At 54.5% G+C, this 57,671-nt stretch carries 46 protein-coding genes and 2 pseudogenes (1 of these 48 running past the window's edge); 33 read left to right on the top strand and 15 right to left on the bottom strand.

The genetic code is table 11. The features are described 5' to 3' along the window. Positions 1-906, top strand: the 3' end of a protein-coding gene (locus AC2FNZ_RS06690) for a hypothetical protein (RefSeq protein ID WP_496839971.1). 2,412 nt of this gene lie to the left of the window's left edge; only the last 906 of its 3,318 coding nucleotides appear in the window; its start codon lies beyond the left edge, outside the window; its stop codon occupies positions 904-906. Between the two features lie 160 nt (positions 907-1,066). Continuing rightward, entirely contained in the window at positions 1,067-1,789 is a 723-nt protein-coding gene (locus AC2FNZ_RS06685; RefSeq protein WP_496839970.1) for a hypothetical protein, read from the top strand. A gap of 25 nt (positions 1,790-1,814) precedes the next feature. Here AC2FNZ_RS06685 and AC2FNZ_RS06680 read toward each other — a convergent pair whose 3' ends face one another. Further along, on the bottom strand, positions 1,815-3,368 hold the full coding sequence (locus AC2FNZ_RS06680; protein WP_496839969.1) for a hypothetical protein: 1,554 nt from the start codon (positions 3,366-3,368) through the stop codon (positions 1,815-1,817). Between the two features lie 551 nt (positions 3,369-3,919). On the opposite strand from AC2FNZ_RS06680, the gene AC2FNZ_RS06675 reads away from it, so the two are divergent. The 12 genes from AC2FNZ_RS06675 (at position 3,920) to AC2FNZ_RS06620 (ending at position 26,621) form a co-directional block, all read left to right on the top strand. Continuing rightward, complete coding sequence (locus AC2FNZ_RS06675) at positions 3,920-5,260, top strand: Wadjet anti-phage system protein JetA family protein (RefSeq protein WP_496839968.1); 1,341 nt, start codon at positions 3,920-3,922, stop codon at positions 5,258-5,260. Next, positions 5,257-6,108, top strand: a complete 852-nt coding sequence (locus AC2FNZ_RS06670) for a DUF4194 domain-containing protein (protein WP_496839967.1) — start codon at positions 5,257-5,259, stop codon at positions 6,106-6,108. Before AC2FNZ_RS06675 ends, AC2FNZ_RS06670 begins: the two co-directional genes overlap by 4 nt. Continuing rightward, the gene (locus tag AC2FNZ_RS06665; RefSeq protein ID WP_496839966.1) at positions 6,101-9,703 is read left to right on the top strand and encodes an SbcC/MukB-like Walker B domain-containing protein; all 3,603 of its coding nucleotides are present in this window, start codon (positions 6,101-6,103) and stop codon (positions 9,701-9,703) included. The genes AC2FNZ_RS06670 and AC2FNZ_RS06665 overlap by 8 nt, the downstream gene beginning before the upstream one ends. Further along, entirely contained in the window at positions 9,700-10,968 is a 1,269-nt protein-coding gene (locus AC2FNZ_RS06660; protein ID WP_496839965.1) for a Wadjet anti-phage system protein JetD domain-containing protein, read from the top strand. Before AC2FNZ_RS06665 ends, AC2FNZ_RS06660 begins: the two co-directional genes overlap by 4 nt. 10 nt (positions 10,969-10,978) lie before the next feature. Further along, positions 10,979-12,916: a DUF262 domain-containing protein gene (locus AC2FNZ_RS06655; protein ID WP_496839964.1), complete on the top strand. Its 1,938-nt coding sequence runs from the start codon at positions 10,979-10,981 to the stop codon at positions 12,914-12,916. A 67-nt stretch (positions 12,917-12,983) separates the two neighbouring features. Continuing rightward, positions 12,984-13,964 carry a helix-turn-helix transcriptional regulator gene (locus AC2FNZ_RS06650; RefSeq protein ID WP_496839962.1) on the top strand — a complete coding sequence of 327 codons (981 nt, stop codon included), beginning with the start codon at positions 12,984-12,986 and terminating at the stop codon, positions 13,962-13,964. A 143-nt stretch (positions 13,965-14,107) separates the two neighbouring features. Continuing rightward, complete coding sequence (locus tag AC2FNZ_RS06645; RefSeq protein WP_496839961.1) at positions 14,108-15,235, top strand: metallophosphoesterase family protein; 1,128 nt, start codon at positions 14,108-14,110, stop codon at positions 15,233-15,235. 3 nt (positions 15,236-15,238) lie between these two features. After that, the gene (locus tag AC2FNZ_RS06640; RefSeq protein ID WP_496839960.1) at positions 15,239-17,848 is read left to right on the top strand and encodes an AAA family ATPase; all 2,610 of its coding nucleotides are present in this window, start codon (positions 15,239-15,241) and stop codon (positions 17,846-17,848) included. Beyond that, the gene (locus AC2FNZ_RS06635; protein ID WP_496839959.1) at positions 17,845-21,147 is read left to right on the top strand and encodes a TM0106 family RecB-like putative nuclease; all 3,303 of its coding nucleotides are present in this window, start codon (positions 17,845-17,847) and stop codon (positions 21,145-21,147) included. Before AC2FNZ_RS06640 ends, AC2FNZ_RS06635 begins: the two co-directional genes overlap by 4 nt. Positions 21,148-21,154: 7 nt before the next feature. Further along, a complete protein-coding gene (locus tag AC2FNZ_RS06630; RefSeq protein ID WP_496839958.1) occupies positions 21,155-22,957 on the top strand; it encodes a hypothetical protein in 1,803 nt (600 codons plus the stop codon). Then, entirely contained in the window at positions 22,954-24,573 is a 1,620-nt protein-coding gene (locus tag AC2FNZ_RS06625) for a hypothetical protein (protein WP_496839957.1), read from the top strand. Before AC2FNZ_RS06630 ends, AC2FNZ_RS06625 begins: the two co-directional genes overlap by 4 nt. Positions 24,574-25,223: 650 nt before the next feature. After that, complete coding sequence (locus AC2FNZ_RS06620) at positions 25,224-26,621, top strand: DUF8840 domain-containing protein (protein WP_496839955.1); 1,398 nt, start codon at positions 25,224-25,226, stop codon at positions 26,619-26,621. Positions 26,622-26,681: 60 nt separating this feature from the next. Here AC2FNZ_RS06620 and AC2FNZ_RS06615 read toward each other — a convergent pair whose 3' ends face one another. From AC2FNZ_RS06615 to AC2FNZ_RS06585, 7 genes are all read right to left on the bottom strand, one after another. Further along, positions 26,682-27,587 (bottom strand): hypothetical protein, encoded by a 906-nt coding sequence (locus tag AC2FNZ_RS06615; protein ID WP_496839953.1) that lies wholly within the window; start codon positions 27,585-27,587, stop codon positions 26,682-26,684. A 259-nt stretch (positions 27,588-27,846) separates the two neighbouring features. Beyond that, on the bottom strand, positions 27,847-28,563 hold the full coding sequence (locus tag AC2FNZ_RS06610; protein WP_496839952.1) for a hypothetical protein: 717 nt from the start codon (positions 28,561-28,563) through the stop codon (positions 27,847-27,849). 844 nt (positions 28,564-29,407) lie between these two features. After that, complete coding sequence (locus tag AC2FNZ_RS06605; RefSeq protein ID WP_496839950.1) at positions 29,408-30,337, bottom strand: DUF6339 family protein; 930 nt, start codon at positions 30,335-30,337, stop codon at positions 29,408-29,410. After that, positions 30,337-31,251 carry a hypothetical protein gene (locus AC2FNZ_RS06600; RefSeq protein ID WP_496839948.1) on the bottom strand — a complete coding sequence of 305 codons (915 nt, stop codon included), beginning with the start codon at positions 31,249-31,251 and terminating at the stop codon, positions 30,337-30,339. The genes AC2FNZ_RS06605 and AC2FNZ_RS06600 overlap by 1 nt, the downstream gene beginning before the upstream one ends. Further along, a complete protein-coding gene (locus tag AC2FNZ_RS06595; protein WP_496839947.1) occupies positions 31,248-33,110 on the bottom strand; it encodes a hypothetical protein in 1,863 nt (620 codons plus the stop codon). Before AC2FNZ_RS06595 ends, AC2FNZ_RS06600 begins: the two co-directional genes overlap by 4 nt. Further along, positions 33,110-34,117 carry a PD-(D/E)XK motif protein gene (locus tag AC2FNZ_RS06590; RefSeq protein WP_496839946.1) on the bottom strand — a complete coding sequence of 336 codons (1,008 nt, stop codon included), beginning with the start codon at positions 34,115-34,117 and terminating at the stop codon, positions 33,110-33,112. Before AC2FNZ_RS06590 ends, AC2FNZ_RS06595 begins: the two co-directional genes overlap by 1 nt. Then, positions 34,107-36,752 carry a Z1 domain-containing protein gene (locus tag AC2FNZ_RS06585; RefSeq protein WP_496839944.1) on the bottom strand — a complete coding sequence of 882 codons (2,646 nt, stop codon included), beginning with the start codon at positions 36,750-36,752 and terminating at the stop codon, positions 34,107-34,109. The genes AC2FNZ_RS06590 and AC2FNZ_RS06585 overlap by 11 nt, the downstream gene beginning before the upstream one ends. Before the next feature lie 462 nt (positions 36,753-37,214). Between AC2FNZ_RS06585 and AC2FNZ_RS06580 the strand changes: the two genes are divergently transcribed. The 11 genes from AC2FNZ_RS06580 (at position 37,215) to nhaA (ending at position 50,030) form a co-directional block, all read left to right on the top strand. Beyond that, positions 37,215-38,519, top strand: coding sequence for a site-specific DNA-methyltransferase (locus tag AC2FNZ_RS06580; protein WP_496839943.1), 1,305 nt, complete (start codon positions 37,215-37,217; stop codon positions 38,517-38,519). Beyond that, on the top strand, positions 38,516-38,926 hold the full coding sequence (locus AC2FNZ_RS06575; protein ID WP_496795184.1) for a DUF5681 domain-containing protein: 411 nt from the start codon (positions 38,516-38,518) through the stop codon (positions 38,924-38,926). The genes AC2FNZ_RS06580 and AC2FNZ_RS06575 overlap by 4 nt, the downstream gene beginning before the upstream one ends. Then, positions 38,916-40,334 (top strand): phage terminase large subunit, encoded by a 1,419-nt coding sequence (terL, locus tag AC2FNZ_RS06570; protein WP_496839942.1) that lies wholly within the window; start codon positions 38,916-38,918, stop codon positions 40,332-40,334. The genes AC2FNZ_RS06575 and terL overlap by 11 nt, the downstream gene beginning before the upstream one ends. 252 nt (positions 40,335-40,586) lie before the next feature. After that, positions 40,587-41,813: a DNA (cytosine-5-)-methyltransferase gene (gene dcm / locus AC2FNZ_RS06565; protein WP_496795182.1), complete on the top strand. Its 1,227-nt coding sequence runs from the start codon at positions 40,587-40,589 to the stop codon at positions 41,811-41,813. Next, positions 41,806-42,288, top strand: coding sequence for a very short patch repair endonuclease (locus AC2FNZ_RS06560; RefSeq protein ID WP_496839941.1), 483 nt, complete (start codon positions 41,806-41,808; stop codon positions 42,286-42,288). Before dcm ends, AC2FNZ_RS06560 begins: the two co-directional genes overlap by 8 nt. After that, complete coding sequence (locus AC2FNZ_RS06555) at positions 42,285-43,535, top strand: type II restriction endonuclease (protein ID WP_496839940.1); 1,251 nt, start codon at positions 42,285-42,287, stop codon at positions 43,533-43,535. The genes AC2FNZ_RS06560 and AC2FNZ_RS06555 overlap by 4 nt, the downstream gene beginning before the upstream one ends. A gap of 104 nt (positions 43,536-43,639) precedes the next feature. Beyond that, a complete protein-coding gene (locus tag AC2FNZ_RS06550) occupies positions 43,640-44,344 on the top strand; it encodes an IS6 family transposase (RefSeq protein ID WP_496839939.1) in 705 nt (234 codons plus the stop codon). An 18-nt stretch (positions 44,345-44,362) separates the two neighbouring features. Further along, entirely contained in the window at positions 44,363-45,553 is a 1,191-nt protein-coding gene (locus AC2FNZ_RS06545; RefSeq protein WP_496839938.1) for a type II restriction endonuclease, read from the top strand. A gap of 9 nt (positions 45,554-45,562) precedes the next feature. Further along, positions 45,563-46,786, top strand: a complete 1,224-nt coding sequence (locus tag AC2FNZ_RS06540) for a restriction endonuclease (RefSeq protein WP_496839937.1) — start codon at positions 45,563-45,565, stop codon at positions 46,784-46,786. Positions 46,787-47,121: 335 nt separating this feature from the next. Beyond that, positions 47,122-48,144 carry a hypothetical protein gene (locus AC2FNZ_RS06535; RefSeq protein WP_496839935.1) on the top strand — a complete coding sequence of 341 codons (1,023 nt, stop codon included), beginning with the start codon at positions 47,122-47,124 and terminating at the stop codon, positions 48,142-48,144. A gap of 587 nt (positions 48,145-48,731) precedes the next feature. Beyond that, positions 48,732-50,030 carry a Na+/H+ antiporter NhaA gene (nhaA, locus tag AC2FNZ_RS06530; protein ID WP_496839934.1) on the top strand — a complete coding sequence of 433 codons (1,299 nt, stop codon included), beginning with the start codon at positions 48,732-48,734 and terminating at the stop codon, positions 50,028-50,030. 74 nt (positions 50,031-50,104) lie between these two features. Here nhaA and AC2FNZ_RS06525 read toward each other — a convergent pair whose 3' ends face one another. The 3 genes from AC2FNZ_RS06525 to AC2FNZ_RS06515 all read right to left on the bottom strand — a co-directional run bounded on the left by AC2FNZ_RS06525 (position 50,105) and on the right by AC2FNZ_RS06515 (position 52,107). Further along, positions 50,105-50,308: an SLC13 family permease gene (locus AC2FNZ_RS06525; protein ID WP_496840035.1), complete on the bottom strand. Its 204-nt coding sequence runs from the start codon at positions 50,306-50,308 to the stop codon at positions 50,105-50,107. Positions 50,309-50,602: 294 nt separating this feature from the next. After that, a complete protein-coding gene (locus tag AC2FNZ_RS06520) occupies positions 50,603-51,568 on the bottom strand; it encodes a fatty acid desaturase (protein ID WP_496839933.1) in 966 nt (321 codons plus the stop codon). A gap of 296 nt (positions 51,569-51,864) precedes the next feature. Continuing rightward, positions 51,865-52,107, bottom strand: a complete 243-nt coding sequence (locus AC2FNZ_RS06515) for a hypothetical protein (protein ID WP_093963381.1) — start codon at positions 52,105-52,107, stop codon at positions 51,865-51,867. Between the two features lie 153 nt (positions 52,108-52,260). On the opposite strand from AC2FNZ_RS06515, the gene AC2FNZ_RS06510 reads away from it, so the two are divergent. Next, positions 52,261-52,995, top strand: a complete 735-nt coding sequence (locus tag AC2FNZ_RS06510) for a Crp/Fnr family transcriptional regulator (RefSeq protein ID WP_496833769.1) — start codon at positions 52,261-52,263, stop codon at positions 52,993-52,995. Positions 52,996-53,053: 58 nt separating this feature from the next. On the opposite strand, the gene AC2FNZ_RS06505 is transcribed toward AC2FNZ_RS06510, so the two are convergent. From AC2FNZ_RS06505 to AC2FNZ_RS06495, 3 genes are all read right to left on the bottom strand, one after another. Then, positions 53,054-53,242, bottom strand: a complete 189-nt coding sequence (locus AC2FNZ_RS06505; RefSeq protein ID WP_496712156.1) for a hypothetical protein — start codon at positions 53,240-53,242, stop codon at positions 53,054-53,056. Between the two features lie 323 nt (positions 53,243-53,565). Then, positions 53,566-53,964 carry a hypothetical protein gene (locus AC2FNZ_RS06500; protein ID WP_496839931.1) on the bottom strand — a complete coding sequence of 133 codons (399 nt, stop codon included), beginning with the start codon at positions 53,962-53,964 and terminating at the stop codon, positions 53,566-53,568. Further along, positions 53,961-54,383 (bottom strand): hypothetical protein, encoded by a 423-nt coding sequence (locus AC2FNZ_RS06495; RefSeq protein ID WP_496833771.1) that lies wholly within the window; start codon positions 54,381-54,383, stop codon positions 53,961-53,963. The genes AC2FNZ_RS06500 and AC2FNZ_RS06495 overlap by 4 nt, the downstream gene beginning before the upstream one ends. A gap of 346 nt (positions 54,384-54,729) precedes the next feature. On the opposite strand from AC2FNZ_RS06495, the gene AC2FNZ_RS06490 reads away from it, so the two are divergent. The 6 genes from AC2FNZ_RS06490 to AC2FNZ_RS06465 all read left to right on the top strand — a co-directional run bounded on the left by AC2FNZ_RS06490 (position 54,730) and on the right by AC2FNZ_RS06465 (position 57,100). After that, the gene (locus AC2FNZ_RS06490) at positions 54,730-55,002 is read left to right on the top strand and encodes a hypothetical protein (protein WP_496833772.1); all 273 of its coding nucleotides are present in this window, start codon (positions 54,730-54,732) and stop codon (positions 55,000-55,002) included. A 32-nt stretch (positions 55,003-55,034) separates the two neighbouring features. After that, positions 55,035-55,421 (top strand): hypothetical protein, encoded by a 387-nt coding sequence (locus tag AC2FNZ_RS06485; protein ID WP_093963384.1) that lies wholly within the window; start codon positions 55,035-55,037, stop codon positions 55,419-55,421. 8 nt (positions 55,422-55,429) lie between these two features. Next, positions 55,430-55,888: a hypothetical protein gene (locus AC2FNZ_RS06480; protein WP_254920171.1), complete on the top strand. Its 459-nt coding sequence runs from the start codon at positions 55,430-55,432 to the stop codon at positions 55,886-55,888. A gap of 16 nt (positions 55,889-55,904) precedes the next feature. After that, on the top strand, positions 55,905-56,396 hold the full coding sequence (locus AC2FNZ_RS06475; protein ID WP_496839928.1) for a hypothetical protein: 492 nt from the start codon (positions 55,905-55,907) through the stop codon (positions 56,394-56,396). A 73-nt stretch (positions 56,397-56,469) separates the two neighbouring features. Next, complete coding sequence (locus AC2FNZ_RS06470; protein ID WP_496839926.1) at positions 56,470-56,628, top strand: protease modulator HflK N-terminal domain-containing protein; 159 nt, start codon at positions 56,470-56,472, stop codon at positions 56,626-56,628. 100 nt (positions 56,629-56,728) lie between these two features. Further along, entirely contained in the window at positions 56,729-57,100 is a 372-nt protein-coding gene (locus tag AC2FNZ_RS06465; protein ID WP_496840034.1) for a hypothetical protein, read from the top strand. Here the strand turns inward: AC2FNZ_RS06465 and AC2FNZ_RS06460 are convergent. Beyond that, positions 57,050-57,349 (bottom strand): annotated as a pseudogene (locus AC2FNZ_RS06460) (integrase core domain-containing protein); the annotation flags it as partial. The gene AC2FNZ_RS06465 and the pseudogene AC2FNZ_RS06460 overlap by 51 nt on opposite strands. A gap of 10 nt (positions 57,350-57,359) precedes the next feature. Between AC2FNZ_RS06460 and AC2FNZ_RS06455 the strand changes: the two are divergent. After that, a pseudogene (locus AC2FNZ_RS06455) lies at positions 57,360-57,671 on the top strand (hypothetical protein); the annotation flags it as partial.

The following is a 57,671-nucleotide window of genomic DNA, read 5'->3' as shown; positions in this document are numbered from 1 at the left end:
AAGCAGACCCTGACCGGCAAGATCAGAGCCGAAAATGATGCGCTGCGTGGTTACGTCAATGACGTCATTGCTCGATATCCTGAGGCCGCTGTCTTTGGCTCGAAGGAGGTAATCAATTCTCTCGACTTTGATCGGACAAAGAAATCTGGTCATTTCGGCAAGCTTCGTGGCCAGAACAGATGGGAACACTTTGATCAGGCCATCGTCATTGGTCGCGAGCAGCCTGGCTACCTGGACATCGAACGGATCGCCCGGGCCTATGCCTCGGCGGCGGGCGAAGAGTTTCACTCCGGAGATTACATCAAGCAAAGCCGCGGCATCAGGATGAAAGATGGCGTCGCCGCAATCGATGTCATGGTCCATCGAGATTCCTGGGGAGACCGTATTCTTCGACAGGTGCGCGAAGTCGAGATCGAACAGGCTTTGGATCGCGTCAGGCTGATCCACAACACGGAGCCAAAGGAGGTCTTTCTGATGTCGCCTATCGCTGCCAACGTAACCGTGGATAGGATCGTTGAGTGGCGAGACTTCAAAAAGGGCGGCAGCCGCGTTGACCGAGCCATAGAAGCGCATCGGGTGTTGTTCCTGTCGCCGACCGATTGCGCCAGGTACATGCCGGAGATCTGGAGTTCAAAGCAGCTCGCACATCAAGACCTCACACGCGCGAACCTAATGTCAAAGGCGCCACATAGTGTAAGTCTATATGGGGAACTTGACGATAAGAGCCTTCCTCTCCTGGTCGAGTATTGGTCGAAGCTCGAACAGGGGAAGAGATCGCGAAGAAAGATGGGTTTGGTATTTGCCGCAAGACATGAAGTGCAGGAAAAGCTGGAACAGATCGTCGGAAACATCTGCAAACTCCGCTTCCGTGACTTGATCGACAACAGTGAAGCCGCCATCCTTTAAGGCCCAAAAACCCGTCAAAGAGGTTAGCCGCGTGGAGAGCGATGCAATGCTCAAATATGTCCCAGGTGACGATATCAGCCCACTTGAGTATTGGCCATTCGACTGTCCTCTCAGCGCTGATCGCTGAGGTGTCCGTCAGATCAAGTCGGATGTTTTACAAATGATCGAATTTCGTCAACTGCCAGATGATCATCCAGACCTTGTGTATGCGCATCTTCAGCGGGCCGCAGCACTCACTTTGCAGTATGCAGAAAATAACGGTCCACTCGGTCTTACTCGGACAAAGGCCTTCCAACGCACCTACGTCAAATGGGCCGCTGAACACTTCGATTGGCCCGGCATGAGCGCGGAGGAGTTGTGTCGATATAACAAGGTTCTCAACGAGTACGATTTTCCGCCCCTCGAATTGCTGCACGTCCTACTGATCAAGCTCAAGCTGGGCCGCCACTACAAGGACGAATTCAGACTGACCAAGCTTGGCAAGGAGCTGGCGCAACATCCAGCACAGCTCTTCACCATGCTGATGCCATTCTACTTACTCAACATCGATCACCGCAGTTATGGCCGCTTTGATGAACAGCCCATTGGCAGCTGGGACATCTGGCTGAATGTTCTCAACCAGGAAATGGACCAGGGCGCAACGGAGCGGCATCTATTCAGTGTCCTTTATGCGGATGAGGCGCATGGCGAGGGCATTGGCTGGCGCGAGTTGGCCGAGTTTTCCTCGTTTGTGCTGCGTCCTCTGGCCTGGTCAGGTTTGATCTTCAAGCAAGACGCCATTCGCAATGGCGAAGCCGAGCGACATTATTTCAAAACGCCTTTGTGGCGCTCAGTGCTGAAACTGGATCTGGACGACACCTTGCAACGCATTCGACAGCACTGAGGGGGGGGCGTAGGTCAGGTGACCTTTACTTTCGGGACTTCTGCATCTTCTTCAAAGATTTCCCTTTCCATGGAAGGCGCTTCTGTTCCTCATAGGCCTCCAGGACGGCATTGACCCAAAGCTCCATCGAATCTTGTTTGAGTGTCATGTAGGGAGAAAGAGCGCCGTACGATTTCTCGGTGACATCGGCCGGGCTTTGTCTCATGCGGTCGTAAACCCCCTGGTCGTTTTGGTTGAACGCGAGAATTGTGGGGTCTTTGATGGAATGTGCCAGGATCGCCGAGGCCCCACCGGGATATCCTGCGTCGCTGAGAAATTTCGCAAGTGTCCGCCGGATATCATGTGGCGACCACCAGTCGATTTCCTCTTCCGCCAGCAAATCCGGCCAGGGTTCTGGTTTCGCGCTCAGGCGTCTGTCTGTTTCGGGCTTGTTTCGGTCCTTGCCGGCCAGGCGGGACAGGATTTGATATGCCCCGGACCCGGTGACATTCTTGTTCACATCCTGCGCTGACGGCAAGAACAAGGCGGCTTCCTCGTAGTTCTCGCGCATCCCGAGGAACCTGTTCAAGTGTTCCATTGCCTGTTTCGGTACAGGCAAGATGACACGTCGGTTTCCCTTCATCTGGGCCGCATCCCAGGACGCCAGCCACCATTTCTCTGGTGCGTGGGCATCGTTGACCAGAGCGCTCTTTAAAAGTGAGAAGGCCGCACCCGTTCTTTGGCAGGCCAGAACGTTCCACCACAGGGCAGCCAACGTCCACGGGTGCACCCCATTTTTCTTGCACTGGCGATTTGGCAGCGGTTTGTCCAGGAATTGTTCGGCAATCCAAAGTGTTTTCACTGCATTCTCTAATGCCGGCATTCGAGTTTTTGGTTTCACGATCACTGGTGATGACAAGTTGGGCCACCAACGGTTTACTTCTCCAAGACCGCTTGCGCCGTTGTGCTCCCTGGCACACCAAGTCAGAGCTTCTCTTGTATAAGTCACGACTTTAAGCGAAGTGGAAACACCGTGAGCTCTTCGGGTGTCATCCCTGACTTTCTCAAGATCGCCCTGGGTGAGACGAGTGACTTCCTGGTCCAAGATGTTTCCCCAGGTGGGGCGTGACATCATGGAAATGATGTCTTTCACGGTTGAGGGCTTGATCTGTTTTCTGCCATTTAGAGATTGTTTGTCTTCTAAAGTGGCTTCAAAACACTGCCGCAAAGTCCATCCTGGCGGAACCTCTACGAGTTTTGCCACCGCTGCCTCGTGATCGTGCCCTTGATCTCGATGTGTCATGTACTCATCAAATTTGCCTGGCTGAGACATGAGTACAGACCGCACGTTCGCCGCTCTCTCCCGGGCGATTTTCACGCTTGTGATCGGCCGTTCGGTGGGGCGCGGGAAAAGTTGCCCAATGGTTTTGGTGCTCTGCTTGAACTTGGTCAGCCAGACGGCCCGATGGCCCCTAACGCGCAACCGCAATCCCTGCTTGCCGTAATCCTTGAATGTATAGGCGCCGTCATATCCGGCTTCGGCCATTTTTTCGGCTCTTCTTATAATGCGTTGATCAATTTCGCATTTTTCAGTTGGCATGTTGTACCCTTCAATAGTGATGTGAGGGTCATCGCATGCTTCAGGATTTGAAACGTTTAGGACTCCTTAACATCCGCAGAATTTGACGGGACAGCGTGTCTGGTTGCGGTTGGCCGTCATGCATGCAAGCAGCCACTCAACTATAAGGTTGTTCACATAACACCCGTTCTCTGACGTTCTGGATTTGTTATGGAATAGAATTTCTAGCAGAGGTTGATATCTGCGCTCGCTTTGATACCTCTGACCGCGGGAATTTTTCAACTGGCAGGCCATTTCGGAACAAGTTGCTGACATCACATGGTCGACATCACCCTGAGTTCTGATTTTACGGCGCCAATGCGAATTCGTTCCCAATTTGTTCTAATTGTCAAGATTTAGGTTCAAGTTCAGCCAGTGGGGTGTGACAGTTTTTGACACCCTGAAATGTCAAATAAGTCGAGCGCTTGGCAACAGGCAACGTCACTTCGATTCGATGAGGCCAATTGATGGTTAATTCATTATTCGGTTCCTTGGAGCCAAGCCAGTTCCGGCTCTTCAGTACCGAGAACGCGATGTTTTATGCCGACCTGGTCGAACATCTGGCGACCGAGGTATTTCGCTATGCGGCGGAAACTATGCGGAAGAAGCAGGTTCAACGCGCAATCGAAGACTTCATCCTCGCTCGGGAATGGCAAGCCAGCCTGACTGGAGAAGAAGGTCTCCGTGACGGCTCTGTGCACTACGCGGTCTATAGCCATCTAGTGAAATCCAAATGGCTGGAAGAAAGCAGAGACGGTCTAAGAACCGTTGTCGATCTCAACAGTGAAGCGCGACTGCTGCTCCAAGCGTTGCTGGACATCAAATCCGGAAAGGTGCGCTCCTTTGGCGGGGAAGTGCTTCAGGTGAAAACCCTGGTCGACGCCGTGCGTCGCGACCCTGAAAGCGCATCAGAAAATCTGACATGGGCCGGGGCCCATGCAGAACGTTTTATGACAAACCTGCGGGCCATCGTAGGGGCTTTACGCAAAGTCGAACAAAGCATGAAAGGACAATCCAGTGTGGCCGGCATGATGGACACATTCTTCCACAATTACATTACCGACAACTATATCGCCGACTACAGAAAGCTGCGTGGCGAAAACAGCCCCTACCGATTCCGCCACGATCTCGTAGAGGATGTGCGCGCCATGATGGAGGATGCCGTTCTAGTCAATGTGCTAGCCACAGCTTTTGTCCGTGAAGGCCGGGCCCCTTCTTTGGAAGAGGCTGAGCACAACATCATCAGCTCACTAAGTACGATTTCAGATGTTTTCAGCAGTATCGACAGCCACATCGATATGATCGAGGCAACCAACTCGCGGATCGAGCGGCGCGTGCTTAACATCAACCGCTTTCTGAGCCGAATGGGAGATGACCAAACCGGCCAGTATATTGACGCAGCCAAACGCCTGGGGAGATCCAAGCTCGCCAGCAACAGTCAATTTCCAGTCAACTACGACGTTTTGGATGTCCATGCACATTTTGATCGCGGCTCCATCCACAAATCGCGGCCGCCGCGCAAGGCGCCGCCACCCGTTGTCGCCAGAAAGCGCCTTAAAGACCCCGCACTGGTAGCCTATGAGGCAGCCAAGCGACATTACATTGATCGCATACGGGTCAATCCCGAGCGCGTTCGAAGCTTTTTGGATACCAAAATGGGTCAGAAGATCTCCATCAGGGCTTCCGACATCGAAATCGTTTCGCTGGATGAGTTCTTCATTTTCGAGCGCTTGATGATCATCAAGACGATCTTCCCTGATGACCTCAATGATGTGGAAATAACGAGGCTTCCGACGTCTCTTGAGAACGAATGGATCAGCTGTTCCGACTTCGAAATCAAAAAACGCGCCGAAACACTGGAGATTTCAAAATGATGATGTTGGACGACTTCGAGCGCGCCTTGGATCGCGAAATCAAATATCGCCAGAACGAAGGCGACAGTGTCTCACGAGATGATGACGACATGATTGTTGATCAGTTCCAGAAAGCTGCCCGTCAACTCATCGAAAAGCAGGTCCTGCACGCTGACGACCGCATGAAAAGTGTCTACCGGCTCATCTGCCGACATGAGCCCTATTTCGACCGGCTGATGCACGGTTTGGGTTATGTTCTGCTGATCGATTCAATCTACGAATACATCATCGTGATGCCCGGCAATATAGATGGCGCCACGCGCCGCGGGAAACTGAAAAAGGATGAGAGCCTTCTTCTTTTGACACTGCGCATCATGTGGGAGGAAAGCTCACGAGATGGCGAAATGGACGACCTAGGTCGTATTTTGATCGATACAGACGCCCTTCTTGATCGTCTGACCGCCCTTGGGGGTGGGGATACACCGAGCAAAAGCCGTTTGAAAGAGATGCTGGATCTCTGGCGGGCTAAGGGGTTTGTCCGAGTTGGCGAGGAAGATCGCGAAGAAGAGATTATTCCCGTCACGATCATGCCGGCAATCAAGCACCTGGTGACACCAGATCTCGTGAAGGAGATCGAAGCTTTCTTGGATGCCGAAGATCCAGAGAGCGACGTGTTCGCCAATATCGAGAAAAACCGTGTTGAAGCTGAAGAGGCTGCCCGACAGCAAGCTCTGGATGCCTCAAGAAAAGAAGACGCTGAAGAAACCAATTTCTTTGACAGTCTGCATGCCGACGTGACTGAAAAAGAAGACCTCAAAGACCCCGTGACGAGCAACTCCAAGGTTGCCGAGGAGCTGCCCGATGTTTGAACTGAAACGCATCAGCGCAATGAACTGGAACCTCCTGGAGCTGGAGGATATCGAAATTGATGGGATCACTGCCATCATCGGGATGATGGGATCCGGAAAATCGACGCTTCTGGACGCCATTCAAACCGTCAAAACGGGCAACCAGGTTTCAAAGTTGAGTCTGAACCGTGCCGCAAGTTCGATCAAATCTACCCGGTCAGTAAAAGAATATTGCCTTGGAGTGACCGAAGACACCATTCGCCTCGGCCTGACGCGGGACGCGTGTCACAGCATACTGGTCCTTAGCTACCGGGACGACACCCTAAATGCCGAATGTGCCGTTGGTCTCACGATCTATGCCGACAAGGATGAGCCCCGGGAACACACGACCTGCCGTTTCATCGCGGAAGGCACTATGTTCTCTTTTGAGGAATTCGCAGATCGGGAGCCTGACGGAACCCTGGTCGTCGGCAGCCCGGAAATCATTTTGGAACGCGTACGGGAGAAATCTGGCCGCGGATATTCGGTTCACAACAACTCCGCCCGCGGGTTTATCGAAAACTACCTCAGAGCGATGCGCCCGAAAGGGGCGACGCCGAACGCAGATGACTACATCCGCCGCTTTCGTAATGCCATCGCCTTCCAGGAAATCAAGGACCCGACCGAGTTCGTTCGAACCTTCGTGCTGGATGAAGATCCCATCCAGACCGACCGACTGCGTGCCAATCTTCAAACTTGGGATGAAATCTCCGCGTCCATTGAAACACTGAAAAAGAAGATCGGAGATGCGCGCTCCCTTCGTGCAGCCTATGCCAGCCATGCCGAATGGCTTTTTACGGCTCAGGAAAACGCCTACCAGACCGCCTGGTCTAAGGCTCAGATTGCTGCCATCCACAGCGCAGAAGCCAGTGACAAAACTCGCCAAGCTGAGGTTGATTTGGCGGAATTGACCCAGGAGCGGACTCGGGTAGATCAGCAGATCGAACGTGAAGAACGCCTGCGAGAGACCAAGAAAGAACAGCAGATGGCTTCCGGCTATTCTCAGTCGCAAGCCCTCATGCAGGAGAAGATTGGCAGCCAGGAGCTGGTTATCAAAACCTCTGCCGGCAAGCTCAACGACATTCTTAAACTGGGATCCTCTCTGCGCCATACGGATGACCTGAAACGCTTCCTTCCGATGTCGACGGGCAACATGAAGATTGCCGCCGAACGCCTGGAGGAGATCCGCCGGGAATTTACCGGTAGCGGAAAATTCCCTGAAGATACTGCCGAAATTTCACGGTTGATTGCGACCGTCAAAGATACTGAAGGCGTCGTTGTCTCGCTGAACACGCAGTATGAAGACATGGTTTATCAGCAGCGGCAGGCTGAGGAGAAGCGGACAGAAAAGCTTCGTCAGCTTCGGTCTCGCGAACGGGGTGGCAAAGGCCTGGACGGACAGGTGCAGGACTTCATCGAATACCTGGTCAGTGAAGGTATTGTCGCCGAGGCCCTGCCGATGATGGTTGAGGTCGTCCCCGGCATGGAAGATTGGGTTCGTGCTCTCGAGACCCGCCTGGGCGCCTTTAAGGAGGCGATCTATGTCGATCCGAAAAATTTTGATGAAGCCTACAGAGTGCTTCGAGACCGAAAGCAGGCAACAGGTCAGGGCTATGAGCGCGAGCATCGCAACTGGAAAGTGCGACTGATCAACACGCAAAAACTCGCTCGTGGAAAGGGTCTGCGTAATGCAGCACCAAATGCCATCGTGTCGATCCTGGAGACAGACAACGATCTGATCAGAAAGTTCCTGGACTCACAGTTCGGCGGCACGGTCATGGTCGACACCCTTGACGAGCTGAAGCAACACTCTGACGCAATCATGAAAGATGGCTCACAAAGCCAGGGGTTCTCCGTTCGTGTGAACCGGATGGGATCTCCTATTCTCGGACGGGTCGCTCAGGAGAGCCTTGTCTACGAGCTTCAGACCCAAGTTCAGGATTTCACATCAGAGATTGATCGCCGTAAAGCCGACATGAAGAGACTTCAGAACGGTGTGGCACTCTTTCAGGCTGTTGGGCAACTCGATACCCAGGAAGCCAGCGCACGTGTGGCTGAAATCGAAGAAGGTCTGAATACCCTCCAAGACCTCGAGCGTCGGCGAGATGAAGAAGTGTCTGATGACGTCCGTGAGCTGATCGCAGATATCAAGGCACATGGCGAGAACATCAACAAGCTGAAGGTCTATCGTGAGGGAGAGCTGGAAGATCGCAAGAACAAGCTGATCAGACAGCAAACCAAAGCCAGTGAGAAGGCAAGAGAAGAGGACGACACGCGCGCTCGCCATCAGGCGGAATGCGATGAAATTGCCGAGATCGACAAGGGCTCAGAGAATATGCGGTGGAGACATGCCCTTTACCACATGGATCACCCTGCGAAGGGACGCTCAATTTCTTCGTTGAAGGCGCGACTCGACAGGATCTCGGAGCAAGACGAAGCCTGGCATATCGACAATGTAGAAAGGCTTCGCAAGGAGAAGCGTGAGGAGCTTGATGCCAACAGTGAAGCCGCTGGGCGCCGGGCTCGCCGGATGCGGGGCATTGCCTCCTACCTGGCGGATTTTGATGAAGATATCGAGCTCGCCAAGAAATCAGAACCAGACATTCTGAACTGGTTGGTGACCCATGTTCTCTACATGGAGGACAACGAGCTTTTGAAATATCAGAAGCAGATCAGCGAATTCCGGGAGGTGACCCGCCTTGAGGTGCGTGAGGTCTTCATGACCAAGCTCAATGATAGCCTCAAAGGCGCACTCTCAGAGATGCGCAAACTTAACAAGCGGATCCGGCGCCACAAGTTTGAAGGTATGACCTATGTCTTCGACTGGAAGATCGACCCCACCATGAAACCTCTCTACCAGATGGCCCAACGCGTCTCGGAAGAGGCTGACAAAGCGGAAACCCTACTGATGGAAGGCGGAGACGAAATCCTGAACCAGGCCGTCGACATTATTCGGGAGATTTTCAAATCCGAAGAAGGTGCCGCCAAGTTCGAGGACTATCGCCAGTATTTCGAGTTCGAACTCGTCATGACCCGGGATGAGGTCACTGACGTTGATATCGACAACCAGGGTGTGGATGGCCTGAAAACAGACATTGCCGTGACCGGAAATCTGACAGACCGGATCGGCAAGGGTTCAGGCGGACAGAAGCAGACCCCCTACTACGTGGCTATCGCTGCCTCCATGGCCGCAGCCTACTACCCAAATGCGCGTCCGGGCGAGAGCATGGGGATGGGTCTCGTATGCTTCGACGAGGCATTCAATAAACTTGATATCCGCAGCACACAGGAACTTATTCGCCTCTATCGTGACCTAAATCTGCAAATCCTGATTGCAGCACCCGAAGAAAAGCGGACCAGCTTCATGGAAGTGGCCGACACCATCGTCACCATTTCCAAGGCCCCGGGCGTTCCGGAACTCTTCATTGACGTGGAGAAGATTGGAAACCGGACCAAGAAGGAACTTCGACAAGCCAATCCCGAGCATCTTGGGATCGATGGTTTCCGCCAGCAGGTGCAGTCCGGACATATCGGTCGCCTTCCCACTCTCAACGCGGCGACAGAGGCAGCTGAATGAGCGCCAGGAAGCGACACCGGGTTGCAGGGGAACTGTTTGCCAAACTGCTCGACCGTCATGAGGCGGCTGAGCGGGATGGCCGACTAGGTCCCAAGATCGGAGAGTTTGTTTTCCAGGCCTTCCGGGACCCCGCCAAGCAGAGGCAGTTTCAAGAGGCTATCCAGCATGCTCAGCGTATAGGGGCTGTCCATGTCGAGATGGACAAGGGTGACCTATCGCACCTGATGAAGCGCGTCGTATTGGCTGACGCGGATGTTCTTTACAATATGACAGGCCGGACACCTAAAGCAGGCAAGCTGGCAGGTGCCAGGAGCACTCTGGAGAGATTTCTGAAAACATTGCCCGAAAAACACCGAGGATATGCGTCAGAGGCCATGGAACGACTATTGGAGCAATGGGAATTGAACAAGCGCCCTCACCGTATGAGTGAAGATGACCTTCAACCCGTGAAAGAATACCTCAAGGCCTATGGGGCGGCGCTCTCGAAAGATGTGACCGACGGTCGAGACTTACGAACATATTCCCGAGTGGAATGCGGAGACTCGAAACTGATTGAGCGCTATTTGACGAGAATCCTTGCAGAGCTCCGCGCAATCGATCTCTACGGCGTTGATGTCAAAGACGAAATGATCCACTCAGATCTGGGTTTAGAAAAGTTCGCACACCTCGTTCAGTTTACTGCGGATATTCCCTTTGCGCAGTCGCACTTCGACAGAAAGCTGCATTTGGGCATTCACCCTTCAATGATCGACACGCTTGAGGTCAGCCCACTACGCGCGCTCGTGACCATTGAAAACTACGCAAGCTTCAATCGTTATGTCGCAGAAGCCCTCACCCCTAATACAGCAGTACTCTATACGGGCGGCTGGCCGGGATTCGGAGAGAAGCAGCTGATCGCGAAGCTTTCAGAACATGTCACCCAAGGCGTGTTTCATTGGGGGGATATCGACATGGCTGGCGCTGCAATTGCAGATGCAGTTGCATGCTGTTCAAAAGCTCCTGTTTCTCTGCATCAAATGTCACCTGATCTGGCGCGCAAACATGGAAAACCCCGCTCCGCCAAGGCAATCTCAGTTTCCGAGAACTCCCCGGCGCGGGAGCTGATCGCGTGGCTTGCTAGCGAGGATGCCTTCACCTTGGAACAAGAAGAGCTGGATCCAGTGCCGGTTTGCCACATAGCGACGGTTTCAATTCCTTCAATGGAAGTCAACGAACCCAATATAGGTTTTAGTAAGGCGAGTAGCCTTGGTGTGAACGAGAGGTAGTGGGCCAGCGATGGATGCACGCGAATTTAAAGTGACAGATGTGTTGAGCCGAAATGAACGGTTTGTTGTTCCGCTCTATCAAAGGCAATATCAATGGCACGACCATAGGAACTACGATGGTAGAACCAGCGCATTTTGGTTGGACGTAGTGGCCAAGGCCACTGAGGTCTTGGAGGGACATGCGAGGTTTGACCATTACATGGGCGCGTTGCTGTTGGCACCTGACGCCACGGCAAGATCTTTTGGAGCCACGCCGACCGTGCAGGTTGTGGACGGTCAACAACGTTTGACCACCTTTCTGATTTTGCTCTCTGCAATGCGCGAGGTCGCTCGCAATAAAGGATATGTCGCGCTCATCGATCAAATTGAAGAGTACCTTTTCAATCAGACCGGTAGAGCGGATACGGATCCCCTTGCGCGTTTCAAGCTGACACCAACTCCAGTAGATCGTTTGGTCTTTTTGGACATTCTAGAAATGCCCTACCAGGATGTGAGAAACGAACATCACGGGTACTACTGGCGAGGAAGCGTGCCACAAAATACTCCCGTCCGCGCACTTCGGGCTTATGAGTATTTTATCGCGCAAATTGAAGAGTTCGCCGCGAGCGGAGCGGGAGATGATTTCGAAGTAGACATAGATGAAGAGAACGAGAGTGAAGCTGCCTTTGAAGGCGACGAAGCGGGTCCAGAGGAAGAAAAAAGAAGACTCGATGCGCTCCTGGAGGCGCTCGTGTTCCACCTCAAGCTCATTGTGATCACGCTGGGTCCAGAGGACGATGCACAAGTAATCTTCGAAACCTTGAACTCTAAAGGTCAGCCACTCCTGGCCATGGACCTAGTTAGGAACAACATTTTTCACCGGGCTGAGGCTCAAAACCGTGGCAAAGATAATGCACGCGAACTTGCCGAAGCGTTATATGATCAGGTTTGGAGGCCATTTGACGATGGATGGTGGCGAGAGAACGCTCCAAATGCGCGCCCGGCTCGCCCACGCATTGACCACTTCCTCGCAGGGGTTCTGACAGCTGAGACCGGAAACAGGATAACTGTCCGTGAGCTTTACGCCGAGTACAGAGCCTGGGCCGCGCCCAATAGACGACCCCGGTATGAGAGAGTTGAAGAAGAACTGGCCGTCCTACAGAAGCACGTACCAACCTATGAAACTTTGGAAGATCGGTGTGAAGGAGCTGAAGACGTTGCATGGCTCGGCGAGCGGCTACGTCTTTGGCAAAACACGACAGCATACCCAATCGCGTTTCAGATCGCCGCTTCTGATCTAGATTCAGACGAACGTTGGCAGGTTGCAAAATGGTTGGACAGTTTTTTGGTTCGTCGGATCCTATGCGACTTGACGGCCAAGAACCTCAATCAGCTGTTCGCAAGGTTAGCTGACGCGTTCCATCGGGAAGGAGTCTCAGTCGAGGTCATGCGAGAATTTTTTGCAGGGATGACCATGGATACAACGAGGTTCCCAGGTGACGCGGAACTAGTCAGCAGTATTCTTGAGAAACGCGCTTACGGTCGCGTGCCGTCTCGTATTCTCACTGATATTCTTTGGTCACTAGAGCTGGCAAGCCGCACATCAATGACTGAAGAAACAATGCGACCGCAATCGTTGTGGGTCGAACACATCATGCCGCAAACTTGGGAACCGAACTGGCCGCTGGACGGCCATTTCGTCGCTGAGTTGGACAGCGATGTGCCGGGGTATTTTGAGCGTGAAGAGGCTATCCAAACACTTGGGAACTTGACGATCACAACGGACAGACTGAACCAATCGCTCGGCAACCTTGGATTTGAAGAAAAAGCCCTGAAACTTGTAGAGCACTCCAATTTAACGCTTAATCGAAAAGTGGCGGAGAAAGCGTCTTGGGACGAAGAAGAAATTCGCTCGAGAGGTGAGTATCTCGCGAATCTGGCGACTGAAATCTGGCCGACACCGAACTAGTATTCCAGTCGCTTAACCGCGCTGCGCGCTTCCACTAATGCTCCTGTTTCACTCATGAGGAGGGCAAATGTCTTTTGAAAAGGCGCGGGATATCTTGCGATTGGCGGACATGGCAATGTCCCGACACATGGGTGTTAGCCTGAGGGAGATTGAAGAAGAATTTGGTGTCGCAAAGCGAACGGCGCAGCGAATGACGCAGGCGCTGCATGAGATTTTTGGCGATAGCGTATCGGTCAATGACGCCGATCCCGACAGAATACGACGATGGAAGATAACTTCATCAGCTTTAGCCGGGTTGCACTTGAATGGGGCCGAGGAACTAGAGGCGATTGAAGTCGCTTTGTCGCGGTTAGACGAACCGGGGGACGTAAGGCAAAGGCAGGCTTTGCAAGCGCTGCGAGATCGGTTGTTGGCGGCGTTGCCATCTGCAAAGGCGAGAATAGCGGAGACAGACGCCGAGGCGGCGCTCGAAGCCTTTGGCATGGCTGCCAGGCCGGGGCCTGTTGCATATGCAGATCGTGAGGTTGTCGAAGCGATAGCAAAGGCGATCCGGGGCTTCAACGTGATGCGTATCGTATATGGTGGAGAAGTGCGGTTGGTGGAGCCATACGGCGTTCTTTTGGGAGCGCGCCGATATCTCGTGGCGCGACAACCGGCTAAAGGTAACAATCTACGTCATTTTAGGCTGGACCGGATCGAAGATGCTGAAGTGACGAAGGATTGGTTCGAACGAGCGCCTGATTTCGACCTTTCGAGTTATGCAGAGGCGGCGTTTGGCTCCTATCACAATCCTGATCAGGTTACTGATGTGGTTTGGATCTTCAGCAAGGCAGCGGCGGACCGAGCAGCAAACTGGCAGTTTCACCCCAAACAAGTCGTAAAACGGCTCGGCGATGGTCGGCTCGAAGTGCGGTTTCGAGCAGGAGGGTGGCTCGAAATGGCGTGGCATCTCTATCAATGGGGGGATGAGGTCGAGGTGGTCTCACCAAAGGCGTTGCGGGATCTGGTCCATGTCGCGCGGCGTTCTGATTTCGAGGCGCTACCGTAAGTTTGTTCCTAATTTGTTCGGCGCGTCAAGTTCTTGGTTTAGGTTCAGTCGCGAGGGCATGACAGCTTTTGACGCCCCTAGGTGTCAAATAAGTTGGGTGTTTGGGGAGAGGCCACGTCAATTCGATTCGATGAGGGTAAGAGATGGTTGGTATTACATTTGTTCATACGTCAGATCTGCACTTGGGAAGCGGTTTCGGGACGATGCCCGTAGAATTACGAGGCCGGCTGATCGAGGCACGTCACGAGGTGTTGTCGCGTTTGGTGCAAGCGGCGCGGAACCATGAAGCGCGGCATATTCTGGTCGCTGGGGATACATTTGACACAACCGGGCCGAGCGATGGGGTGCGTCGTCAGGCGGCGACAGAGATGTCGGCGGACGGCGATGTGCATTGGTGGATCATTCCTGGCAACCATGACTCGTTAGCCGCCGAAGAACTTTGGCGGCTCTTTGGGGAGGAGGCGGGGCCAAATGTTCATGTCCTCCGTGAGGCCGAACCCGTCGAAGTCGAGGCGGGCGTTTGGGTGCTGCCTTCACCATGGCCGCGGCAGTTTCCTGGCCAAGACCTGACTGCTTGGATGCCTGAGGCCGAGACCCCCGAGAATGCGCTGCGCATTGGATTGGCGCATGGCGGAATCACTGATTTTGGCGACGATTACGACGCATCCACTTTAATCCCGCCGAACCGAGCCGAGAGTGCGCAGCTGGATTACCTGGCGTTGGGGGATTGGCACGGCGTTGTTGACGTGAACCCGCGCACCCAGTTTTCCGGCACACCGGAACGAGACTCGTACCGACATGAAGGGCGCGGGTCATGCCATGTCGTGACGATTGCAGGCTCAGGGGCTGTACCGTCGATTAAACGGGTGGAAACAGGACGGTTCTATTGGAGTGCCAAACAATTGAACCTGACGCCCAACATGGACGTCGTGGGAGCTTTTGAAGCATTGCTTGATCCCGAAACGGCACAGCGGCGCGACCAACTATTGCGGATCGAAGCACAAGGCTACTTGCACATGGAAGAGCGTGCAGCGCTGGAGGATGCGGCGGCCAAAGCCGCACCAGATTTCGGGCGATTTGTGTTGCTCGATGACGAACTCGCGACGGAGTACCAGGCCGGTGACTTGGACCTTATTGCAACCGGTGGGGCGCTCCGAGTTGCGGCCGAGGAATTGCAAGTCGAAGCAGAAGGTCAGGGAGTGTCAGAGCACGATGCGCGCGTGGCGCAGGCGGCACTGAACCGGCTGTGGTCACTGGTTCGGGAGGGCTGAGTTATGATGATTACATCCATATCCTTACGAAATGTGCGCCGCTTTGTTGAACCTGTGACCATCGACAACATTGGACCGGGGCTAAACGTGTTGTCGGCTCCCAACGAGAGCGGAAAATCGACGTTCTTCGATGCGTTACAGGCCGGATTTTTTGAAAGTCACCGGTCGCAAAACCAACGGATCAAGGGGCTGACCCCGAGGGTCGGGGGGGATCCGGAGGTGACGATCTGTTTCGATCTGGATGGCGCCTCTTGGACGCTGTTCAAGCGGTGGAGTTCCTCTGGCAAGCGCAAGCAAGCGAGCCTTACGAAAGACGGGGTCTTGGTTGCGCAGGGCGAGCAGGCTGAGGATACCCTGGCCAGCATGGTCGCTGCGCCAAAAGAGGGTGGTCCGGCAGCCTTGCTTTGGGTCCGCCAGGGCGTGGTTGAAGTGTCGAGCGACAGTGCAGAAAACACCGCCCGTCAGGATATCATGAAACTGGTCACCGGCGAAGTGGAGTCCATGACGGTCGGGCGGCGAATGGACAGAGCTGCCAAGGCTTGCGAGGAGGTTCTGAAGGCGAATGTAACCGCAACTGGTAAGCCTAAAACCGGCGGGCCGTTGCAAATGGCGTCCGAGACTGTCGCCGGCCTTACCAGCCATCGCGATATTGTGCTGGAGCGGGTAACTGCGTTGGAGGAGGCACTAAAACGCCGTCGTGCTGTGAGAGCGGAGCTGGCGGAGCTTCGGGACGAAGAAGAGACAACAGCACGATTGGGCCGGTTGAAAGAGGCCGAAAAGCGCCTCTCTGAGGCGGAAAAACAGGATGCGGATGTGCAGCTTGCACAAGGCCGAGTCGATACCCTCGAGGCCAAGGAGACCCGAGCGCGAGAGAAGGTTGAAAAGTTGCGGTTGGACGTTGTAGGATTGGCCAAAGCCCAAAGTTCTGTCAAAAGAACCGCCGAGCGAACAGAGAAAGCGCAGAGGGCATTTGACACGGCGCGGGGCCGTCGGGAAAAGGCCAAGAAGGCCCAGAGCAAGGCTCAGGCAGCGCACAACACGGCGACAGAACAGCTGAAGTTGGTCATGCAGTCCGAGGCTTCAGCCGGGGCTGTCGCGCGGCGCGAGGAACTGACGCGCCAGATTGCCGATGCCGAGACGCTGCGCGGTGAGATCGAAACCTTGAACGCCGAAATTGGTCAGGAGATTTCGACCACGGGGCTGCAACAGCTGGAAGGGCTTGCAACTGCGCTTTCAGTGGCAGAACGGACGCGAGAAGCTGCGGCGCCGATTTTGCGCATCACATACGACGGGGCAGGTGCAGGTAAAGTTCTGTGGCGTGGAGAAGTCGTTGAGGGGGACCGCGATCATCCCATCACCGAAGTCACTGACCTTCAGATTTCGGGGGTCGGGTGTATGTCGATAGCGCCCAATGACAGCACCGAAGGCGGTGGTGTCGATGCTGCGCAGAAGGCACTAGATCAAGCATTGGCCAGTTCCGGTTATACCACGGTTGAGGTGGCGCGCGTATCGGCAAAAATCAGAACGTCAAAGGAGGAGCAACTGCGCGCGAGGGAGGCTGAGTTCAAAGCGATTGCGCCGAAAGGTGTCGAAAGTTTGCGTGCAGCTCTGGTGGAGCTTCCGGAGGTCAAAGAAACAGACGTAGACTTACCGGTCCGTGCGGATGCAGAGAATGCCGAAGCTGAGACCAAAGAGGCGCTGCACAACGCCGCCTTAGAATTGAGCGCTGCGGAAGAAATATTCGAAACCGTTCGGAATACGCTAGAGGCAGAACAGAGGGATTCGGTATCGGCGGAAGCATTGTTGCAGGCGGCAGAAGCGATTCTGGATGGTGTGAAAGACCCAGAGGCTGAGGTTGCCAGTCAAGATGAGGTCTTGAAAAAGCTCGTCGAAGAGCTGACCGCGGAGCAGGATGGTTTGGCCACTTTGCGGGAGGCTGTAATCGACCTGGACGCTGCTAATGTTGCCGTTGATCGCGCCAGAAGTGTTATCGAGAACAGCCGCATCCTTGGCGAGAAATTGGAGCGTGAGCTCGCCGGACTGAGTGAACGTATCCGGCTGTCCAGTTCAGATGCGCCGGAGGAGGAACTCGCCTTCGTCGAGGGCCAGTTGGAAACTGCCGAGGCGCGGTTAGCCGAAATTGAGTTCGAAGTGGAAGTGAACCGGCGCCTCAAGGCGGCGTTAGATGCGGCGCGTAAAGCGGCGTTGGAGGCCCATGTCAAACCGGTGACAGATGAATTGCAACCGCTGTTAAGGATGCTGTGGCCGGACGCAGAACCCGAGATTGATGCGGAAAGCGGCACAATAATCCGGATCACCCGACGCAGCGTGGAAGAGGACTTTGAGGTGCTTTCGGGCGGTACGCGAGAGCAAATCTCTCTAATGGTGCGACTGGCATTTGCTAATATCCTTGCCAAGCAGGGTCGGCCAGCGCCACTCATCCTCGATGACGCAATAGTTTATACGGATGACGACCGCATTGAGCAGATGTTCAACGCATTGACCCTGCGGTCGAGCAATTTGCAGATCATTGTGTTTTCTTGTCGGCAACGGGCATTCCGCGGATTGGGCGGTGATCTATTGTCGATCAACCGGGCGGACGATGCGGCTTGAAGCGGGACGGAGCGGACATACGGCTGTCGGCCTCGGACCTGATGCGGTTCATGGGCTGCGCGCATGCAAGCGCCCTGGATTTGGCGTATTTGCAGGGCGGGGGGGCCGAGCCAGTTCAAGACAGTGCCGATGCCGCTTTGTTGCAAGCTCATGGCGATGCTCATGAGGCCGCGCATCTGGACCGGTTGCGGTCTCAAGGCCGGTCGATCATTGAGGTCGCAACCGAAGGCGTGCCGTTCAGTCAAGCCGTGGAAGCGACACTTGCAGCCCTGGCCGAAGGGCCTGAGGTTGTGTTTCAAGGTGCCTTGGAAGGCGGGATGTGGGGTGGGTATTCAGACTTTTTGGAACGAGTCGACCTGCCATCCGAGTTGGGATCATTCTCCTATGAAGTGACGGATACCAAGTTGAAGCGCAAACCCGCGCCAGGGCATGTTCTTCAACTGGTTCTTTATTCCGATTTGATAGCAACGGTGCAGGGTCGTGCGCCTGACCGGGCGCATGTGGAACTTGGCACAGGGGAACGGTTCAGTTTTCGGTTGAGTGAGTATGCAGCCTATGCGCGGGCGGCGCGGCGAAGGCTGGAGAGGTTTGTTGCCGAACCGGGTGCGACACGGCCTGTGCCGTGCAGCAGTTGCGGCTTATGTCGGTGGCGCGAGCATTGTGCCGAGGTTTGGGAGACTGAAGACAGTCTGTTCCGAGTGGCAGGGATCTCAAAACAGCAGGTCAAAAGGCTGGAAAGTGCTGGGATCAATACCATGCGGGGCTTGGCCGAAAGCGATGGACATGTGCCGAACATCGCTGTCGAGACGCTGGGTGCGTTGCGGGCGCAGGCGCGATTGCAAGAGGAGCGCAAATTGGGTGAGCCGCGAGCAGAACTGCGTCCACGGGTTGAAGGCAAAGGGTTTGACCTGTTGCCGGAGGCTCAGGAGGGCGATCTATACTATGATATCGAAGGTGACCCGTTCTATCGCGAGGGACAGGCTGACGGTCTAGAGTATCTGCACGGCATCTGGGACGGGCAGGTTTTCACGGCCTTCTGGGCCCATGATCATGCGCAGGAAAGGCAGGCCCTGATAGACCTGTTTTCCTATTTCACTGACCGGCTTGCAGCATATCCGCTGGCGCGGATTTACCACTACGCCCCATATGAGATTACCGCGCTCAGGAAGCTCTGCACGCGCTACGGCGTGGGTGAGGCGCAGTTGGATCAATGGCTACGTGAGGGGCGCTTCGTGGACTTATACGCTGTGGTACGCGGCGGGATCGTAGCGTCGGAGAAAAGCTATTCGATCAAGGACATGGAGGCTTTTTACGCCGTGGAACGGAGCGGTGAGGTAACCACGGCCGGCGGGTCAGTGGTAGCTTATGAAGAGTGGCGGGAGAGCAATGATCAGAAAATTCTGGACGAGATTGAGGATTACAACCGCATCGATTGCATCTCGACACAGGAGCTTCGGGATTGGCTTTTGGTGCAACGGCCGGGTGATGCGATATGGAACTCTCTATCTGCGCCCAAATTGGAACAAGAGACAGACCCTTCCGACCCGGAAGAGGAAAGCCTTAAAGCGCAGTTAGCGGCAAGCGACCTGCCGGAGGATCGCCAAAAGGTTCTCTTTGATTTGGGCCGGTTTCATCCACGGGAGAAAAAACCTGCTGCCTGGGCGGTGTTTGATTCCGTCAAAAAAACTTTTGACGAACTGGCAGATGATCTGGAGTGTCTTGCTGGTTTACGGGCTCAAGCGCCAGGTCACATTATCAAACAGTCTACTGAACGGCTCTACAAATACCCCTATCAGGCCACGAAACTGCGCAAGGGAAGCAGTGTTTCTGCTGCGCGAGGAGATGGTACGGTAGTTGGCCTTACAATCACTGCGATTGACAAAAAACGGCGTGAAGTCACGGTTAAGGTGTCTTTGAGGCAAGGGTTTGACCTGCCTGAGCAGTTGGACTTGTTGCCAGCCTTCGCACTTCAGACCAAGGCGATTGAAGAGGCAATTGCCGCTGTGATCGATGATCAATGCAGCGATAGGATCAATCACTCAGCAACAGATCTTTTAACCCGTTCAACGCCACGTTTTCGTGGGGTTTCACCACTGGTTGCATCAGGTGATCCAGTGCATCGGCTTTGTGCTGCCGTTGATGCCATGGATAATACGGTACTGCCGGTGCAAGGGCCACCTGGCACAGGCAAAACCCATGTAACGGCACGCGCGATCTTGCACCTGGTACGAAAGGGCAAGCGGATCGGTGTAGCGTCCAACAGCCACGAGGCAATCAAGAACGTCTTAATGGGGTGTGTCGAGGCGTTGGAAGGTAGCAATCTAGACGGCGATGGTGTTGAGATTGTTTATAAGGGGAAGGCTGGGGATGACCCTTTTCCTGAAGGCTATGAGGCTATTCAGGTGTCTTCAAAGGCCGACGACAGTCGCCATAGAGGTGCCAATATCGTTGGCGGGACAGCTTGGTTGTTCTCACGCACGGACTTGGAAAATAGTTTCGACTACCTCTTTGTGGACGAGGCGGGACAGGTCAGCTTAGCCAATGCGCTTGCCATGACGCGAGCAGCAGACAATCTGGTTCTAGTGGGAGACCCCAGACAATTGCCGCAAGTCATCCAAGGGTCGCATCCTTCCCCGGCACACCTGTCTTGCCTCGATTGGATTATCGGGGACCAGGCTGTCGTTTCAGCGGACTGTGGGGTCTATCTCGATACAACGCGACGTATGCATCCAGATCTCTGCAAATACATCTCGGAGCAAATTTACGAAGGTACGCTACAAGCTCACGAGGAAACGACGCGGCAAAAGGTCGACGTAGACGGGTTACCGCATGCAGGAGCATTTCTGGTGCCCATCGCACATGAAGGGCGCGCGCAGGAAGCCGAAGAGGAGGTCGCTGCCATCTCCGCTATGGTCGAGCGGCTTCTAGAAGGCAGTTGGACTGACAAGGTTGGGAATACGCGCGAAATCCAGCGTCACGATATCATCGTAGTTGCGCCCTACAACGCACAGGTCAATGCGCTCTCAGAGGCATTGCCCGGTGTCCGGGTCGGCACAGTGGACAAGTTTCAAGGCCAAGAAGCGCCAATTGCGCTTGTATCGATGACCGCCTCTTCCGCCGAGGAAACACAGCGCGGACTAGATTTTCTTCTCTCCAGGGAACGTCTGAATGTTGCCGTGAGCCGGGCAAAGGGCCTGAGCCTTGTCTTTGCCTCCCCAAGACTGGTTGAAACGCCATGTGCAACGTTGGAACAGATGCGGTTGGTCAACACGCTCGCGGGGTTACGTGTGTGGACTTAGAAAGAAATTGAAAAAGAAACTGAATATAAATGCTAAGAACCGATCTTCTCTACACAAAGAAATGCGTTTCAATCTGAGGCGCCTCACGGGTTGCGAAGGACAGATGCCGATGTGGTGCAGGGTTTCGGGCACAGGTAGCGAAACAAGGGATCAGAGACGGCAATTTCAAGCGCGAAAGCGCGATGGGAATTATGATTGGGAGCGCTTCATAGTAAGAACTTGGCCGCCACCGCCGAAGATTCAGCTTCCAAAGCAACTTGAACGGAACCCGCGCATCGATCAACATGTTGAAAAACTAAGGCGACAGTTAGGTCAGCCAAACAATTTTTTGGACAGGCGATGCCGTTCAGACAAAAAAGAGCAGGATCAGATGACCGAAAATGCAAAAAAAAATGACGATCCGGAGAATCAGCTTGAAGATCCTTTGCCTGTGCGTCGGTTACGGGCGCTAATCAAAGACCGAAAGTTAACAAAGGAGTTCGCTGAAACCGATGAGTTTCAAGCCGTAGTATCCGAAATCTCGAAGGTTCTTCATAGCCAGATTGCACACACGGTTTGCGCTGGTCTCTCCGTGTCCAGCAGAGCAGCTTCCGTCTCAAAGCCAATGGAGGAAATCTTCAACCCGCACATGGTGGAGTGCCTCAAGACATCAAAGCCACCTTTTGTTGCACTTCATGACGGTGAGGATCGTTGGTATCTAGCAAAGGCAATGCAGCTTGCAGATCCCAGTAGAGTTGCCGACATAGCCTTCACTGAGATTGTCCGCGAAGACGTAGGTGAGAAGGCGCGAAAGACTTGGGTCGAGATCGCGTTTGCGGCAGCGAGTTCCCGCGAAGACCTACTAAGGCAAATTAATTCGTCAATAAGTCATGTGTTCGGTGCTCAAAGATCAAGGTCCAACTCTTTGGCACGTCGGATTCGGCGTATTGTCCCGGCGCTAAAAGACGAACTGATCCTGTCTGAGCTGCCAGCCGGGCCAGATTACGGAAACCAGCTTCGTATTTTGCTTTCTGGACACTTCTCTGACGACGGGCCGGAAGAAAAGACCCTACGAGAAGAGTATGTGCAGGATAGTCTTGCTGTCTTGGCTGATGTCGCCCGCCTTTCGCTCTCGATTTCATCCGATCCGCGTACTTACATTGCTGTCAGTGATATGAAAGACTGGTGGCGCCCCGCCTCGGCTCCAGTCGAGGTTGAACGCTTGGGCGCGAAACTCGCCGCTACCGGCGTAGAAACTCTACTAGTATTCGCCCGACAAGGTCACAAGAACGAACCTTTGCGCAAGGGGATTATGGAGGCTGTCGGGCGTTCCGCTTTTCAACGACTTGCTGAAAGGACGGTAAACTTGGATGCCACCTTGTCCGAGGAAATGGGGACTTGGTTGGTTACAGGTGGTTCGGCCAAGAGCAGGCATTCAAGCGAAGTTGTGGACGCTCTTTCAACTGAGCGCACAAACGAAGACGTTTCCAGGCTTCTTATCTATCTGGCTTCGGCCGAATTGGACTCTTCTGAAATCACTAGCCTTTCAAGGGAAATCGAAGACCTTATGCCAGAACAAGGCGATGGTGTTTTGGAGATAGGAAAGCGAATTAAGCAAGTTTCCCAGATCGTTGGGTCAATGGCAAAACGACGACACCTGGAATTATTCGGTCGCGTCGGCGACACAGTAGAGTTTGACCCAGCTCAACACGAACCAATTGGGGAAATTGCGATTGGAAGCAATTCTATTGTTTCCCGACCTGGCACACGTTTGAAAGAACCGGGTCGCCCTGAACGAATCCTTTTGAAGCCGAGAGTACGCAGCATATGAACAAAGAACTTGCCAATTTGGTCCTAGAGGGTCTTGCGGAAAGAGCGTCCGTAAATCGACAGGCTACATTTCTTTCGGAAGTAGAGCTTGATGCACTACGCGTACTCCTTGGGAAGGATGCTATTGCTAAAGAGCTAAAGAAAGATAACGAGATTGCTGAAGATAGCGAAAATCTGGGCGAAGATGAGCATTTTGTAGTGAAATGGAATCCAGCGCAGGAAATCGCTGACGAAATTCATCTCTGCATCGATTTTGGGACGTCATTTTCTAAAGCTTTTGCGTGTAAAGGTAATGATCCACTTGAGACCCCAGAGTTGATCGACATTGCGCTCTCGCGGGATGCGTTGGGAGCCGAAAAGTACCTAATGCCTTCAGAGCTTCTAGTTCACGAAGGAAAAGTTCATTTTGGCAGAACGGCTCGCAAACTTTTTGAGGACTTGGCCGCCGAGCAGGACAGATTAATTGACAACCCCAAGCAGTACATGACCTTAACCAAAGAGGTCGCTAACCTTTCAAAGCGAATGCTGTCTGACAAGAAGGACCCAACGGGACTGTTTTCGGAGAGAGATGTTCTTGTCTTATACTTGTCCCATTTGATCAGAATGGTGGATCTTTCACTTGATGAGATGGGTGTTAGTAACTCTCTGTTGACCCGCTATACGCATCCAGCCTGGGACAAACGCGTTGCTGCGGAAAACGCTAAGGCAATGGAAAGGATCGTGTCCGAAGCTATGGCTTTGGCACGCGCTTACGCCAACGCTTTCGAAAGTGAACTAGATGCACACCGAGCAGCCGCTTTGCTCCTTGCAGCCAGGAAAGCTTCCAACGAAAACCTACCGTTCGCTCTTCTTGAAGAACCAGTATTGGAGGCAACTGCCGCAGGCGCAGGCGCTTTGATGGACGCGCGGCCAAATGGGCGCCAACACTATGTGATCTTGGATATCGGTGCTGGTACGACCGACGTAGGCGGGTGCATTTGCGTAAAACGCGATGAAGATCATGTGAGTGTTTGGGAAATCCAAAGCGCTCGTGGTGCGAAAAACTTGGCAGGTAATATGCTCGACAATGCGCTAAGAAAGCACATTTTGGATCAAAGCAGTCTTGCTAAGGGTAGTTCAGAATATGATCAATGTGATCGGGCGCTTCGGAAGAGCATTCGCGCCGAAAAAGAACGGCTTTTTGACGCCGGTGAGATTAGCGTAGATCTCGTGACGGACGAGCTAGTCGATGTTAGCCTCGACCAGTTTCTGGCTGATCCAAATGTACAGAAAATATTTTCGGCGATAAACGAGATGGTAGTACGTGCAGCTTTTGCCGTTAGTGAAGGAACGGGAAGAGCATTCTTGGTCCCTACTGGCGGTGGAGCGCAACTACCCATCGTCAAAGACCTTACTTCCAAGCCACTGGAACTGGATGGTAAACGGTTAAAACTTGAACTGGCAGAAGCTATGCCTGAGCTATTGCGAGAAGCATACCCCGAGATTGAACCGTTTTACCCTCAACTCGCTGTATCAATCGGCGGAGCTCATCCCGCTCTGCCTGAGCAAAAAGAAAGTGTCGACCACTTTGATCGCGACCCGGGAAAGAGGACTCTAGCGCCAGTCTATCGATCCTAATCTTATTTGCAAAAACACCTGTATGCGAATGCGTATCGCATACAGGTGAATCCAACTTTGTGCGAGCTGGGCTTCGGACTGCATTTTTCAGTTAGCAGTTAAAGGCTCAGAACCAAAATAAAGAAATCGCCCTGAACGACCGTTTCGCTCGAAACTGGTCGTACGCCATATCCGCAGCAATGTTGGGGTTAATCTGATTTGAGCTGCTTTGCTCGGACGCTTCGTTTCCAGGCGCTCTGGTTGGATTCCCAAAAGCGGAATCATACTGTTGAGCTAAGTAATTGAAATTTGAAGCAATTGAATCTGGGGGTGTTATTGGGGGTATTCGGGGCCCAGATCGGTAGGATGAACCGTTAAAGGAACGTCCAGTCCTCGTCCGACATAACGCTGCGACCCGGGAATGAGGCAGTTCCTCCGCCAATTGTCGCCAGCGAATGGCTTGCGGTGCTTGACACTGGAACAACTGACCACAGCACTGCGCAAGGGGGCCAGCAAGTTCGCCTTTTGGGGATGCGTTTTGGACTGGGCGATGCGGAGTTGCATTTTCTTGAAACCATATTGATGCCGTCCATCAGTTGTAGTCTATCTATGTCGAACCGAGCAGTGAGGTATTGAAGTTGCTAGGAAAAATACTTGGCAAAGACACAAGTGTGAGACATGAACTGGTCGAAAAGGGTACGGATCTTGCGGTAGGGGCAATCGGATTATGTGGTGCCGCAACGTCCGCTCTTCCGCTTGCAGTTCCGTTGGTAGGCCTAGTTAGTCTCGGAGCGCAGATCTGGCAAAGCAGTGAGCTTTCTCGAAGAAAGAAAGTCGTTCGCAAAGCGGAGAAGCGACTTTCCCAACTTGGGATCTCCGAGCGGGGGGCTGCGGCGGCACTTCAATTGTTTGCTGAGTGCAGTGACAAGATTGAACTTGATCCAGTTGAATTGGCAAGGGCTGATGGGGAGCTTTCCATTCCTCAGTATCTATTGGAAAGACTTGTAGAAAGCGCTCCCGTTCCGCTGGATGATCAAGTCCCAGAGGCTTTGGAGGAAATTCTTAACATTGTTTATGAAGAGGTGAGAAAAGATGAGGGTTTCCACAAAATTCTGATCCAAGATCAGTCCAGGTTCATTTGTTCCAAGCTTTCGCAAGTTCTGCATAGCAATTCTGAAATGAAGCGTGCAATAAATTCGATTGACGAGAAAATTCAGAAAATTCTCGACGCCAAAGCGGGTGAAGGCAGGTCAGAGAAATCGCTTTATCCAGTGACTCCCGTGGAGATCACAAAAAACTTTGCCGATCTGTTGACACATGCAGGCCGTCATTTGCAGAGCTCTATGTGGCCTTGGTTGCGTAAACAATCAGCGGATCGAGAAGTTCATACAGAATTTGGTGGGTGGTTGCGGAATGAAGCTCCGATATTTTGTGAACATTTCTCCTTTCGCTTGGGAAGTCAGATTTTTTTTGTTCAGTGCTTCGATGTTTCGAAAAATCAACACCCTGAACTAAACCCTGATGCGCTTGACCGTTTGGCAAACGAGGCAAATGGGATTGCGTGCTTACTTCCAATGATCAATTCGCATGGTGAGTGGAGGGCGGCATACAGCGGCTGGGGCCTAATTGGAACGGACACATTACCGTTAAACCCCGACGACTACATTCCAAATTCCAAAGCCGTGATGTCGGATTGGGAAGTGCATGATTTCGGATTGCAAGTTGTGCGTTCACAAATTGAAGGCGATGGCTACAGCGTTATATCATGGCAGCCGAACCCTAGGGTCAATCCATCGATCACCTGTGAAAAAAACGGTCGAGTTTACGGCGTTGTCGTGAGAACTTCACGAAAGGTGAATGTGGGAGCACAACGACCCGATGACGTGGACAGTTTTTCAAAGGCACTTAAATCTAAGAATATCTTGCCGATGTTCGCAAGCGTCAGGATAACCAGTACGAACGACGAGTTTGACAACCGTGAAGTACACGTCACCCGCAGAATCCACCGGGGCGATCCCATTTATGTTAACTATCGGGGCTTGGAGCCACTTGTGCACGAAAAGCTGTAGTGCGGGATGCCTTCGAAATCCGCGCTCCCTTGCCCCAAACCCGCCTGAGAAATACAGTTGCTAGTGTAGGTCGTCCTTGTTCTTCGATAAAGACCCAGCCAATACGCCGTTTAGCATTTCGACTATGCCTGCGGCAGTGTCGAACAAAGGCTCTCCGTGGTATTTGGCCTTCAAACTAAGCATGAAATTCGTAGAGTCATTCACCTCTTCAGGTGTCGGCTCACCAGGATTCTTTGACAGAAGCTCTAGCCGTTTCATCCTTATTTCCTCCGCGAGCCTGACGAAGCCTAAGAAAACGTCAGCAGCGTGGCCTGCAATTTCATCGTCCTCTTCAATGATTTTTCTTGTGATTTCATCGCCACCAATAAAGTCAGCATCACAGAAATTAGTCGCGGCCGCCATTTTTGTCCCAAGCTTCGATCCGCTCATTTCACCGGCGACTTCAGCCTCCTGAAATAAGTGGTCATGAGCCAAGCCTACCGCCTTGTGAACTTCGGAAAACTGATACCCGAAGGCTGCCACCTGAACTCTGATTGAGATGTTACCAACTGAGTCACCTTCAGCATCTGAAATCAGCGTCATGGCCAAATCTTTTATGCGTAGCGTTTCTGCCACTCTTTGACGAGCTGCGCCTGCTTCCATTTCAAACTTCTCATAGCGACTCGCGAGCCACTCCTCATAAAAGGATTCAATTCTGTCCCAAGCTACTCCGCCGGAAAAAGAGAATCCTGTAGGGTAGTGTTCAGTCCGATCTTCAAAGGCGTTTGGGTACTTGGCCTTAACCTTAGCGAGTTTCTGTTTGTGGTTGCGCGGCGGTTCTTGGCCCGCATAAATCAAGAGCGCTGAGAACACTGCATCAACGCAAGAGTATCCATCCGCAACCGCCTGTCGTGCTACTCCCGCGTACTGGGCGTTATGCGCAAACTGCTCAGCTATCGCTAATTTTTCAATTACTTCGTCTAGCATCTGTGCGGTCCAAGTTGCCTATCAAGCCAAGACGATTTGAGCATAGCCAGACGTGATTTGGAAAGATCTCACCTCCGTTCTCGCGGTCCAATTGATTCACCTAGGTTAAGATCAGTGCCCTAACGGCATACAACTACAAGCAAGCGGCGCCGCGCGTCGCGAGAAAGCTCTAGTTGTTTCGGAATGCATTTGCCCCCTGTCAAGAGCCGCGTCCAACTTGGGAAGCCGAGGGTTGGCTGGAAGCATATGATTTATTTGACTATTTCTTCGAGCGGCGGCTCAGGATACTTCGTCGGCGGCTTGGGTTGCGATCATACTCTGCCAATTCCCGATAGTGATAACGTAAACCAGCGTTCAACTGAAACTGTTCGCCGTAAAATAGCCTCTCGTATGGCTCACCCTGAAAGTCAAAATGGCAGTAGATATGGGGCTTGTTGTAGAAGTCATCACCGTCAAAATTCACAGACTCAATGCACTCATAGGGAACCTCGCCAAGCAACATTACCTTGATTGAACCATCTTCCTCACCCGTAGAATTTTCGACCCAGCCCCCTTCCTTTTCTTTAAGGTAAGTCCATCGCAGCCCTAGAAGAATTCCCTTGTAGTAGGTTCCCATTAGGCCAACTCGAAACCAAGACGAAATACCTTTTTCATCGCCAGAGTTGGGGTATGTATCAAGGCGGCCGACATCGTGGATGATTGTATCACCTACATAGCCGTTTTTCGCGGTTTCTAGAAAATAGCCTTCAAACTCTGGGCGCCACTTGTCGCGGGCTGCAATCTTTTGCTCTGGAGTTAGAACCCTCATCTTGCGTCCGACAAATGGAAGAAGTTCAGAATTTGCTACGATCCCCACAATGCCAAGCAAAGCAACGATCCAGGGCTCGAAGCCACCTTCGTAGTATCCCCAAGCTACAGAGGCCGTAACTGCCACCGCGGACCCCCAGAATACAATGTGGCTCTTGAACAAGCTCAAATTCCTGCCCTCTTCCTGACTTCGGTCGAAGCGTAAGTATCTCTGAAACGGGAGCCAATGATGAAACCGTTAGAATATGCGGATGTTTCTTCCCGTACCACTTCTGTACCATTGCAAAAAATGTGGACAAAGCTCGATTCTGGTTGAGAATTTCGCGGACAGGAGTTTAAAGCAGCCTTTAACAAAGTTAAAAACTCATATAAAAACAGATAGATGACTATCGGAAGCGTAACAAGAATAGGCTATCGCTTCCAAGTGGGCGTTTCTACCACATTGGATTGAAAATCCTCGTGTCGGTGGTTCGATTCCGCCCCCGGCACCACTTCAATTCTTTGAAGCCTCTTTTATATTCAAAACTCTAGATAGGTTGATGTCGAGCCGAAAGCGGTCGATTTGCGACTTGCGCAGCGAACAACGCTCGCCGAACCCCAGATCAACATGCAGTATTTGGAGCCAAAATAGGTGGCTCTTCAACGTTTGGAATTTTTGCGCAGGTCGATTTGCGCTTTGCCGTACAGATCCCAATTACTGTGGCACACTGTTCGAAATGAATAGTGCCCAATCTCTTGATCCAACGATTTTCAGAGAATTAGTGGCTGTGCACGCAGTCTCGAGCTAGCCTGTCTCCACCGAAAATTCCCTGAAAACAGGGAAAATACAGGGAATTTTGTTTGTTTTCGGGGTATTTCCGCTAGCTCGACTGCAAATCCAAGAGAAATTTCAGAGGGTTAAGGGCCAATTCCCTAAACCCATTAACAGGGAATTTATTTTTGACGATCAGGGAAACAGTTTTCTTGAGCAGGGACTTCCCGCAAGCTTTCAGGGAAGCTATTCGCGGTAAAGCTCATTCGTTTTTTTGTGTGCGTCGCCTTAAAAACGATGAGACTCGTGAGAAAGCGTTCGACCCGGCGTTCGGTTCATAGCCTCTGCCAGCAGAGGGGATGTCGGAAGCGACCGTTTCGTGACGTTTCGGCTCACTATCTGGTTGCTCTTCTTTCGCAACAGGCCCTGAAGGGTCGATGTTCAGACTTTTCCTTGCTCGCTCGAATGCCGCATCGATAGCGGCATGGAGCGAAGCATCTTCCAGGGCAGAAAGCATCCGGATTTGATTGTTCAGTCGGACAGCAATCACAGCACGCCTCATTATAGCTTCCATCGCACCGCGACCTACTCGTCGCGACATTCGCACCCAGCCCTCGGCAAGTGCCAGCGCGATACGACGATCGCCGCCAATAGATGGGCGTTCAACTATTTGAACAAAAGCATCTTCTGTCAGCTCGCTGATTAATCCCCAGCGATCATCGGCATTCTCTCCTCGGTCCAAAGACCACGCGCGCAACCACAGTCGCTGAAAGGCATTTCTGACACCTCCGTGAAATCGCTCGCGCGCCGAAGCACTGAATCTCCAAGAAACGATGTCCGGAGCGACCACGGTGGCAATGAAAGCCCAAACATCGTCTCGAAGCGCATCCGGCGTAGAGAAGAGAGAATTTTCTCCGAGATACTTGGTCACTTCGAGGTCAAAAAGCGCTCTCTCCTTAGCGGCAGCCCGATTGGGAAATCCATATTTCTCAGCTGAAGCTAGAAGTGACAGGCGTATCCCAAGTATTTTCCCCTTCTCTAAAGGGCTGCCGCCGCTAGCCGCATAACTAATGGTGTCCGGGAGCTGGCTTACGAAATCAAGGGAAGTTTTGAGATCAAGCTCGTCCCCTTTTTCATCGAGTACTGCATCAACATCGATCTGGTTCAGGCGCGGGAGGAGGATGACAGTCATCAATCTAGATCTCCTGTCTCTGCGGCCGCAAGAACAGCGGCATGGAATTCCCCTGGTCTGCGATCAAGCTTGCTGCGGACGCCTTCGATACTCTCTCCGGGGAAAGCGAGCTTTATCCAGCTACCCACATAGCCTGCAATTGTTCCATCTTCGGCTTGGCCAATCGTCTCTTCGGCTTCGTCCATACGAACAATTCGAGAAATCAGCTGCGTCATGACGTCCGCCATTATGGTTTGAAGTACAACGGGGTCATTTGCTGTAAGCTGGTCCAGAAAATCCTCCCGGTCGGCATTTATGTAGAGGCGAACGGATCCACCAAAATCTCTGTGAAAGCTGCCTGGCGACCAATGAAGGTACCAGAGCGAAGAGGCATGTGGTCGGCCAGGGAACAGCCTTTCAAAACTGACAGTCTCCATTGGGAACCGCGGTTCGGTTCCTTCCAGCAATACGTTGAATTCACTATTCCAGACTTTCGCGCCACTGATAGCTGGTGCGAGCTTTTCCGCAGCGTCCGTAACACTGAACGAAAGTATCGAGATTTCAAGCATGAGCCGGCCGGACAGTTCAGACCCAGGCAGTAACTCGTCGATCTCGAATTCCTCGTTGGTTTCTTCAGCATTTTTAGGCTCGATTTTCCTTGTACGTATCCATGCGCGAGGAAGGCTTCCTGGACCAGTGCCTACGCGGAGTATAGCGCTCAATTTGAGATCCGCTTCCGGAATGCCAAGATGCACAGCGGCAATTTCGCGATTGACCTTCAGAACTCGCCTTAAGCGCAGAGATCGAAGGTAGTCCCAGTCTTCGATGTATTTCTGGAGCGGGACTGATTTTCCATTGTCGGAAACCAATTCCCAGACCGTACTCCCTATCGCGTCGGGTCCCAGTGTTAAGAACGGAAAAGCAATGCGGCTCATGCTGCTTCTCCTTCAGGTTTTTCCAGAGACGCTTTCAAAATCACTGCACTATCTTCTGGAATGGATACTCGTATCTCCAGATCACCTGAATATCCACGCAGCAGCAGACTATCCGTCTCACTGACAACCGTGCCATCGGGTCGGGTCCATGAAATCACTTCCGGTGCGGTTGTGCCCCACGCGCCATCTGCTGATGCACCGCCGTCCATAACGAGCATTGGTTTCGCTACAGCTTTTAACTCCTCATGTTTTCCATCGTCATGCACAGTGGTTTCGAACACTGCAATACGCTGGTCTCCGCGACCTTCAAGCTTCAGGAAAACCGGTGAAGAAATTCGGTTGTTTTTCCGAGCGGCTTTTGCTGAAGGCTTTCGGCGCTCAGGACCGGCACCACCCCCAATCGCTGAATCGAGTAATCGACCGAACTGCCCTGATACGCGAGCGAGTGAAGGACCGGCGTCGCCTTTACTCTGTGTGCCGAGGGAGGGCGCGGCAACTTCCTTCGCGGCTTCTTTGATTTTAGTAACCGCAACATTCACAAATGTGCGTCGCGCACCTTTTGGCAAAATACTTGGCTGCCAATCATCATGTGCTGGAGGTTCCGCGGAGGCGAAAGCAGCTTCTACTTCCGGGTCGCCATCGCTGATGAACACACCTGCCCATTCAACGCGGGGATCAGGCAAAGGCTCGTCTTTGTAGTAACGGACAACAAGCTCGACAGGTCGCATCACGGCGATATGAGCCGCTGTCTCTGGTATTATCGATAATTCCTCAGGGGTAAGGCGCGTCCGCGGCGCATGTACGCCTTTGTGTATTGCCAGCTTTCCGAGAAGTTTTTTGGGCCGGCTGCTGCTGATTTCCTGTACAGGTGAACTTTCGTTCCGTAGTTCACGGATCGCCGCGGCGAAGTTGTCGAGTGGCGGAAAATCCTCGGGCTTGGGAAGCGTGTAGTGCTGATGGTCCAGTTCCAGGTGTAGGCGGATTTTTTTCTTTGGATTGGTATCCGCCAGCATTCTCGGCCAGAAGTACCACAACAGCGCCTCGCCGATCATTCCCATTAGTGTCTCGGGAGCTTCACCTTCTTCACCGAGAAAAACCGGATCGATTATCATAACCGTGGTTCCGGTGCGTTCAGGCGAGCGGGGCAAGAAACCCAATGCGTCAGCGAGGGTCCTCGCATCTTCACCTTCGATGGGATCAGCAATTATGCCGTCCTCAGAAGGGATGCCCCACCAGTGCCGGCCGGTGCGGCGTTCACAGCTGCCATCTGCGGCTTTAACTTCATGCGCTGACCCAAGGTGACAACCCAACATCCGGCGTACATCCCGGTCAAGGAAACTGGTTTGGGTGTCTACGAGGATCGTTGAACAGCGGCTACTCAAATAAAGCGATGTTTTGCCGTAACCGTATGTTCCACCACCTTGATCGGTATCTCGTGGTGATCCGACGTTTCTGAGAAAATCGATGAAGTCTGTCTCTACATTGCCTGACGGAATCCGGTCGGCTCGTGTCGGTCCGGCAAGTCCAATTGTGTTGAAATCACAGATTTCGAGAACCCAGGGGTTTTCTTTTTCAAGAAATTCGCGAAGCGGCTCCCCGGAGCTATTTGGCTCAGGGAGGTCTTTGAAGACATGCTGACGGAGAGTTGAAAGCTGGGCTTCTGTCAGCCGTCTCAGCCTGAAATGAATCTCCGGGCCGTGTCCGAGTTTTGCTGCGTCGCAACAGTTTTGGGTGGCCTCTCTGACAACCGTCTGAAGAAGATCGAGGCCCGGTGTGCCGAGTAGTTTTTTGAACCCTTCAGCTGCGAGTCCACCAGTGGCTGAATAGTTCTCAGAATGGAGTACGAGATCAGGTAGCATTATTCGGCAATAGTCTTTTCGATTTTCATGATTTCGTCGCTGCTGATGCAGAAGTCGGCCGCCAGTGACAGATCGATAGTATATTCCAGAGCTTTGATACCTTTGAGCAAAGCTCCGGAAGTGAAAGACGACGAAGAGATTTTGGGAAAACCCTCGCGAACCTCAAAATAGGCTGTTACTTCCTCTGAGAAGGCAAGCCGGTTCCAGCTTTCGGCTTCCGGCTCAGAGCATCCGAGCAGTGCGAGGCGCTCTCTTATCTTTTCCGGGTCGGCGGCTAGAGACTTCGCAATTTCAACGAGCTTCGCGACACTTACCGAGCCGCTTGGGTCCCGTTCCAGAATGATATGGACCAGATGCAGTCGTCCTCCGCCTGGTGGATCCAACTGATCGATCGCAGATATCTTTACTGAGTGATCTGCAATCCGGCTGGTTGTCTTTACTTCAAGAGAATGATTGTTCCGCCGAAAATCATGTCGTTCACCTTCCGGACCTCTCCACGCTTCGGTGGCCTCCGAATTCAGCCGCAGTAGCCGGCAAAGAACCAAGAGCTCACCCGCAAGGCCAGTAATTTCACTGTCACTTATCTCCCTGGAAGGGGGGGGCAGTAGCAGTGAGCGAAAATCCTGCAGGGTTGACCGGACTGCACTCTGGGCAGGAGCGCCATTCCGAATTCTTTTCAACAGCTCTTCGCCGACTTCCGAAAACACGCTGTCCAGTTCGGGTGCCATGCAGGTCATGTCAATGAACCGGATCGGCTGACCGTTTTGCTGGTACGTCGCCTCAGACACACGCAATGAAGGACTGTCGCTGAATGATTTCAATTTTTCATGCATGCCAATCGGAACCAGAAGGCGTGCTTCGCCTTCCGTGCCGAGTGCATGCCGCACCGCTCCGTTATTTGTTTCGACATCAGAAGCTACAGTTGGGATAGATATTCCATAGGCTTCATGCTGACCTTTGCGCAGGCGTGACCACGCCTCTTCGGGTGTGCCGGACTCAGAGGACATATCCAGCCTCCTGCTGTTCGTTCACCTCTTCATCAAGCGACTCGAGTTCATCTCCGGAGGGGGCCTCCAGCCGGACACTTACATATCCACCTGCTCCACCCTCGGAGCCCGGGAAGACTATTCCAAAGCCCAGCAGATCGCCTGACGCTTCAAGCTTAGTGCGGTACTTCGATGGCCGTTGGGGCTCCGAGTTGCGATCAATGGCATAAAGAAGAAGTAAGGGAACTGGACCAAGGCATTCCTGACGCCACTGTTTGAGACCTGACCAGTCATCTGCTCTACCATTTGGCAGATCACGGTCGCAGTCGAACAATATGTCACGCTTTGACATAAGGGCTTTGATGTCCGCCATGTCCTGTTTTTTATCATCGATCATCGCACGGTTCGTCAGACGCACGTGGCCAGCAACGCCAAAGGCCTTTTTGCTTTCGCGCCCGCCTCTTGGTTCATAAACTCCCACATTCCAGGAGTTTACCGTTTCCTCCAGTCCGTCGAGGTACTTAAGAAGCAGGGAAGAAGACAATTCCCTGTGGCTTTCGTGAATAATGTAGTTCTTCAGAAAACGGCTGATAAGACTGGTCGGCACGCCGCGATAGAGACGTTTTTCCGAATTCGCATCCCGAGTTCCAAGCCTTTCAGCACTTGAGAGAAGTTCGGCCCCGGCAGACCAGTTGCCGTCAATCACAGTGCTAGTTTTATGATCAAACCGAATAGTCTGGATATGCTGGCCGGCATAGCTGATGTCGCATACCTGGGCATGCCGCATCTTGCTTGCTGCCGTGATCGCCATTCCGGGTATGGAGCGAATGCGGACAGCAAAAGCCATCGGTGTCACTTTGCGATTCACGTATTCCTGAATGTCGGCCCTGATCTCCGCTTCAACACCAGCGAGCATACGGAAAGAGCGGCGTAGCTCTGTTGTCATCCAGATACGAGGCAGATCTTCATAGCCATGGCGGTAACCAAACCAGCGACCCATCTGAAGCAGAGTGTCGTATTGCGACGTTGTTCGCAGAAAGTAGCTTACCATCAGGCCTTCAAGCGTGAGACCGCGCGCGAGAACCGTACCACCAACGACGATGTAGATTCTTGGGCCGTTCTCATAGTCTATGCGATTTTCGCTGAAACCGTTTTCGACCGCTGCTTCGATTCTTTCAAGGACGGTCCCTATGTGTTGGCACAGATCTTCGAAGCAGACTGATGTTTCATTGGTTATTGAGGCGGGAAGTCGGTTTGCCTCTCCTTCCCAAATCTCTTTCATGCGTGCGCCGATCGGTCCGCCGGCGTCACGTAGATCATCATTGTGCTTTTCTATCCAGCCCTTGATCAGCGCCGAAACCCGATCGTGCAGAATGGTGTAGACGGATGTGTGGATGAGCATAGTCATATGCTTGTCGCCATGCCCTCGTTCCAGACGCGCCGCACATGATGCAATGAAGTACAAGACGGCCTCTTCAAGGCTTGGCGTCATAGTAGGGTGAAACTCATCCTTTTCGGCCCGCGACGGTGGCTGGAGGAACGGCAGCTCTTCTTCCGCGACTTCGCGTATCATATCCAAGCCCTCTTCATCAGGCTGGATTTCATCAGCATCTATCGGATCTCGCCCAAAAAGCTGTTCTGCGCCAAAGTAGCCTTCAGGGCGTTCCAGAGCAGTAATAAAATTTCGCGGATAAAGGTCGTCGAGTTCGTCGCGGTTTTCCGGATAAGGGTTGATAAGTACATTGGCAAAGGGCGTTGCCGTGTATCCCACATAGGTCACAGCAGGCAGCTTCTTAATGATCGTGCGTATCCGTTCATTAATTGCGGTCATGTCCAGTTCTTTGGATGCCGCGTTCACGCTGGCTGAATCACATTCATCATCAATCAGCAGGACCCTTAGCTGCCGCAATGTTGAGGCCGGGGTGCGTTCCAGTGTCTCGATGAAGTGCTTCAGAGGCGACACATTCTTCTTGAGAACGCACAGTTGGACGAGGCCGGGAGTCGGTGTTGCGAATGATTTATTGGGGGGAATCCGAAAGTCCCCGTTATCGTCGCTGCTCGTCCATCTCAACCAATCATCCGGATAGCGAGCGACCAGATCGCTTTCCATCCTTCTTTGTGTCTGCTGGCGGAGTTTGTTTGTCAGACCGGCGAGCACAACAACCATGTTGTAGCCCTCATCGATGGCCTTTGCGATTACGGCAGTCATGTTTGCGGTTTTTCCGGACTGCACATACCCGACAACAAGCCCACGATACTGGAATTTCGTTTTTCGAGGGTCGGCAAATAGTGACACAACTTCGTCAGAGGACCCGTGGATCTTTTCAGCGGTTTCCTCGCCCCAGCCCTTTGTTTCGGCAATGAATGTGCGAAATGCAGGCCAGTGCTTAGAGTGTACGCCTGTACCTATGTACCACCGATCATGTGGCGTCAGTATGGAATGCTGCTGCAGCACTTCGATTGGCTTCAAACCTTCCTCGACCAGTTTCCTCGCTGCGTTCAGCGCATCAATCTGATCCTGAGAAAGAGATGCCCCCATAATGTCTTCAATTTCCTGTCGGACGCGCTGAGCAGCATCCTCAACACTATTGGATGTCGCAAGCAAGCTTCGGATTTGTTTCTGAAAAGCGGTTATCTGTGGAGATGTTTTGGTCATATGCCCTTCAAAGTTCGTCTTTCAGTTATCGGACGTTTTTTGTTGCCTGTTTTTTCGAAGTCGCGGTTCAGCACGCGGCGTTTCTGAGAGGTTTTTTGGGCCAGAGTACGATTTTTCGATTCAGCTTCAAGTTGCTTCGATTCTGGCTAGGGCTGCAAGTGGATTTCCATCCATGCGTTCTGCCGGAAAAGTATTGACGCAGATTGATCATTTCGATTCACTGTCTTTGTGAGTGTCCCCGGATTCGCAAGTGGGTTCATGGGACTGGCTGGATGGCCGTAGCGCACGCTTGCAAAAGTCCACAGCCTGGATGGGCCCGTGGCGGCACGCTCTGGAAAGAGCACTGTGCAGTCAGCTTTGGATGAAGCGACTGCGATCAACTTCATAAACCGCGCCTCACGGGCGCTTGTTATGAATGCCGCTTCGCGCAGTTCTCTGCGCACGCATCCAGGAGTAGACGCAATGTCTCTGTCTGTTGAATACGTCGCTCTGCGCGACCTCGTTCCCTCAAAGCGCAACGCGCGCACCCACGACGCTGGCCAGATCCGGCAGCTCGTTGAGAGTATAAAGTCCTTTGGTTTCACGAACCCGCTGCTGGTTGATGATCACAACGAACTCATCGCGGGCCATGCGCGTCTGGAAGCCGCAAGACGATTGAAGATGAAGCATGTGCCGGTCATCCGCCTTGTCGGTCTGTCAGGCGCGAAAAAGCGGGCGCTGATGCTTGCCGATAACAAGATCGCACTCAATGCCGATTGGGACCTCGACCTTCTTGCTGCAGAACTCGCTGATCTCTCCTCGATGACCCTCGATTTCGAGATCGAGGCCACCGGGTTTGACGTGGGCGAGATCGACCTGATTATCGAACATCAGGAGGAGCGGTCGGTACCCGAGGAAAGTGATGTTGTTGCAGAACCGGACCGGTCTCTGCAGACGATCTCAAGGCGCGGGGACCTCTGGCGGCTCGGCGAACACCGGGTGCTCTGCGGGGATGCGAGGAACCCGGATGACTACACGCTGCTCATGGATGGTCAGGTTGCGGACATGGCGTTCACCGACCCGCCCTACAATCTCGTCATTGATGGCCATGTCTGCGGCAAAGGAAAGACAAAGCACCGTGAGTTTCACGAAGCATCCGGAGAAATGTCCCCGGCAGAGTTCGAAGCCTTTCTGAAAGAAACCTTTGAGCTCGGCGCAGAGCACAGCAGGAATGGCGCGGTCTGGTTTGTTTGCATGGACTGGCGTCACATTGGGGAGATTCACAGCGCCGGAACCGAAGTTTTTGATGCCCTGCTGAATCTGTGCGTCTGGGCGAAAACAAATGGCGGTATGGGCTCGCTCTACAGGTCGCAGCATGAACTGGTGTTCGTATTCCGCAAGGGACGCCACCAGCACCGCAACAACGTCCGGCTGGGGAAATTTGGTCGCAACCGCACGAATGTCTGGTCCTACCCAGGGGTGAACACGTTCCGCCAGGGCCGGATGAAGGAGCTGGTAGCACATCCGACTGCGAAGCCCGTAACGATGATCCGGGATGCCATACTCGACTTGTCAAAACGCGGTGACATCGTTCTCGATCCCTTCCTCGGCGCCGGCGCCACGGTGATCGCCGCGGAACGCGTCGGTCGCTGCGCCTACGGGTTGGAAATCGACCCGGCGTATGTCGATGTCATCCTCCGCCGTTGGCGCGACGAAACGGGGGATGAGCCCATACGCTGCGCAGATGGGCGTGTCCTGCATGATCTCGAGCAGGAGGCGGTCCAATGAGCGATGATGGCTATGAAGTCGGTTATGGCAAACCGCCAAAGCACACGCGGTTTCAAAAGGGTCAGTCCGGCAATCCGAGGGGTCGTCCGAAGGGACGGCGAAACTTCAGCACGGAAATCAAGAAAGTGCTTGAGGAGCGCCTTATCGTGTCGACGGGCGGGCGCAGGACGAAAGTTACCGCCCGTGAGGCCGCATTCCGGCGGCTTGTTGCAAAGGCGCTGAGCGGCGATATGCGCGCATTTGCTCAGATCGTGCCGCTTGCGGATCGTGTCGAAGACGAGGAGCGTGCGAATGCCACCCGCCGGCTTTTAACGAGAGATCAGGAGATGCTGGATCGCTACATGCAGAAAAAGCGGCTCGCGGAGGCAGCGGATAAGGCTGAGGAGGGTGAGCAAGATGACGATTGAAGATATCGAGCTGGCAGCGTTCGAAGCCATGTTGCGGACGGATCTGTCGGCTTTTATTGAGAAGAGTTTCGGCACGGTCGACCCCGGCGGCTCTTTCCTACATAACTGGCATATTGAGGCCATCGCACATCACCTCGAGCGGATTGAAAATGGTGAGATTAACAGGCTGATCATCACGATGCCGCCGCGGTCGCTGAAGTCAATATCGGCGTCTGTGGCTTTCCCTGCCTGGTATCTCGGCCGCCAGCCGAAGAAACGCATCCTCGCCGTGTCTTATGCGGAAAGCCTCGCAGAAAAGCTCGCGCTGGACTGCCAGAAGGTCATGCAGGCACCCTGGTACCGCGCGTGTTTTCCGGGCACGCGCATCTCGAAGAGCCGGCGGGCGCGACATGATTTTGAGACCACGCTGGGTGGCGGGCGATACTCGACCTCTGTCAGCGGGGCCGTGACGGGCCGGGGAGGGGACATCATCCTGATCGATGACCCGCACAAACCTGAAGACGCAAACTCCGATGTAAAGCGCAGCGCGGTTATTGAATGGTTCCGCTCGACTCTGCTGAGCCGCCTGAATGACCCGGCCAGGGACGCTATTGTTCTGATACAACAGCGGGTGCACGAAGACGATCTGGCCGGCATGCTGCTCAGGCGGGGTGGCTGGATCCATCTCAATCTCCCTGCGATTGCCGAAGAAGAGATGGTCGTTGAAATCGGCAGCGGCCCGAAGAAACACCGGGAAGAGGGTGACCTTCTGCATGCTGAAAGATTGCCGGGCGATCTGCTCGAGCGCCGTCGCGAAGAACTGGGTAGTTATGTCTTTGCTGCGCAGTATCAGCAGAGGCCGGCTCCGCTCGGGGGTGGCATTGTCAAATGGGCGTGGTTCAAGCGACACGAAACCCCACCCGAGCGCCGATCCGGCGACCTGATTGTTCAAAGCTGGGATACGGCCTCAACAGCCTATGAAGCGAGCGACTATTCTGTTTGCACAACATGGCTGGTCAAGAACCGCCAAAATGCCTGGCTGCTCGATGTGTATCGCGAGAAACTGGAGTTTCCGGACCTTCGACGGCAGGTCCAGCGAGAGGCCGACAATTGGAAGTGCGACCTGATCCTGATTGAACATGCAGGCTCGGGCATTCAGTTGATCCAGGAGCTGAAGCCAACCATGTACTGCAGCATTCGCGGGATGAAGCCAAAGCTCGACAAGGAGACCCGGATGATGTCTGTAACGCTGGCAATCGAAGGCGGGCAGGTGAGCATCCCGCGGGAAGCGCGGTGGCTGGCAGACTTCCAGCACGAAGTCGTCCGGTTCCCTAAAGCGAGACATGACGATCAGGTCGACAGCCTGTCCCAGTTCCTCATCTGGCTGACGGAGAAGCGCCCCACAGCCATGTACGGCACGTACGGGTGATAAGTATCTACCGGGTGCCGCAGTGCCATCAGTTGGAATGCGCCCGTATCCGTTGCCATGTCACCATTTCTCCCCTTTTAGCCTTCGCAAATAGCCGAAATGTCGCAAAAAAACGTTCTTGTTTTGTCTTCTTTTGCGCCCTGGATAGGGTAGGCGTTTGGAAAAAACACACCATATGTCCGCAGAATATTCTTGATGAGGGGGCGACGTCCCGCCATAGTGTCAGAAAAATTCCCAGGGTGGTGAGCAGAGATGACGGATTTTGAAATCCTTCTCCGGAAGGCAGGCTATTCGGTACCCCAGGCAGCAGAGCATCTCGATTATTCAGAGGGTCATATTTACCGCTGGATCCGGGGCGAAGAGAAGCCTCGGGACGGGATAATCCGGCTGCTCGAGCTGGAAGTTGATCGTCGGCGCAAACCTGATAGCAGTGGTGGTTTTACCTTCATCGATCTGTTTGCCGGTATCGGCGGGCTGCGTAAGGCCATGGAGAGCGTGGGCGGGCGCTGTGTGTTCACCTCAGAATGGGATAAATACGCGCAGCAGACCTATCTGGCGAATTTTCCTGACAACAGGCCGATCGCGGGGGATATCCGTGAGGTCGACGCAGCCGCAATCCCCGATCATGATGTGCTCGTGGCAGGGTTTCCCTGCCAGCCATTCTCGATCGCAGGGGTTTCAAAGAAGAACGCGCTGGGCCGACTGCATGGTTTTGATGATGAAACCCAGGGCACGCTCTTCTTCGACGTGCTGCGTATCCTGATGGCGCACCGCCCGGCGGCTTTCCTTCTTGAGAATGTGAAAAACCTTAAAAGTCATGATCGCGGCCGGACCTTTGAGGTGATCCGCCGCAAGCTTGAGGATGAACTGGGCTATACTCTGCAGACGCGTATCATCGATGCGGCGCATTTTGTTCCGCAGCATCGCGAACGCATCGTGATTGTGGGTTTCCGCGAGGATGTGCCATTTACCTTCGACGACATGCAGCTGCCGCAGCGCGGGCATCGCGTCATGAGCGATATCCTGCACCCCGAGAATGGAGACGAAGTTCCTGAGCGGCATTACACGGTCGGCGATAACGCGGTGGTGAGCGACAAATACACCCTGACCGATAAACTCTGGAAGTACTTGCAGGACTATGCAGCCAAGCACCGAGCGAAGGGCAATGGCTTTGGTTTTGGGTTGGTGCACGGCGATAGTATCGCGAGGACCTTGTCCGCCCGCTACTACAAGGATGGATCCGAGATCCTTGTCAGTCGGGGTGAGGGTCGGAACCCGCGCCGCCTGACGCCGCGGGAATGCGCCCGCCTGATGGGCTATGACGAGGACTTCCGTATCCCGGTTTCTGACACGCAGGCGTATAAGCAATTTGGCAATTCGGTCGCCGTGCCGGTATTTGCAGAGGTTGCACGGATTATGCATCCGCATATTCTGAATATCACAAGCAAGCAGGTGGACCCGGTAATCAGAGTTGGCTGACGTTCATGACACAGCAACCCGCAGCCGAAACATGGCGGCGATACGGGGGGCTGATACGAAACCGGAATTGATGATCCGCCGCGGGCTTCATGCCCGAGGTTTCCGTTTTCGGCTGCACGATAGGAAATTGCCCGGGCGCCCTGACCTCGTCTTCCCGAAGTATCATGCTGTTCTTTTCGTTCATGGATGCTTCTGGCACGGCCACAACTGCCATCTGTTTAAATGGCCGAAGACGCGGGAAGACTTCTGGCGCGAAAAAATCGAGGCCAATGTCGGGAGGGATAAGTCCGCAATCGATGCGTTGCATGAGGCTGGCTGGCGGGTCGGGATCATCTGGGAATGCGCCGTTAAAGGTCGCATGCGCAAACCTCTCAACACGGTTCTGGGTGAAGCCGTAGATTGGTTGAGAACGTCTGATGGTGATTTTGAGTTTGAGGGATTTTCCGAAAGTGATGCCATGGAGGTTTCCCCGTGAAATTCGGTGCTCTGGCAGATCTGTTCGAGGGCGCTGGTGCCAAGGTGCTCACCGAGGTCGAGATCAACCGTCAGCGCTCAAACCAGCATGAGTTCCAGGGCGTCAGCGGCTTTCGGGCGTTTCTGGGGACGCCAGCAGAAAAAAAGACCTTCCCGGCAACCTTCTACTGGCTTGAGGACGATGAAGAGGCTGAACCGGTCCGCCTCGAGTCCTTCTGCACCTGGAGTGATGTCCGGCGAGGTAAGGCGGGACGCAGCCCTGAATATCATCTTTATTACGCGGCAGAGTCAGAGCCGGTTGTCCATCGTGCGCGGGCTGGAGACCAGGTTGTGATTGCACGAAGAAAAAACGGGGATCTGATGGTGCTGGTGACGCCAAAGGGTTCAACCATTGGACAACAGCTATTGTGGCTGTTTGGGCTTGAGCTGTCCGAAGGAAAGTCCGTTGCACGTCGCCTCGAGCCCGATGATGCTGTCGAGCTTGGCCTCGCGGCGCGGAACGTTCTGGCAGACATGGGTATTGAGGTGGAAGAGCCGGAACCCGACGCCTTTGAGCTTTTGATTGAGCGGTTCGGGAGGCAATTCCCCGGGACAGTGCCATTGTCGCTATTTGCCCGGGAGACGCTTCCCAGTGTTGATCCGCTGGAGGACCCGGACGGTGCACTCATCGCCTGGATGGAGCACGAGGAAGCTCTCTTCCGACATCTGGAACGGGAGATCGTCTCCGACAGGCTGAAGGCAGGCTTCACTCGGGGCGAGAAGGCCGACGTCGACGGTTTTCTACATTTCTCGTTAAGCGTACAGAACCGTCGGAAATCACGCGCTGGCTACGCTTTTGGCCATCACGTTGAAGCTATCCTGCAGGCACACGCGATCAGCTACACCCGCGAAGCGACAACCGAAAAACGAAACGCCGCGGACTTTCTGTTCCCTAGCGAGGACGACTATGCGGACCGGCGGTATCCGGATGATCAGCTCAAAATGCTGGCGGTGAAAACAAGCTGCAAAGACCGGTGGCGTCAGGTTCTTGCGGAAGCGGATCGGATCCAGACCAAGCATCTGCTCACCCTCGAACCAGCAATCTCACAAATTCAGACCGCTGAGATGCAGAATGCAGGCCTGCAACTGGTTCTGCCTGCCTCTCTGCACAGCACCTATCGATTTGACCAGCGCGCGTGGCTGATGAGTGTCAGAGGGTTCCTCAAGTTGGTGCATGATCTGCGGGGGCGGCAGCGGTTGTTGATTTGACCGCTGTAACGTTTCGTCGAGTCGCTGCGCTGGATAACATTCATAGGGGCACTGTCAAAGCAAACTGACTTGAGGCGGGAAGGGCGGTTTTGTAGCGTCGAACCATGACCCAACGATCGCCGTTTCGCTATTTCAAAACCAGTCCAGAAATCATCCGTCTGGCGGTGATGTTGTATGTTCGGTTCCCACTGTTGCTTCGGAATGTGGAAGATCTGCTGCATGAGCGCGGCATCGACGTGAACCATGAAGCCGTTCGGTTTTGGTGGCACAGGTTTGGGCCTATGTTTGCCAACGAGATCAGAAAACGACGGGTCGAGGGGATGAAGTCGAGCCAGTGGCGATGGCATCTGGACGAGATGTTCGTGAAGATCAACGGCGAAAGACACTATCTGTGGCGGGCCGTGGATCACGAGGGCGAGGTGCTCGAAAGCTTTGTCACCAAGACCAGAGATAAGAAAGCGGCATTGAAATTCCTAAGAAAAGCAATGCGGAAGCATGGCCGACCTGACGTAATCGTGACCGACCGGCTCCGGTCATACGGTGCTGCCCTGAAAGATATCGGTGCCAACCATCGCCAGGAAACGGGGCGCTGGCTCAACAATCGCGCTGAGAATTCACATCTGCCGTTCCGACGACGAGAGCGGGCGATGCTTCGCTTCCGGCGGATGCGAAGTTTGCAGAAATTCGTCGCCGTCCATGCCTCGATCTATAACCTGTTCAATTCGGAGCGCACGCTTTCCTCCAGACCAAACTTCAAGTCGAACCGGGCCGCCGCACTTGCCGAGTGGCGGGGTATCTGCGCCGATTAAGGGACAGCCATTCTGTCCATGTGGAGACCGGTTCGCATTCGTCTGGCAGTACCGTTCCAGGGGGGCAGTGGCTTCCGGGCCTTTCTGGGTGCGCCCGCCGAAAAGCAGACGTTCCCAGCGATCTTCTACTGGTTGGAAGATGATGAGGACGCGGAACCCATCCAACAGGAGTCCTTCTGCACATGGAGCGATGTCCGTCGCGGCAAGGCGGGCCGGAGCCCTGAATATCATCTTTACTATGCCGCGGAATCCGAGCCTGTAGTCCATCGGGCCCGGGCCGGCGATCAGGTAGTGATTGCCCGGACAAAGGAAGGCAGCATGATGGTGCTCCTTACGCCGAAAGGGTCGACCATTGGCCGGCAACTTTTGTGGCTCTTCGGGCTGGATCTTTTCGAGGGAAGATCTGTCGCGCGCCGCCTCGATCGCGACGACACTATTGAACTTGGCTTCGCAGCGCGAAGTATTCTGGCGGATCTTGGCATTGAAACAGTAGAGCCCGAAGCAGACGCCTTTGACCTGCTTATTGAGAAGTTCGGACGGGCCTTTCCGGGAACCGTTCCACTGTCTGTCTTCGCCCGTGAAACATTGTCAGAGGTCGATCCACTGGACGATCCTGACGGTGCGCTTGTTGCCTGGATGGAGCACGAAGAGGCGCTGTTCCGGCATCTGGAACGCGAGATCGTCTCGGACCGGCTGAAGGCAGGTTTCACGGAGGATGGTTCGGCGGACGTGGACGGGTTCCTGAGCTTTTCCCTGAGCGTTCAGAACCGTCGTAAATCGCGGGCAGGCTATGCTTTCGGCCACCATGTTGAAGCCATCTTGCAGGCTCATGGGGTGAGCTACACGCGCGAAGCCACGACGGAGAAACGAAACGCTGCAGATTTCCTGTTCCCTGGCGAGGACGAATACGCGGACCTCCGATATCCCGATGACCAGCTTGCTATGCTCGCTGTGAAGACCAGCTGCAAAGACCGATGGCGGCAGGTCCTGGCAGAGGCCGACCGGATCAGGACAAAGCATCTGCTTACGCTTGAGCCGGCAATATCGAGGATTCAGACGGCCGAAATGCAGAGCCAGGGCCTGCAGCTTGTGCTGCCCGCCTCATTGCACAGCACATATCAGGCTGACCAGCGTGCATGGCTCATGGGTGTCGGGGATTTTCTCGGGGAAGTCCGCGACCTGCGTGGGCGACAACGTCTTTTGATCTGAGGGATTGTGATGAGCGAAGAGTTCTGGCGTGTAGGTCACCAGTATCGTGACAAGGCGGGTGTGAAGTTCGAGGAAGACGAACTCCTGCGCTGGCTGAATACGTCCGCCGGTTCGATCGCGAACTCAGGAGGTATCAGATTCAAAGACCCGGTCTCGGGAGGACCGGTGGATCCGGAGACAGACCGGGCCATCCCTGCATTTTTTGTCCTGATCACTAGGGACATGTCTGCCCAGCACCACAATCCCTGGGACGACGTAGTCGATGAGGTCAGCGGAAATATCTACTATTGGGGAGACGCAAAGTTTTCGGCGCGCGAAAAGTTATTCAATCAGTTCCCCGGCAACGCGCGTATCGAAGCGACGAACAACCTGCGCCTTGCCGGGCGTCTCGACGAGATGCCACCGATCCTTCATTTCTCGAAGCAGAAATCCGGGTGGCTGACGTTCACTGGTCTTTGCGCGCTGTCCGACGTCAGACATGCGTGGTTTGAGGACGAAGGGAAGCCGATCAAAAACCTGCGCATCCTGCTTTCCATCCTAGATACCGAGACGGTGTCTGCAGAGTGGCTTCGGCAACGTGTCGTTGCCGGCGATGTTCGTGAGGTCGACAGGAAGCTTGCCCCAGAGGTCTGGCGGAAGGCAATCAAGGGCAAGATAGAAAGGCGGCAGGTCTGGTCTTCTAAGGTTCGGAGCAAACAGCAACAGGTTCCGGTTGCCGGATCGGATGATGAAAAGATCCTTGAAGAAGTTGCTGCGCTCACGCCCGCCGAATTCGAGGCGTTCACCGTGGCACTGATCGACAAGCTCCCGGACATCGTTCCTGGCCTTGAGCATCGCGTTACGCGAACCAGGAGGACAGGAGACCACGGTATCGACTTCTTCGGCATGTTCAAAATGCCGTATCCAATTGACTATGAGATCGAGTTCCTTGGTGAAGCCAAACGCTACAAGACGGCCATTACGCCGGATCAGGTTTCCCGTCTAGTTGCGCGACTCGGGCGAGGCCAGTTCGGGCTGTACTTCACGACCTCTTGGTACTCTGAGCAGACTCAGAAAGAGATTGAGGCGGACCGCTATCCAGTGCGTCTGTTTTCCGGGCAGGACATTGTAAACATCCTTCGGGCTGGAGACTGTGTCTCCGGCGAACGACTAAGGGTCGACTGGAAGGAGCTGGCGCTTGCCGAGGTTGAGGGACATAGCGCCGACGGTCTCAGGCCCACATCTTTGTGGTAGATGCGGTTTCAGGGAGCTTTGCCGCGCTCATCCACACGCACACATACTTGGAATTATCGGCCCAAAGCGGACGAAGAACGGCCGTCAACATGCTGCGATGCGGCCCGCCAAAGCCTCCGTTTGCTGCAACTGCATGAAGTGACGAAGAAGGCAGGTCGAGACCAGAGAACAAATTGCCAAGTCGCCGCGGAAGAGCCAAGATCAGCTTTGGAGAACCGTGGTTACTGCCTGTCACTTACAGTACTAATTTTTGATCAAGTGAAATCGCCTGCAGAACCGCTTGCACGTTGTTCAGGCAGGTAGCATCGTCGTGTTACTGCTGGGGAACGACTTCCATGATACTCTACAAGACAATAGCCCTAAAGTTCGGTCGCAACTTTGAACGCGAGCAGCCGGGAAGCTTGGTTGGCCTCGATGGTCACCCGGTCCTGCCAGAAGATATTCGTCAGCATTGGCGAAGCGTTCTCGGCGATATCGCTTCGGCTAGAATCTATTTGCTTGACCACAATGCCGCGAGTTACCTCGATTCCTTAAGAATGAATGTTCAAGGAATGCCATGGGAGGACCGGCCCGAATCTGACATTCAAAGCTATGTCCGTGACGTCGATTTTCCGCGCGATCTGATTTGGGTCGAGTACGACGACCGCAAACTATGGGAGGATCGTGTTGCGCGACGAATAACGACCCAGACCGAGGACGAGTTAAACAACCGGCGTCAACGGGGGTTTCTCTTCGACAATCGAGCGCACGATATGCTGACCGTGCGTCTTTTCTCTGCTTTGACAGACACTTTCTTTCTCGACGCGCCATTGGTGCTGGAAATATCGAAAGACAAGGATGGTCGCCCTGACTTCACCAATATACGATGGAGCCCAAAAAGAACGGTAATAGCCGGACTTGTGCGGGCCGGGTTTCTGAGAGACGAAGCATCGGCACTAGAATTCTTTGAAGAGCATAGGGGTCACGTGACCTACGAAATGGTGATCGGCTTCATGCTTTTTGCGGCCCTTGCGGCACGTGAAGATGATTTGGTGCTGCAAGAAGATCGAAGCCTCTCGAATGCGCAAGCCAAGACTGCTCGTAAATTCGGAAAGACTTGGATGGCAGAAGCGCTAAAATCTCACGTCACCATTCGAATTGGACCGGCCGCTGAGCGGCATATGACTGAGCAAAAGGCGCGGCTTCGTTTTGAGGAAGAACAGACAACAGGCCGCGCCGCACCAACAGAACATTGGGTGGCGGAACATGAAAGACGCTATGCAAATGGTAAGGTGGTGCGGGTTCGGGTGCACAAACGCGGGCAATCAGCTGACAGGAAATTGCCGGCGCGGGTCGTGGGGCCGAAAAAGCAAGACTGACTTTTTGGTGTTGCATTTGGAGGGATTCCGCTAATCTGATCGTCATGGCCTCGGTCGGCCCACAGCAGAGCTCGACACGGCTCCGATTTGCTGCAGTCGCAGCCTGCTTTCCCGACATTCGCTACGTTCGCCAAATCTTCAGGCCTACGAACTCTCAAATCGCGGACAACGCGAAAGCCAACCGCTGGCGCCCAGTAGTCACTTGAAATTGCAACGCGTCGGGCGGGTCTTGCTAACTCTACATGCCCGGCATACGCACCTGCCTTCCTAGAACGCCTACAATCTGGGCGGTCTGCGTCTACAGCCAAGTATTGACTGTGACCTAATGGGGCGAAATGCAATCTCCATCGGTATGCTCCTCTCGCTAAGCTAATTCTACAACAATAGCTGCGGTGGTCTTGGCGGGAAGGCAGTTCATCCCATCAGGTCACGTGAATGGCACCTGCATAGCAAGACATTGATCCGCGCGGTGATTGCGTCCACGCTTCAATGGCGTAGTCTCTTTTCACCCGAATTGGCGTAGTTGTCCCATGATAGACAATCATCAAAGCTTGCCCCAAGAGTCCGCCGATAGAATAACAAAACCCTTGGCACGCTTCCTAGAGATCCAAGCGGCCGCGAGTGGGCTCCTGTTCCTAGCTGTCCTGCTGGCTTTGGCGCTGGCAAACTCGCCTTGGCAAGAAGGCTTCCTGGGCTTCTGGAAGACCCCAATTGGCCTGACATTCGGTTCGTTCGATTTCACCCGCTCGCTGCGACACTGGATCAACGACGGGCTGATGACACTCTTCTTTTTTGTGCTTTCTCTAGAGCTCAAGCGCGAGATCGTTCTGGGCGAATTGCGAAACCCGCGACAGGCCGCCCTGCCGTTCGCAGGCGCTTTGGGTGGCATGGTCGTGCCGGTCGCGTTCTATCTTATTCTGATGTCCGGGCAGCCCGGGGCGCACGGCTGGGGAACTGTGATGGCAACCGATACGGCGTTCGTGATTGGGTGCCTGGCGCTTTTCGGAAGCCGGATCCCGTCCACCTTGCGTCTGTTCCTGCTTTCTCTAGCCATTTTTGACGATGTCGGCGCAATTCTCGTTGTCGCCTTCGGATACGGGGAAGCGTTGAACTGGTCGGGGATCGGTTTGGGTCTGCTGGGAATTGGTATCGTCGCCGGCGCCTCGCGCGTCGGGATCAGAAGTGTCCCGGTTTATTTTCTTCTCGGTGCGGCAGTCTGGCTTTGCATCGACGCCTCCGGCGTACACGCGACTATCGCGGGGGTCATTCTGGGAATGATGACACCGACGCGCAGATGGGTAAGCGATGCCCGGCTGCATGCCATCCTTGGGCGCCTGCGCGTCGTTCCGGCCGGTGATCGGCAGCAGGGAAATACCGCAAGCCGCCATGACCTGCGTCAAGCCAGCAGAGCAGTCACGGAGGCGCTCTCTCCAGTCGAACGACTCGAAATGATGCTGCACCCCTGGGTCGGCTTTGCAATCATGCCGATCTTCGCGCTGGCAAATGCCGGCATCACGATTCAGGGTGCCGATTTCGGACAACCGGTCTCCTTGGCAATAATTGTCGGGCTGGTGTTGGGAAAGCCGATCGGCGTCTTCGGATTCAGCTGGCTTGCTGTCCGATCAGGCCTGGCAGTGCTCGCGCCGGGCTTGTCGGGGCCGTTGGTTCTGGCCGGCTCGTTTCTCACTGGTATCGGTTTCACGATGTCGCTGTTCATAGCGGGCTTGGCTTTTGATCCGGCGACACTGAACGCTGCAAAGCTAGGAATTCTCTCAGGATCAGCCCTTGCCGCAACGGTCGGGATCCTCATGCTGCTCCTGCTGACACTTCATGCAGCGCACAAAAAAAACGCCACAGGTACAGCAGAACCAGACCGGAAAACCTAGAATAGGAAGAATAGCGTCGCGATGAGAAACGCCGCTGTACCGGCGACCGGGCGCTTGCTCCCTGCGGCGACAACCTAGTTCGCAAGTGCGTCGAGAAGCCCGGCTCGGACCAGCGCGCCGCTGATTACGAACATCGCGGCGATCGTTATGGGTGCAGGATTCGAAAACGCTGCCAGAACTTCATTCGTGGGGACAAACCCCAAGACGACAAACAGCGCGGCGGCCCCTGCAGCGGTTACATCCGGTTCGAAGCGCTCGGAAAGAAATGCTGCGAACAGAAGGACGACAACGGCGAGCGCGAGATAGGGTTAAAGGTCGGCGATGAGATCAATAAGTCTGCCCTCTTTCCTTCATACCTATGCCGTTGAGGAACTGGCGGTCGCAGCATCCACCATTCCAAATAGAGCACCAACTGAAAAATCAGCCCAATTGTCTCGACAATACTGGGTCAGAAAGAAACACTCCCAGCAGAGACGTAGCCGTCCGTTCAGCGACAAGTGTCCTATTTTGGTGGCCCCCAGTTTCCAATCCAACGCTCCAATTCACTGACCAGTGGCAATATTGCGCAAGGCTCAGGCGGGAAGTGCTCGGGCCTCTGCAAACGTCAGCAATCTGCGGCTTTTCTCATCCCAAAGGTGCAGTCGCGCGCAGCGGAAGCTTTCCCAAAGCGTGATGCGTCTGGTCTGTGCCAGGACATCGTGATCCTTGACTACGTCGTGTAAACGATAATACGGGATGCGGCTGGCCAGGTGATGTACATGGTGGACTCCGATGTTCCCGGTGATCCAGCGCAGGATGCCGGGCAGGTCGTAGTGCGAACTACCGTGAAGGGACGCATCCTCGATGTTCCAGTCTTCCTCGTGCCGCCAGCTGGTTTCCTCAAACTGATGCTGCACGTAGAAAAACCACATGCCGGCAATCGCTGCCAGAAACATCGTCGGCAGGAAGACGAACAGCAGTACCTCCCAGCCGCCCAGCCAGACAATCACTGTCAGAGTGAGGCCAATGGCAGCGTTTGTCGCCATCGCACTCAGCCAGTAGCGACCGCCGGACCGCATCAGTTGGACGGGCAGCCGATTGTGCAGGAAGAACGTGTAAAATGGCACCACGCCAAACAGGAAAACCGGATGGCGGACGAGTCGGTAAAGCGCCCTGCCCAGCCAATCCTTTTCGCGGTATTCTGTGATCGTAAGCAACGGTAGGTCTCCGACGCCCCGGCGGTCGAGGTTCCCGATAGTGGCATGGTGGATCGCGTGGGTCTTGTGCCAGACGTCATAGGGCGTCAGCGTGATGACGCCGATGATACGGCCAATCCAATCACACAGACGCCGGTCCCGGAACAGGGAACCATGCCCGCAGTCGTGCTGGATTACGAACAACCGGAAAAGAAAGGCTGCATTGGCAAATGCGAGGGCGATTGCCAACGCGGTGCTGATCGAGAGCACCCACCACGCAACCGCCCATATTGCCAGGAAAGGCACTAGCGTGACGGTTAGTTCGAAAATACTGCGGGAAGGGATTGGCTGCCGGTATTTCACCAGAGTTCGTTTCCAGTCAGATGTGGTCAGTCGGGTCGCTTCCAGCCTCGGACCGGTTGCATCGCAGGGATACCCCACGCAGGGGCCCCGGCTCGTGATGGACAAATGATCCGACTGGACCCGCGCGTGTCGCGCGGTCAAGGCAGGTCGGGCGTTTGGAATGTCAGATTGGACGCCACCGTTTTGGCGGCCCGCGCCAACCGACATGTTCTGCTGACGTGGCCGTTGGCCCCTTGCATTGTGCGAGTTGGACGACGTCGGCATGGAAGGTGTCTACCCCGCTGCTACTAGGTATGTCATACCGGCGGTCTCCGGACGGAGTTCCCGCCAGCAATGATCCGGTTGATGAGAACGGCCACGGCCCGATGCGCCTCTATCTCGCCATCCGTAACACCTGCGCCTTCATGCGTCTTTGCCGCATCGCGCAGGATGCCCACGACCTCGCGTTCGGACAAGAGGTTGCGATCGTTCATCGCCAGCAGCATAGACTCGCAGATTGAGAGGGCGGCCATGCCCGAGAAATCTTTTGCGCTACCCATTTTTAGGCTTCCTTCCGGGTATCGGTAAAACAACGCGCGGCCGAGCGGCCTCGCTTATCCCAAGCATCTTCGCAGAAAACAGGGTATGCTGAGCTAACCGAAAGCAGTCTCCGCACGAACGCACCCAAAGATTTTTCGGCTTGCGAGGCTCCGATGACGGATATCTTAGAAAGTCCGCTTACAAAGAAGTTGCAAGTCTTCGTCGCCTTGTCCGACGATGAATTGGACGTTTTGAAGCGTCTGCATCTGCGCCGCCGGTCCTTCACGGCGGGGCGTGATCTCGTGCATCAGGGGCAATCTGACCAGGCCGCTTACATACTGGCCGCCGGCTGGGTGTGTTCCTACAAGCTACAGCCGGACGGTACCCGACAGATCGTAGACGTCCAGATACCAGGGGATTTTCTTGGATTGCGCAGCGTCCTGCTGCGCACCTCCGACCACAGCTTCGAGCCGGTCACGGACATTCAGGCGGTGGAGGTTCTCGCGGACGACCTTCTGGATGCATTCACGAAAACGCCTCGCCTGGCGGCGGCCTTTCTTTGGGCAGCATCACGGGACGAAGCCATGGTCGTCGAGCATCTCGTTGGAGTTGGCCGACGGTCCGCGGATGCGCGCATGGCGCACTTCCTTCTGGAACTGGGGGCACGGCTGAAGTTGGTCGGAATGGGGAGAAAGGAAGGGTACGCCTGTCCATTGACACAGTATCATCTTGCGGATGCACTCGGCCTAAGCGCGGTCCATGTGAACCGTGTTTTGCGGAAGCTACGCGAAAACGGTCTGCTGACCTTTCAGGACGGCCGCGTGACATTCGACGACTATGACGGGTTGGTGGCCATTTCGGGTTTCGATCCGGCGTATCTGGATCAGATCGACCCACTTTTGAAATGAATGAGGCCGCCCAAAGATAGACTTAAGGCGGCCCGGTTTTCTTCTGAGACGAGAGAAGTCAGCTAATCGCTTTTGCGGCCGCGTCGAGTTCCCTGTTCATCGCGTCGTATTGATTCGCCTCGTGCGCTTTCTCGGCTGCCTGGTAGTGTTTCAGCGCCCGATCCTTTCTGGGGCCGGCCGGCGCTTTGTGACAGGCTGCTTTGACCGAGGCCATCTTCTCAGCCGAATTGGTTTGTTGAGGTGTCATAAGATTGTCCTTTCTTGGACGTTCCGAGAATAAGAAGCGCGGGGAAATGCAATCCACTTTTTAAACGATACCCCTCCCGCGCTCCTCTGATGCTCGAAATAAGTGCCGCCGGAGATTCGGCAGGCACGAAGTCATGTACCCATCTTCTCCACTCCGCTGCACTGACGCAGGTTAGCCCGGGACGCTCGAAAGTTGGACTGTCCGCTTGGGCATCGGCTGCAGTGATCAAGTTCTGGTTCTGAATCCAGACCCCAAGGGCCGGGTCACATGTCAATAGGTTCGTTAGAGGTTTCGCCCCAAGGTGAAGATTCATCCTGTGGGAGTCAGGTGGTAGGGGTTTGCTGATGTGACAGCCGCAGCCACCGACCGTTGTCCAGAAAATATGTGGACGCGCAGAGCGCCTCATAGATTGGTGAACCCGGCTTTTCGGCGAATACGCGGTAGGCCAGCACGGCAACGGCTCCTTGCCTGATTTGGCTACGGTCTTTCATTTCCACGGTTCGCCAGCCCGTGTTTTTCTTCATATGCTTTAGGATTTGTCCGCCCTGGAGGATGCCTGGCGGATATGGAAGTATCATCACTGCATTTGTTGCAGTCACCGTGCGAGCGCTGTCCGCGCCGCTGGTCCAGTGCCGCGCCTCCAGATCCCAGAGGATCGCATTGTCATGACCGGGTAAACCGCCTTGCCTGCGATCGCCGTCCTGTGCTTTGCCCAAGGTCATTGGCCCGTTCCCGGAGTGCCTGCGAGTATTAATTGCACAATCAGAAAGAAGATCGCCAGTACCACCCAAATCAGTCCAGACAAATTTGCCGGCCGGTTTTCCACGCCACCAGAAACAGCCCTTAAACGCCTGTGGCGTTTGGGAAGAAGACGGGTCAGTTCCCGCGCGACCGAACTGTAATCCTGTTTGAGTTCGGGCACGTCACGAAATTGCGACAACAGCATCTCCAGTCGCGAACTAGCGGCGTCTTCCTCCAAAGCGGCGAGCGCGGCTGCCTCTTCCCAAGGTTCGAGTTCTAGCCTTGCGAGGGCCGAAAGTACCGTAATAGCATTGCCTTTCCGGTCCTCACCAACGAAGGCTTGCAAAAACCGATCGAACTCAGGGCTATGCGGGTAAAGAATTCCACCTGCGAGCATCACCGTTTCCTCCTTTTCAATGCTTTCGGACCTTGGGAGCGAACGTGCCGACTGAACGGGGCCTCCTTTGGCAGGATCAAAATGTTTCGGATTGTTTCGATCATACCCGCATCGCCTGGAGCAAGCGCTTACGCAGATCAGCCGGTGTCCATGCCTCTGAATTCAAGCATCAGGGCAGCTCCAAGGTTCGCCTGCACGGCCTGGGTCTCAGCGGCGCTAACATGGGTCAGCGCGCACCGCCCGGTTCTGGGATAATTTATGATGACCGCAAATGCAGGCTGCCTCTCTGCAGTCAGGATACGGCAGCCCTTGCAGCGCGGAAGGCACGTATACATCGCGGAGACCGGAGATGGCGCTGCGTTCAATCAGATCCACCGTAACCTTCCCGCGCCCGTTTACCCTATCCGGATATTCGGACGAGCTGCCTGCCGGTGAATACGAAGTATTGGTTGAGGAAGAGCTTATCGAGACGCTGAGTTTCCCGGCTTACCGCAGAACAGCGATTTTTCTGACCGTAATCGGCAAGGGGCGTTCGCTGGGTCGAACAGAAATGCGACCAATTTCCTGGACCGACCTGGAAACGGCACTTGGCCGCGGCATTCAGCATGACACCTTAAGTTAGCGAGGCGGCGCTTTGCCGCTGGAGGAACTAAAATGAACACTCCCGAATGGCTTAAACCCGGCCTCTACGGCGCCGTCATCGGCGCGGTACTTGTTAGTGTATCTGGATTTTCTTGGGGCGGCTGGGAAACCAGCCGAACCTCGAGCGACATGTCCCTCGCGATGGCTCGCGAACACGTTGTCATCGCATTGGTGCCCGTCTGTCTCGACATGGCCCGAACCGATCCGGACCGGGCCGCCAAGATGGCAGCGATCCGGGCAGCCTCTACCTTCCGGCAGCGAGAGGCCCTCATGGCGGCTGGCTGGGCGACAGTACCGGGGACAGAGACCCCGAACCGGAACCTCGCGCAAGCCTGCCTTGCGGCCCTTGACGTAAACAAGTCACCGGAGCGTCCGGAAAACACGATCAATCAAGGATGAGCAGCGCCATGTCACCACCTCTGCCTGAAACAACCGATCTTGAACGACGCGTTCTAGCCCATGAACGGGTTCTACAGTCGCTTATTGCTTACATGTCCCACACGGAACCGCGGTTCCTTGAGCACCTTAAGAAGCGTTTTGTTGAGCCGATGGCTATGGAGCGGCACGAGCATGACCACCGGAACGCGGATGACTACGCCGAGGAATTCATTCGCGCCGTGATGGCCCTTGGAGAAACGCAATTGCCAAAGGCGGCGAGTTCCAGGGTTCTCAAGCAGCCATTGCACCAACCGGAAAAGAGACAAACTTCGGCACACCCCTATTATCCCACTGCACAAGCTGATCGTGTCCGTGTCAGGGAGCGGAATGGGATCTGGGAGGTCAAGGTGGATGGTGTGTTCCACGGGGACTACCACGACAAGGGCAATGCTCTGGCAGCCGCAGCCTTGGCTCGCTTGTCGCTTTGAGGAAAGGACATCTCCGATGAACGAGTTAGTCAGAAAATCCATTGCGGTTTTCGCCAGGCCGTTCAGTTTGCCCGGCTTAGACGAGACGCTTCCAGCAGGAGAGTACGACATTGAAACGGAACTGAGTTCACCGCCCGACTGCCTGCATCCTGAAGCCTGGAAAGCGTCTGTAGCGGTGAGACTGCATTCTCGGGCATCCCACCCCGGGCTGGCGAGAACCTTGACCGTTTCACTGGCCGACCTCGATGACGCCCTGGCAAAGGACAAGCTGACCGGAAAAGATCTGGCCGAGATTTTCCTGGAGGAAATGCTTGCAGACCCGATGGTTCGGCTGGTGATGGAGGCCGACGGCGTTTCCGAGTTGCAGCTTCGGCATCTCTACTCGGGCGGGCGGGCAACCCAGACAGACAAAGACGCGCCGGGTGCGGCTCCGGCAGCTAAATTGCCAAAGGAAATTTCAGCGATACAGGCCGCGGAGAACGAAGGAATGCCGACACAGGGGGAATAAGACGCGCGGATGCCCCCGCGACCGTCACGGTCTGCGCCGGGTGCCAGTCTGCGCGAGCAAGAGAGGAAACAATATGCCCGGCCAGAACGGCGGCCCGGAAGACCGTGGGCCATGGCAAAGCAAACAGAAACGCAAACCGCCCGAGATTGACGATCGCCTTCGTCACGGCCGCGATCGGCTGGGCGGACTGCTCCCTGATGGGTGGCCTCGTCTGAGGGGGTACTGGTTGTAGGAACGATAGTCTTGGTGGCTGTTGTTGCCCTCTTTCTTGATACACTGTCCCGAGCGACTCTGTCGCTGTTGTCCAGCGTTTTGGCAGATACACTGCTGAGATTCCGCCTGACCTGCATTTCAAATTCCCGCTTGGCATCGACGTTGCCACACTGATGCCCGTGAAACGGCAACTGAAGCACGAATTCGGATTCACCACGCCGGGCAGAGGTGATCCCTTCCCAAGTCCGTCAGACGGCCGACGCGAAGCCGAAATGGTCACGGTAGATCTGAACGCTGCGCTTTTGGAGTGGGTGGTACAATACCGGATCTCGGACCCCCTGAAGTTCCTGTTCGAGGTTCGTGAACCGAGTGCAACTTTGCGCTATGTCTCTGAATCCGTGATGGACCTGTCACGTTTCCGTGCCGCCCCAAGTTCTCATTTACGCATCCTGAGCTTCGAAGGCCAAGGGGCTTTTCCAATCCAAGGCTGAGTGCCCTCGGCGAGGATTGTAGAATCCGTTGATGTATCCGAAGTTCGCCAGATCGGGCGCCCTGCGGGTGGGTCAAGGCCGCTGCCACAGCAATTAAGCCTTCATCGTCTTGAAGAAGGTTTCGACCGCCGCGTTGTCATAGCAATTGCCTGTGCGGCTCATCGATACCTTGAACCCGTGCTGCCGCAGAAGCTTCTGGTGTTCGTGAGGGCAGTATCGGCTGCCTCGATCCGTGTGATGGTTGCAGCCTGTCCTTGCGTTGGCTCTGGCTGAGGGGCCGGTTGCGGAAGGCCCGATACCCTCGTGGGCTGACTTCCATGGTCTGGCACAGCCGTTCGACGAGCAGCATCTCGGCGTTCTTTGCCCTTTCGGCAGATTTGCCGAGCAAATCGCTTGCCGGGCAACCCAGGCCTGGATCAGCAATCTCTTCACGACATCAATGACGTCGATGGATCAGGGCAAGTCGCTGGCGACGGTAGCGTTCGCTCTTCTTATCGCGTTTCTTTATGGGGTCCTGCACACGCTTGGGCCGGGGCACGGCAAGGCCGTCGTGATTTCCTATTTCGTCGGT

It is taken from the genome of Ruegeria sp. SAZA006 (assembly GCF_059613465.1).
This window is presented reverse-complemented; position numbering and strand designations above follow the sequence as displayed.

Bases quoted from the DNA above. Each gene is read 5' to 3' on its own strand.
- AC2FNZ_RS06685 (WP_496839970.1), top strand. From the start codon at position 1,067: ATGATCGAATTTCGTCAACTGCCAGATGATCATCCAGACCTTGTGTAT.
- AC2FNZ_RS06680 (WP_496839969.1), bottom strand. From the start codon at position 3,368: ATGCCAACTGAAAAATGCGAAATTGATCAACGCATTATAAGAAGAGCC.
- AC2FNZ_RS06675 (WP_496839968.1), top strand. From the start codon at position 3,920: ATGTTTTATGCCGACCTGGTCGAACATCTGGCGACCGAGGTATTTCGC.
- AC2FNZ_RS06670 (WP_496839967.1), top strand. From the start codon at position 5,257: ATGATGATGTTGGACGACTTCGAGCGCGCCTTGGATCGCGAAATCAAA.
- AC2FNZ_RS06665 (WP_496839966.1), top strand. From the start codon at position 6,101: ATGTTTGAACTGAAACGCATCAGCGCAATGAACTGGAACCTCCTGGAG.
- AC2FNZ_RS06660 (WP_496839965.1), top strand. From the start codon at position 9,700: ATGAGCGCCAGGAAGCGACACCGGGTTGCAGGGGAACTGTTTGCCAAA.
- AC2FNZ_RS06655 (WP_496839964.1), top strand. From the start codon at position 10,979: ATGGATGCACGCGAATTTAAAGTGACAGATGTGTTGAGCCGAAATGAA.
- AC2FNZ_RS06650 (WP_496839962.1), top strand. From the start codon at position 12,984: ATGTCTTTTGAAAAGGCGCGGGATATCTTGCGATTGGCGGACATGGCA.
- AC2FNZ_RS06645 (WP_496839961.1), top strand. From the start codon at position 14,108: ATGGTTGGTATTACATTTGTTCATACGTCAGATCTGCACTTGGGAAGC.
- AC2FNZ_RS06640 (WP_496839960.1), top strand. From the start codon at position 15,239: ATGATGATTACATCCATATCCTTACGAAATGTGCGCCGCTTTGTTGAA.
- AC2FNZ_RS06625 (WP_496839957.1), top strand. From the start codon at position 22,954: ATGAACAAAGAACTTGCCAATTTGGTCCTAGAGGGTCTTGCGGAAAGA.
- AC2FNZ_RS06615 (WP_496839953.1), bottom strand. From the start codon at position 27,587: ATGCTAGACGAAGTAATTGAAAAATTAGCGATAGCTGAGCAGTTTGCG.
- AC2FNZ_RS06605 (WP_496839950.1), bottom strand. From the start codon at position 30,337: ATGACTGTCATCCTCCTCCCGCGCCTGAACCAGATCGATGTTGATGCA.
- AC2FNZ_RS06600 (WP_496839948.1), bottom strand. From the start codon at position 31,251: ATGAGCCGCATTGCTTTTCCGTTCTTAACACTGGGACCCGACGCGATA.
- AC2FNZ_RS06595 (WP_496839947.1), bottom strand. From the start codon at position 33,110: ATGCTACCTGATCTCGTACTCCATTCTGAGAACTATTCAGCCACTGGT.
- AC2FNZ_RS06590 (WP_496839946.1), bottom strand. From the start codon at position 34,117: ATGTCCTCTGAGTCCGGCACACCCGAAGAGGCGTGGTCACGCCTGCGC.
- AC2FNZ_RS06585 (WP_496839944.1), bottom strand. From the start codon at position 36,752: ATGACCAAAACATCTCCACAGATAACCGCTTTTCAGAAACAAATCCGA.
- AC2FNZ_RS06580 (WP_496839943.1), top strand. From the start codon at position 37,215: ATGTCTCTGTCTGTTGAATACGTCGCTCTGCGCGACCTCGTTCCCTCA.
- AC2FNZ_RS06575 (WP_496795184.1), top strand. From the start codon at position 38,516: ATGAGCGATGATGGCTATGAAGTCGGTTATGGCAAACCGCCAAAGCAC.
- terL (WP_496839942.1), top strand. From the start codon at position 38,916: ATGACGATTGAAGATATCGAGCTGGCAGCGTTCGAAGCCATGTTGCGG.
- dcm (WP_496795182.1), top strand. From the start codon at position 40,587: ATGACGGATTTTGAAATCCTTCTCCGGAAGGCAGGCTATTCGGTACCC.
- AC2FNZ_RS06550 (WP_496839939.1), top strand. From the start codon at position 43,640: ATGACCCAACGATCGCCGTTTCGCTATTTCAAAACCAGTCCAGAAATC.
- AC2FNZ_RS06545 (WP_496839938.1), top strand. From the start codon at position 44,363: ATGTGGAGACCGGTTCGCATTCGTCTGGCAGTACCGTTCCAGGGGGGC.
- AC2FNZ_RS06540 (WP_496839937.1), top strand. From the start codon at position 45,563: ATGAGCGAAGAGTTCTGGCGTGTAGGTCACCAGTATCGTGACAAGGCG.
- AC2FNZ_RS06535 (WP_496839935.1), top strand. From the start codon at position 47,122: ATGATACTCTACAAGACAATAGCCCTAAAGTTCGGTCGCAACTTTGAA.
- AC2FNZ_RS06515 (WP_093963381.1), bottom strand. From the start codon at position 52,107: ATGGGTAGCGCAAAAGATTTCTCGGGCATGGCCGCCCTCTCAATCTGC.
- AC2FNZ_RS06510 (WP_496833769.1), top strand. From the start codon at position 52,261: ATGACGGATATCTTAGAAAGTCCGCTTACAAAGAAGTTGCAAGTCTTC.
- AC2FNZ_RS06505 (WP_496712156.1), bottom strand. From the start codon at position 53,242: ATGACACCTCAACAAACCAATTCGGCTGAGAAGATGGCCTCGGTCAAA.
- AC2FNZ_RS06500 (WP_496839931.1), bottom strand. From the start codon at position 53,964: ATGACCTTGGGCAAAGCACAGGACGGCGATCGCAGGCAAGGCGGTTTA.
- AC2FNZ_RS06490 (WP_496833772.1), top strand. From the start codon at position 54,730: ATGGCGCTGCGTTCAATCAGATCCACCGTAACCTTCCCGCGCCCGTTT.
- AC2FNZ_RS06485 (WP_093963384.1), top strand. From the start codon at position 55,035: ATGAACACTCCCGAATGGCTTAAACCCGGCCTCTACGGCGCCGTCATC.
- AC2FNZ_RS06480 (WP_254920171.1), top strand. From the start codon at position 55,430: ATGTCACCACCTCTGCCTGAAACAACCGATCTTGAACGACGCGTTCTA.
- AC2FNZ_RS06475 (WP_496839928.1), top strand. From the start codon at position 55,905: ATGAACGAGTTAGTCAGAAAATCCATTGCGGTTTTCGCCAGGCCGTTC.
- AC2FNZ_RS06470 (WP_496839926.1), top strand. From the start codon at position 56,470: ATGCCCGGCCAGAACGGCGGCCCGGAAGACCGTGGGCCATGGCAAAGC.